Source organism: Pseudomonas monsensis, assembly GCF_014268495.2.
Lineage (GTDB): Bacteria > Pseudomonadota > Gammaproteobacteria > Pseudomonadales > Pseudomonadaceae > Aquipseudomonas > Aquipseudomonas monsensis.
In genome coordinates this window covers 5,819,330-5,877,000 of record NZ_CP077087.1, presented here as the reverse complement: position 1 = coordinate 5,877,000, position 57,671 = coordinate 5,819,330, and the positions used below count along the sequence as shown (strand labels likewise).

Annotated in this window: 50 protein-coding genes and 1 pseudogene (1 of these 51 cut by a window edge); 24 read left to right on the top strand and 27 right to left on the bottom strand. The window is 61.4% G+C overall.

All coding sequences use genetic code 11. The features are described from left to right. The first annotated feature begins 227 nt into the window (after window positions 1-227). Complete coding sequence (locus HV782_RS25970; protein WP_186746098.1) at window positions 228-2,321, top strand: mechanosensitive ion channel family protein; 2,094 nt, start codon at window positions 228-230, stop codon at window positions 2,319-2,321. Window positions 2,322-2,370: 49 nt separating this feature from the next. Here the strand turns inward: HV782_RS25970 and HV782_RS25965 are convergent, their stop codons facing one another. Then, window positions 2,371-6,657 (bottom strand): DEAD/DEAH box helicase, encoded by a 4,287-nt coding sequence (locus HV782_RS25965; RefSeq protein WP_186746100.1) that lies wholly within the window; start codon window positions 6,655-6,657, stop codon window positions 2,371-2,373. Window positions 6,658-6,936: 279 nt separating this feature from the next. Here HV782_RS25965 and HV782_RS25960 point away from each other — a divergent pair, with 279 nt between their 5' ends. Then, complete coding sequence (locus tag HV782_RS25960) at window positions 6,937-7,821, top strand: sugar nucleotide-binding protein (protein ID WP_123463735.1); 885 nt, start codon at window positions 6,937-6,939, stop codon at window positions 7,819-7,821. After that, on the top strand, window positions 7,814-8,746 hold the full coding sequence (locus HV782_RS25955; RefSeq protein ID WP_128614493.1) for an NAD-dependent epimerase/dehydratase family protein: 933 nt from the start codon (window positions 7,814-7,816) through the stop codon (window positions 8,744-8,746). The genes HV782_RS25960 and HV782_RS25955 overlap by 8 nt, the downstream gene beginning before the upstream one ends. A 357-nt stretch (window positions 8,747-9,103) precedes the next feature. Here HV782_RS25955 and HV782_RS25950 read toward each other — a convergent pair whose 3' ends face one another. From HV782_RS25950 to HV782_RS25930, 5 genes are all read right to left on the bottom strand, one after another. Then, window positions 9,104-9,802 (bottom strand): OmpW/AlkL family protein, encoded by a 699-nt coding sequence (locus HV782_RS25950; protein WP_007910962.1) that lies wholly within the window; start codon window positions 9,800-9,802, stop codon window positions 9,104-9,106. A 248-nt stretch (window positions 9,803-10,050) separates the two neighbouring features. Further along, entirely contained in the window at window positions 10,051-10,569 is a 519-nt protein-coding gene (locus HV782_RS25945; RefSeq protein WP_123464141.1) for a DUF3299 domain-containing protein, read from the bottom strand. 11 nt (window positions 10,570-10,580) lie between these two features. Beyond that, complete coding sequence (locus tag HV782_RS25940) at window positions 10,581-11,846, bottom strand: ABC transporter permease (RefSeq protein ID WP_123463740.1); 1,266 nt, start codon at window positions 11,844-11,846, stop codon at window positions 10,581-10,583. 1 nt (window position 11,847) lies between these two features. Then, complete coding sequence (locus tag HV782_RS25935; RefSeq protein WP_123463742.1) at window positions 11,848-12,558, bottom strand: ABC transporter ATP-binding protein; 711 nt, start codon at window positions 12,556-12,558, stop codon at window positions 11,848-11,850. A 140-nt stretch (window positions 12,559-12,698) separates the two neighbouring features. Next, window positions 12,699-13,292, bottom strand: a complete 594-nt coding sequence (locus HV782_RS25930; protein ID WP_186746102.1) for a DUF2796 domain-containing protein — start codon at window positions 13,290-13,292, stop codon at window positions 12,699-12,701. 135 nt (window positions 13,293-13,427) lie between these two features. Between HV782_RS25930 and HV782_RS25925 the strand changes: the two genes are divergently transcribed. Then, entirely contained in the window at window positions 13,428-13,781 is a 354-nt protein-coding gene (locus HV782_RS25925; protein ID WP_123463746.1) for a hypothetical protein, read from the top strand. An 87-nt stretch (window positions 13,782-13,868) separates the two neighbouring features. Here the strand turns inward: HV782_RS25925 and trxA are convergent, their stop codons facing one another. From trxA to HV782_RS25910, 3 genes are all read right to left on the bottom strand, one after another. Continuing rightward, the gene (gene trxA / locus HV782_RS25920) at window positions 13,869-14,741 is read right to left on the bottom strand and encodes a thioredoxin (protein WP_123463748.1); all 873 of its coding nucleotides are present in this window, start codon (window positions 14,739-14,741) and stop codon (window positions 13,869-13,871) included. 156 nt (window positions 14,742-14,897) lie between these two features. Continuing rightward, window positions 14,898-15,551, bottom strand: a complete 654-nt coding sequence (locus HV782_RS25915) for a class I SAM-dependent methyltransferase (RefSeq protein ID WP_186746104.1) — start codon at window positions 15,549-15,551, stop codon at window positions 14,898-14,900. Beyond that, complete coding sequence (locus tag HV782_RS25910) at window positions 15,548-16,012, bottom strand: YbaY family lipoprotein (protein ID WP_158956861.1); 465 nt, start codon at window positions 16,010-16,012, stop codon at window positions 15,548-15,550. The genes HV782_RS25915 and HV782_RS25910 overlap by 4 nt, the downstream gene beginning before the upstream one ends. A 128-nt stretch (window positions 16,013-16,140) precedes the next feature. On the opposite strand from HV782_RS25910, the gene nrdR reads away from it, so the two are divergent. The 12 genes from nrdR to HV782_RS25850 all read left to right on the top strand — a co-directional run bounded on the left by nrdR (window position 16,141) and on the right by HV782_RS25850 (window position 24,971). Then, a complete protein-coding gene (gene nrdR, locus HV782_RS25905; protein ID WP_003228656.1) occupies window positions 16,141-16,605 on the top strand; it encodes a transcriptional regulator NrdR in 465 nt (154 codons plus the stop codon). Beyond that, window positions 16,602-17,735 carry a bifunctional diaminohydroxyphosphoribosylaminopyrimidine deaminase/5-amino-6-(5-phosphoribosylamino)uracil reductase RibD gene (gene ribD, locus HV782_RS25900; protein WP_186746106.1) on the top strand — a complete coding sequence of 378 codons (1,134 nt, stop codon included), beginning with the start codon at window positions 16,602-16,604 and terminating at the stop codon, window positions 17,733-17,735. The genes nrdR and ribD overlap by 4 nt, the downstream gene beginning before the upstream one ends. 47 nt (window positions 17,736-17,782) lie before the next feature. After that, on the top strand, window positions 17,783-18,448 hold the full coding sequence (locus tag HV782_RS25895; protein ID WP_186746108.1) for a riboflavin synthase: 666 nt from the start codon (window positions 17,783-17,785) through the stop codon (window positions 18,446-18,448). 16 nt (window positions 18,449-18,464) lie between these two features. Further along, on the top strand, window positions 18,465-19,556 hold the full coding sequence (ribBA, locus tag HV782_RS25890; RefSeq protein ID WP_123463756.1) for a bifunctional 3,4-dihydroxy-2-butanone-4-phosphate synthase/GTP cyclohydrolase II: 1,092 nt from the start codon (window positions 18,465-18,467) through the stop codon (window positions 19,554-19,556). A gap of 91 nt (window positions 19,557-19,647) precedes the next feature. Next, window positions 19,648-20,124, top strand: a complete 477-nt coding sequence (ribH, locus tag HV782_RS25885; protein ID WP_003228649.1) for a 6,7-dimethyl-8-ribityllumazine synthase — start codon at window positions 19,648-19,650, stop codon at window positions 20,122-20,124. After that, entirely contained in the window at window positions 20,121-20,621 is a 501-nt protein-coding gene (gene nusB / locus HV782_RS25880; RefSeq protein ID WP_123448286.1) for a transcription antitermination factor NusB, read from the top strand. The genes ribH and nusB overlap by 4 nt, the downstream gene beginning before the upstream one ends. A 27-nt stretch (window positions 20,622-20,648) precedes the next feature. Beyond that, the gene (gene thiL / locus HV782_RS25875; RefSeq protein WP_186746109.1) at window positions 20,649-21,614 is read left to right on the top strand and encodes a thiamine-phosphate kinase; all 966 of its coding nucleotides are present in this window, start codon (window positions 20,649-20,651) and stop codon (window positions 21,612-21,614) included. Continuing rightward, complete coding sequence (locus HV782_RS25870) at window positions 21,611-22,114, top strand: phosphatidylglycerophosphatase A family protein (RefSeq protein ID WP_003228639.1); 504 nt, start codon at window positions 21,611-21,613, stop codon at window positions 22,112-22,114. Before thiL ends, HV782_RS25870 begins: the two co-directional genes overlap by 4 nt. A 34-nt stretch (window positions 22,115-22,148) precedes the next feature. After that, a complete protein-coding gene (locus HV782_RS25865; RefSeq protein WP_123463760.1) occupies window positions 22,149-22,886 on the top strand; it encodes a substrate-binding periplasmic protein in 738 nt (245 codons plus the stop codon). A gap of 251 nt (window positions 22,887-23,137) precedes the next feature. Beyond that, window positions 23,138-23,755: a GTP cyclohydrolase II gene (gene ribA / locus HV782_RS25860; protein WP_123463762.1), complete on the top strand. Its 618-nt coding sequence runs from the start codon at window positions 23,138-23,140 to the stop codon at window positions 23,753-23,755. Next, window positions 23,752-24,171: an MFS transporter gene (locus tag HV782_RS25855; RefSeq protein ID WP_186746110.1), complete on the top strand. Its 420-nt coding sequence runs from the start codon at window positions 23,752-23,754 to the stop codon at window positions 24,169-24,171. Before ribA ends, HV782_RS25855 begins: the two co-directional genes overlap by 4 nt. Continuing rightward, window positions 24,171-24,971, top strand: coding sequence for a cobalamin-binding protein (locus HV782_RS25850; protein ID WP_186746111.1), 801 nt, complete (start codon window positions 24,171-24,173; stop codon window positions 24,969-24,971). Before HV782_RS25855 ends, HV782_RS25850 begins: the two co-directional genes overlap by 1 nt. Before the next feature lie 15 nt (window positions 24,972-24,986). Here HV782_RS25850 and HV782_RS25845 read toward each other — a convergent pair whose 3' ends face one another. The 4 genes from HV782_RS25845 to HV782_RS25830 form a co-directional block, all read right to left on the bottom strand. After that, the gene (locus HV782_RS25845; RefSeq protein ID WP_186746112.1) at window positions 24,987-26,870 is read right to left on the bottom strand and encodes a TonB-dependent receptor domain-containing protein; all 1,884 of its coding nucleotides are present in this window, start codon (window positions 26,868-26,870) and stop codon (window positions 24,987-24,989) included. 163 nt (window positions 26,871-27,033) lie between these two features. Next, window positions 27,034-28,932: a 1-deoxy-D-xylulose-5-phosphate synthase gene (gene dxs / locus HV782_RS25840; protein ID WP_186746113.1), complete on the bottom strand. Its 1,899-nt coding sequence runs from the start codon at window positions 28,930-28,932 to the stop codon at window positions 27,034-27,036. A gap of 91 nt (window positions 28,933-29,023) precedes the next feature. After that, on the bottom strand, window positions 29,024-29,911 hold the full coding sequence (ispA, locus tag HV782_RS25835; protein WP_123463771.1) for a (2E,6E)-farnesyl diphosphate synthase: 888 nt from the start codon (window positions 29,909-29,911) through the stop codon (window positions 29,024-29,026). After that, entirely contained in the window at window positions 29,908-30,150 is a 243-nt protein-coding gene (locus HV782_RS25830) for an exodeoxyribonuclease VII small subunit (protein ID WP_003228627.1), read from the bottom strand. Before HV782_RS25830 ends, ispA begins: the two co-directional genes overlap by 4 nt. Window positions 30,151-30,615: 465 nt before the next feature. Here HV782_RS25830 and HV782_RS25825 point away from each other — a divergent pair, with 465 nt between their 5' ends. The 6 genes from HV782_RS25825 to HV782_RS25800 are packed head-to-tail and all read left to right on the top strand — an operon-like array spanning window position 30,616 to window position 40,801. Further along, the gene (locus HV782_RS25825) at window positions 30,616-31,407 is read left to right on the top strand and encodes a YfaP family protein (RefSeq protein ID WP_186746114.1); all 792 of its coding nucleotides are present in this window, start codon (window positions 30,616-30,618) and stop codon (window positions 31,405-31,407) included. A gap of 38 nt (window positions 31,408-31,445) precedes the next feature. After that, a complete protein-coding gene (locus HV782_RS25820) occupies window positions 31,446-33,158 on the top strand; it encodes a DUF2138 domain-containing protein (RefSeq protein ID WP_186746115.1) in 1,713 nt (570 codons plus the stop codon). After that, complete coding sequence (locus tag HV782_RS25815) at window positions 33,143-33,793, top strand: DUF1175 domain-containing protein (protein WP_158834261.1); 651 nt, start codon at window positions 33,143-33,145, stop codon at window positions 33,791-33,793. Before HV782_RS25820 ends, HV782_RS25815 begins: the two co-directional genes overlap by 16 nt. Further along, window positions 33,790-38,364, top strand: coding sequence for an alpha-2-macroglobulin family protein (locus HV782_RS25810; RefSeq protein ID WP_186746116.1), 4,575 nt, complete (start codon window positions 33,790-33,792; stop codon window positions 38,362-38,364). The genes HV782_RS25815 and HV782_RS25810 overlap by 4 nt, the downstream gene beginning before the upstream one ends. A gap of 1 nt (window position 38,365) precedes the next feature. After that, a complete protein-coding gene (locus tag HV782_RS25805; RefSeq protein ID WP_186746117.1) occupies window positions 38,366-39,985 on the top strand; it encodes a DUF2300 domain-containing protein in 1,620 nt (539 codons plus the stop codon). Window positions 39,986-39,988: 3 nt separating this feature from the next. Next, complete coding sequence (locus HV782_RS25800) at window positions 39,989-40,801, top strand: YfaP family protein (protein WP_186746118.1); 813 nt, start codon at window positions 39,989-39,991, stop codon at window positions 40,799-40,801. 43 nt (window positions 40,802-40,844) lie between these two features. On the opposite strand, the gene darG is transcribed toward HV782_RS25800, so the two are convergent. The 14 genes and pseudogenes from darG to exaC form a co-directional block, all read right to left on the bottom strand. After that, complete coding sequence (darG, locus tag HV782_RS25795) at window positions 40,845-41,930, bottom strand: type II toxin-antitoxin system antitoxin DNA ADP-ribosyl glycohydrolase DarG (RefSeq protein WP_186746119.1); 1,086 nt, start codon at window positions 41,928-41,930, stop codon at window positions 40,845-40,847. Beyond that, a pseudogene (locus tag HV782_RS28690) lies at window positions 41,927-42,013 on the bottom strand (type II toxin-antitoxin system toxin DNA ADP-ribosyl transferase DarT); the annotation flags it as partial. The pseudogene HV782_RS28690 and the gene darG, both read right to left, overlap by 4 nt. Window positions 42,014-42,387: 374 nt before the next feature. Next, window positions 42,388-43,095 carry a DUF4225 domain-containing protein gene (locus HV782_RS25790; protein WP_128614177.1) on the bottom strand — a complete coding sequence of 236 codons (708 nt, stop codon included), beginning with the start codon at window positions 43,093-43,095 and terminating at the stop codon, window positions 42,388-42,390. Continuing rightward, on the bottom strand, window positions 43,092-43,589 hold the full coding sequence (locus HV782_RS25785) for an Hcp family type VI secretion system effector (protein WP_186746120.1): 498 nt from the start codon (window positions 43,587-43,589) through the stop codon (window positions 43,092-43,094). The genes HV782_RS25790 and HV782_RS25785 overlap by 4 nt, the downstream gene beginning before the upstream one ends. An 82-nt stretch (window positions 43,590-43,671) precedes the next feature. Then, window positions 43,672-43,959 carry a winged helix-turn-helix domain-containing protein gene (locus HV782_RS25780; protein WP_128614175.1) on the bottom strand — a complete coding sequence of 96 codons (288 nt, stop codon included), beginning with the start codon at window positions 43,957-43,959 and terminating at the stop codon, window positions 43,672-43,674. 488 nt (window positions 43,960-44,447) lie between these two features. Beyond that, window positions 44,448-45,194, bottom strand: coding sequence for a S24 family peptidase (locus HV782_RS25775; protein ID WP_123463785.1), 747 nt, complete (start codon window positions 45,192-45,194; stop codon window positions 44,448-44,450). A 222-nt stretch (window positions 45,195-45,416) separates the two neighbouring features. Beyond that, a complete protein-coding gene (gene ppa, locus HV782_RS25770; protein WP_095188472.1) occupies window positions 45,417-45,944 on the bottom strand; it encodes an inorganic diphosphatase in 528 nt (175 codons plus the stop codon). Between the two features lie 112 nt (window positions 45,945-46,056). Further along, complete coding sequence (locus tag HV782_RS25765; protein ID WP_128614174.1) at window positions 46,057-46,869, bottom strand: M90 family metallopeptidase; 813 nt, start codon at window positions 46,867-46,869, stop codon at window positions 46,057-46,059. Between the two features lie 3 nt (window positions 46,870-46,872). Then, window positions 46,873-47,523 carry a DedA family protein gene (locus HV782_RS25760; RefSeq protein WP_123463789.1) on the bottom strand — a complete coding sequence of 217 codons (651 nt, stop codon included), beginning with the start codon at window positions 47,521-47,523 and terminating at the stop codon, window positions 46,873-46,875. A gap of 341 nt (window positions 47,524-47,864) precedes the next feature. Then, entirely contained in the window at window positions 47,865-48,326 is a 462-nt protein-coding gene (locus HV782_RS25755) for a GNAT family N-acetyltransferase (protein WP_003228592.1), read from the bottom strand. A 114-nt stretch (window positions 48,327-48,440) separates the two neighbouring features. After that, window positions 48,441-49,265 carry an ethanolamine ammonia-lyase subunit EutC gene (eutC, locus tag HV782_RS25750; RefSeq protein WP_128614172.1) on the bottom strand — a complete coding sequence of 275 codons (825 nt, stop codon included), beginning with the start codon at window positions 49,263-49,265 and terminating at the stop codon, window positions 48,441-48,443. A gap of 5 nt (window positions 49,266-49,270) precedes the next feature. Beyond that, on the bottom strand, window positions 49,271-50,665 hold the full coding sequence (locus HV782_RS25745; RefSeq protein WP_186746121.1) for an ethanolamine ammonia-lyase subunit EutB: 1,395 nt from the start codon (window positions 50,663-50,665) through the stop codon (window positions 49,271-49,273). A 184-nt stretch (window positions 50,666-50,849) separates the two neighbouring features. Continuing rightward, complete coding sequence (gene eat / locus HV782_RS25740) at window positions 50,850-52,220, bottom strand: ethanolamine permease (RefSeq protein ID WP_128614171.1); 1,371 nt, start codon at window positions 52,218-52,220, stop codon at window positions 50,850-50,852. A 302-nt stretch (window positions 52,221-52,522) separates the two neighbouring features. Continuing rightward, window positions 52,523-54,043 carry an acetaldehyde dehydrogenase ExaC gene (gene exaC / locus HV782_RS25735; RefSeq protein WP_095048794.1) on the bottom strand — a complete coding sequence of 507 codons (1,521 nt, stop codon included), beginning with the start codon at window positions 54,041-54,043 and terminating at the stop codon, window positions 52,523-52,525. 317 nt (window positions 54,044-54,360) lie between these two features. Between exaC and HV782_RS25730 the strand changes: the two genes are divergently transcribed. After that, window positions 54,361-56,274: a sigma-54-dependent Fis family transcriptional regulator gene (locus HV782_RS25730; RefSeq protein ID WP_186746122.1), complete on the top strand. Its 1,914-nt coding sequence runs from the start codon at window positions 54,361-54,363 to the stop codon at window positions 56,272-56,274. 976 nt (window positions 56,275-57,250) lie between these two features. Next, window positions 57,251-57,671: the beginning of a UDP-N-acetylmuramate:L-alanyl-gamma-D-glutamyl-meso-diaminopimelate ligase gene (mpl, locus tag HV782_RS25725; RefSeq protein WP_128613636.1), read on the top strand. The gene runs 929 nt beyond the window's last position; 421 of the gene's 1,350 nt are visible here — the first part of the coding sequence; the start codon lies at window positions 57,251-57,253; the stop codon falls past the right edge of the window.

The window sequence follows — 57,671 nt, the reverse complement described above, 5'->3', positions numbered from 1 at the left end:
AGGGGATTTACCCCCGTTCGACTGCGCAGCTGTCGTAAAACCTCACGACTCGGTCTGGCAGGAGATTGAAGATTCAGGTTTTGGCGCCGCTTCGCCGTCCAACGGGGATAAATCCCCTCGTCACAGGGGAATGCGGGATTTGAATATGAGGATTCAGGCAAAAACCGAACTTGTCCGCCATTCACCGATCAGTTCCTTACAGGTTCAGCCATCGGGAGAGCGGAGTTTTGATCAAGTTCAGGATCGCCATTTTGCTGGGAGCACTGCTGTTTCTTGGCGCCAGCGAACTCGAAGCCGCCGCGCTGCCGGGCGTTCCGGCCACCGCTGAGGAACCGGCCAAAGCCGAACCGATTGTGCAGGGCGGTCTGCTCGGGGCGATCAGTTCCAGCATCGACGATGTGCAGGACAAACTCGATCTCAATGAACATCTGGTCGATGCCTGGCGCCTGCGTGCCGATCGGGCAGCGGATGAAGTCGACAGACTGGTCAACCACCCTTCGAATCGCTCGGGCTGGCGTGTCGCCGGCGATTTCCTGATGTTGTCCGGTGTCTGGCTCGGCGCGTTTGCCCTGCTGACCGTGCTTGGCAGTCTGTTGGCCAAACGCCTGCGCGAAGGCCGCTGGTTACGCACGCGCCAGCGCAGTCAGGATCTGCTCGGTTATCTGCTGCCGTACACGCTGCCGGCGCTGATCTGCCTGCCCTTGACCCTGTACGTCAGCCATTTTCTGCAAGCCTCGGTCGGGCGTGCACTGGCGTTGTGTCTGGCTTACGCCACCAGCAGCGGTATTTTTTCCACCTCGATGCTGTTGTGCGTCGTGGTGATGTTCAACGTCGGCCATAAGCGCCCGGCGGCGCGGATCATCCGCAATTACTGTCCGCCCCCGCTGTTCCTGATCGGTTTCCTCGCGGCCCTCAGCGACGCCTTGACCAGCCCGCAAATCGCCCGGCAACTGGGTGGCAACATCACCAGCAGCGTCGCGGTGTTCACCGGGCTGATCGCCTCGATCATCTTTGGCCTGCTGGTGATTCGTCTGCGCCGGCCAGTGGCGCATCTGATCCGCAACCGACCGCTGGCGCAACGCCTGAAACAACCGTCGTTGCAGGAGTCGCTGCGGATTTTCTCGGGGTTGTGGTATTGGCCGATTGTGCTGATGGTGCTGGTGTCGGCGATTAATCTGATCGGCATCGGTGAGGACAACCAGAAAGCCCTGCGCTGCGCGTTGTTCACCACCGTGCTGCTGATCGGCACGGTGTTCCTCAGCACGATCCTGCAGCACCTGTTCAAGTCACCAAAGGCCGAAGCCATCCAGCGCCGCAGCGCCTACAAGGAGCGTTTTCTCAGCCTGCTACACGCGTTGCTGCGGATCGTCATCGCCATCGCGTTCATTGATATTCTCGGGCGGATCTGGGGCGTGTCACTGCTCGATTTCGCCCAGAGCAGCACGGTCGGCCGGGCCATCAGCAACGCCTTGAGCAGCATCGGTTTGATTTTCCTGGTGACATGGCTGTTGTGGGTGGTGCTCGACACGGCGATTCAGGAAGCCCTGAAACCCCCGCTTAACAAGCGCGGGGCGCGCCAGCCCAGCACCCGGGTAAAAACCATCCTGCCGCTGCTGCGCAACGCGATCAAAATCATCCTGGTGGTGATCTGCGCGATCACCACGATGGCCAATCTGGGGATCAATGTGGCGCCATTGCTGGCCGGTGCCGGGGTGGTTGGTCTGGCCATCGGTTTCGGTTCGCAGCAACTGGTGCAGGACGTGATCACCGGGCTGTTCATCATCATCGAAGACACCCTGTCGATCGGTGACTGGGTGGTGCTCGATTCCGGGCATGCCGGCACGGTCGAAGGCCTGACCATCCGCACCCTGCGCCTGCGTGACGGCAAAGGCTTTGTGCACTCGGTGCCGTTCGGCCAGATCAAGGCTGTGACCAATCAGTCGCGGCAGTTTGCCTTTGCGTTTTTCTCGGTGCAGTTCACTTACGACACGGACGTGGACAAGGCGATCGAGCTGATCCGCGAGACCGGCGATTCGATCCGCGAAGACCCATTCCTCAAGTACAACCTGCAAGGCCCGCTGGATGTGTTTGGCGTGGACAAGATGGATTTGAACGGCGTGGTGCTGACAGCGCAGTTCCGTACCGTGTCGGGTGGGCAATATGCGGTGAGCCGCGCATTCAACCAGCGTTTGAAGAAGCTTGTGGATAACAGCCCGGTGGTGCATTTCGCGCAGACTTATCCACAGCAGGTTTTGTTGCCCAAAAGGCAGGAGGAGGGGGCGCTGGTGGCGACTGAGTTGCCGCAGGAATCGCGGACTTGATGCAAGATTTTGTGGAGCTGTGCCGGCCCTTTCGCGAGCCCAAACACCCTCAGTGCCGGATCAATTTGCCGCGCACCTGTTCCATGGCGATCTGATCCAGTTCCAGCCAAAATTGCTGCTTACCGGCAATCTCCGCCGCCACCGGCAAACCATCCCGATAGACCAACCGATTACTCGCCAGCGCCGGCACTTTCACCCCCGGCAACAACGTCCCGGCCAGGTTCAGCGGATCCACCCCGCACACCGCAATCAAACTGCCGTCATGTGGCCGCCGCCGAACTTCGCGCAGCAAGGCAATCGCCTCGGGCAGGGCAAACTGCTCTCCCGCCAGACCGCTGACAAATCGTCCACCACGAATCTCGCCACGGGCTTCCAGGCGATGGAAGGTGCGCAGTAATTCCCGCCAGTTCGGCAACCAGTCCGCTTCGCGCTCCAGCAACCGCCAGAACACCACGCCGTAGCGGCGCAGCAGGGTCATGGCGACGTGTTCCAGGGTCTCGTTGTTATCCACAGCCTGCCCGCGCCGCAGCAATGCCCAGCGCCCGGCATCATCCATGCCGCCGACGAATGCGCCGCGTCCACGTCGACTGCTGCGCTGCTGGCGCTTGCTCGCCGGGGTAATCAGGGCACGCAGGCCGGCGAAGCTGTCGGCGTTCACCAGGCCAGCGCCAACCAGTTCCTGCAGGGCCGTTTCCAGTTCGGTGCGCAGCAGGTGTGCTTCATGAATCAACTCATCGAAAAACAGCGCGCCGTGCTGACTCAGGGCTTCAAAAACCTTTTGGGTTTTCGCTGACAGTTCGCTGGCCGGCGTCTGCTCGGCCAGTGCGCTCCACAGTCCGGCCTGACTGCGTGGCAGTAATACGATCGGCGTGCTGCGCAATGCCGTGCCACTGGTTTTTTGCCGGGCGCTGAGGCGCGTCCACACCAGCTTGCCGTTGCGACACAGATCATCCAGCCAGGTCGGCGAGTAGTCCTTGAGGCGCGCCGGGAGAATGTCGCTGTCCCAGGCCGAAGCCGCCGCCGGATACCCCTCGAGCTGGCCGACAATTGCCGGCAACACTGCGCTGCCCTGACCGCGCGTGGCGGGCGAGAGGTGCTGCCAGTCGAACAGGAAACGCATGAAATCCTGCAACGCCACGGGCTCGATTTCCCGGCGCAGGCGCTTGACCGTATAGCGATGGATCCGCGCCAGCAGATGCCGCTCGCACCATTCCTCGTGCGTCAGTCCCGGGGTGAACTGGCCGCGCAGCACGTACCCTTCGCGTTCCAGTCGAGCGAGGGCTTGCTGGACCTGAGGGGCGGGCAGCGCAAGCGGTTCGGCGATGGCGGGCAACGGCAGCGGGCCGAACGCGCCGAGCCGTGCGCGGATCACTTCGACCAGTGCTTCGTCGAAGGTCCAGGCGTTATCGAAGCCGGGCAAGTCCACCACGCGGGTCAGTAGCGTGGCCTGTGGATAAAGCGCTTGCAGGCACGTCAGGCGTTCGCGTGCCAGCCACAGTGAATGCTCTTCAACGATCTGCAAGTGGCAGGCACGACCGCTCGCGGCCAGTGCATTGAGCCATTCCCGCCAGCCCGGATTGGCCTGCGCCTCTGCATCGCTGAGGCACGCCAGACTCATCAACGCTTCGTGCATTTCATCCACAGAATTCGGCGTCGGCCAGGCTTCTTCGCGCACCGCGACGATGGCGTCGGCATCCAGTGCACCAAGATCATCGGTCGATTGCGGATCGCTCCAGCGTCGGTTGATCACCGCTTGGGTGCGGCGTTCTTCCAGCGGCGCATCGTCGAGAAAGGTGTAGGGGCGGGCGCTGAGAATTTCCGCCGCCAATGGCGAGGGTGCCGGCAGATCGCGACTGATCAGACGCACGTCGCCCTGCTCCATGCGTCGCAACAGGGTCAGCCAGCCCTCGCTGTCCATCGCCTCATGCAGGCAGTCGTCGAGGGTCTGCTCGACCAGCGGATGCTCGGGAATCTCCCGCTCACCCGCGAGGTTCTCAAGGCAGGCAATCTGGTCGGGAAATACACTGGCGATCAGGTCTTCACTCTTCATTCGCTGCAATTGCGGCGCGACCTTGCGTCCGCCGGTAAAACGCGGCAACGCCAGCGCCACCCCGGCATTCCAGCGCCAGCGCACGCCGAATAGCGGCGCATCCAGCACCGCTTGAATCAGCAGGTGCTCGGCACTGTTGCTGTGCAGGTAGCGCCAGACGTCATCGAGCTCAAAGCTGTGGCTGGTGGACAGCGACAATACGATCGCGTCTTCACTGGCCGCCGCCTGCAGTTCGAAGTTGAAGGTGCGGCAGAAACGCTTGCGCAGGGCCAGGCCCCAGGCGCGGTTGATGCGGCTGCCGAACGGCGCATGGATAATCAGTTGGGTGCCGCCGGACTCGTCGAAAAACCGTTCCATCAGCAGCGTGTCCTGCGAGGGCAGGGCGCCGAGGGTGTGGCGGGCGCGGGCCAGATAGTCCACCAGTTGTTCGGCGCTGGCGGCGTTCAGTCCTAACGTTCGTGTCAGCCAGTCGAGGGCCGGCTGCAGATCGCCGGGGCGGGCGCCGAGCAAGTCGTCGAGGGTCGCTTGCAGGCGCGCCACCGCCGCGGACAACTCATCGCTGCGCCCCGGCGCTTCGCCAAGCCAGAACGGAATGCTCGGCGGCTGACCGTGGGCATCTTCGACGCGCACCTTGCCGGTTTCCACACGCAAGATGCGGTACGAGGTGTTGCCGAGCTGGAACACATCACCGGCGATGCTTTCCACGGCGAAGTCTTCATTGACGCTGCCGATACTCAGGCCTTGCGGCTCCAGCAGTACGCTGTAATCGGCGTTGTCGGGGATGGTGCCGCCGCTGGTCACGGCGGTCAGGCGCGCCCCGCGTCGTCCGCGCAAAGTGCGGCTGACGGCGTCGCGGTGCAGGTAAGCGCTGCGGATGCCCTGACGACCGTTGTAGCCTTCGGCGAGCATCGCCAGCAGGGCCTGATAGTGTTTTTCGTCGACATGGCGATACGGCGAGGCCTTGCGGAACATCGCCAGCAGGGCGTCCTCCGGCCATTCCTGACAACTGACTTCGGCGATGATCTGCTGGGCCAGCACGTCCAGCGGCGCTTCGGGGATGTGCAGTGTGTCGAGTTCACCGCGCCGCACGCAGTCGAGCAGGGCGGCGCATTCGATCAGGTCGTCGCGGGTGGTGGCGAACAAGCGACCTTTGGGCGTGCCGCCGACCTGGTGCCCGGAACGACCGACCCGTTGCAAAAAACCGGCAATCGAACGCGGCGAGGCGATCTGACAGACCAGATCGACCTCGCCGATATCAATGCCCAGTTCCAGCGACGCGGTAGCAATCAGCACTTGCAGTTCGCCGCGCTTGAGCCGCTGTTCGGCGTCGAGGCGGAACTCCTTGGCCAGGCTGCCGTGGTGCGCCGCCACGGCCTGTTTGCCGAGGCGTTCGCTGAGATGCCGGCTCAAGCGTTCGGCCAGGCGCCGGGTGTTGACGAAAATCAGTGTGGTGCGGTGTTCGCGGGCGAGTTCGGCGAGGCGATCGTAGACCAGTTCCCAGACATCGTTGGCCATCACCGCCGACAACGGCACCGGCGGCACTTCGATGTCCAGGTCCCGCGGACGGGCGTGGCCGATGTCGATAATCTCGCAGGAGCGCTCATGGCCGACCAGAAATTGCGCCACGGCCTCGACCGGTTTCTGCGTGGCGGACAGGCCGATGCGGGTCAATGGTTCGGCGCACAGCGCCTGCAGGCGTTCAAGGCTCAGGGACAGATGGCTGCCGCGCTTGCCGGCGGCCATGGCGTGGATCTCATCGACAATCACCGTGCGTGTGGTGCCGAGCATTTTGCGCCCGGACTCGGAGCCGAGCAGCACGTACAGCGATTCCGGGGTGGTCACCAGAATGTGCGGCGCGTGCTTGCGCATGGCGGCGCGTTCTTTTTGCGGGGTGTCACCGGTGCGCACGGCGGTGGTGATTTCCAGCTCCGGCAGGCCCAGTTGGCGCAATTGCCCGGTAATCCCGGCCAATGGATTTTGCAGGTTGATGCGGATGTCGTTGGACAGCGCTTTTAATGGCGAGACATACACCACCAGGGTTTCGTCGGGCAGGCCGTCGGGGTTTTCCAGGCCACGGTGGACGAGGTCGTCGAGCACGGCGAGGAACGCGGTGAGGGTCTTGCCGGAGCCGGTGGGCGCGGCGATCAGGGTCGACCGGCGCTGACGGATCAACGGCCAAGCGCGGGCCTGGGCGGCGGTGACCGTCGGGAAAGTCTTGCTGAACCAGGCGCTGACGGCGGGGTGAAAGCCTGCCAGGGCCACGTCCTTGGGGATGGGCAGATTCATGCTTAAGTTATGCGGGCGGCGACTGCAAGATGCAAGTACCGCCGGGATCTGCGCGGATCTTCAGGGCCACAGGGATCGCGGCGCACACCCAGACTGTGGGAGCTGGCTGGCCGGCGATGAGGCCAGTGGCCATGGCACAAATCCCGGCGATCTACACTTTACGGATGACGGTTGCGCACTAAACCCGCAAAATGCAACGATTCCGGCAATTATCGACGACGGTTCCACAAGTCCCGTCGCTAAAGCCATCGTTCCAATCAGACTGGGCCTGCTGACTCTATGCGAATGCGCCTTATGTTACTGGGCGGCGGAAATGCCCTTGGGCAGGCGCTGATTCGCCTCGGTGCGGAGGAAGACATCGGTTTCCTCGCCCCCCGCCCGCCAGAAGACGGCTGGGATGCCGCGAGCCTGACACAACTGCTCGACGACACCCGTCCCGATGCATTGATCAACCTCGCCTACTATTTCGACTGGTTCCAGGCCGAAACCGTCAGCGAAAGCCGTATGGCCGGGCAGGAACGCGCCATCGAGCGGCTGGCCGAACTGTGCCAGCACCACAACATCATCCTTGTGCAGCCGTCCAGTTATCGGGTGTTCGACGGTTCGCGCGCCACCGCATACAGCGAAAAGGATGAACCGGTGCCGCTGGGGCTGCGCGGTCAGGCCTTGTGGCGGATCGAACAAAGTGTGCGCGCCACGTGCCCGCAACACGTTTTGCTACGATTTGGCTGGTTGCTCGATGACAGCCCCGACGGCACTCTCGGGCGCTTCCTTGCTCGCGCCGAACAGCCGGAAGAACTGTTGCTGGCCGACGATCGTCGGGGTAATCCGACACCGGTGGATGACGCTGCGCGGGTGATCATTTCCGTGCTCAAGCAACTCGATTGCGCGGCGCCGCTGTGGGGTACTTATCACTACGCCGGCCATGAAGCGACCACACCGCTGGCGCTGGGCCAGGCAATTCTGACCGAAGCACGCAGCCTGCATGCCCTGGCCATCGAAGCGCCGACCGCCCAGGCCCACGCCGCGCGTCCGGATGCCGCCGAGGAGCCGCAACACGCGGTGCTCGCCTGCAAAAAAATTCTGCACACCTTCGGGATCAAGCCGCGCGCCTGGCGCGCCGCGCTCCCGGCCTTACTGGATAGGTTTTACCGTCATGGCTGAAGGGACTGTTTTAATCACGGGTGGAGCCGGGTTCATCGGCTCGCACCTGACCGACGCCTTGCTCGCCCACGGGTATTCGGTACGAGTGCTCGACGACCTGTCGACCGGCAAGCGCAGCAATTTGCCGCTGGATAACCCCAGGGTTGAACTGATTGTCGGCGACGTGGCCGATGCGGCGCTGGTCGCCCGGGCGATGCAAGGTTGCAGTGCCGTTGCCCACCTGGCGGCCGTGGCCTCGGTGCAGGCGTCGGTGGATGATCCGGTGAAGACGCATCAGAGCAACTTCATCGGCACCCTGAACGTTTGCGAAGCCATGCGCCTGGCCGGGGTCAAACGCGTGCTGTACGCCTCCAGTGCGGCGGTATACGGCAACAACGGCGAGGGCGAGTCGATCAATGAAGACACGCCCAAAGCCCCGCTGACGCCGTACGCCTCCGACAAACTGGCGGGCGAACACTATTTCGATTTCTATCGTCGCCAGCATGGTCTGGAGCCGGTGGTGTTCCGCTTCTTCAACATCTTCGGCCCGCGACAGGACCCGTCCTCACCGTACTCCGGGGTCATCAGCATTTTCAGCGAACGTGCGCAGAAAGGCCTGCCCATCACCGTGTTTGGCGATGGCGAGCAGACGCGCGATTTTCTTTATGTCGAAGACCTGGTCGAGCTGCTGGTACAGGCGATCGAAAAGCCTGAAGTGGCAGTCGGTGCGGTCAACGTCGGCTGGAATCAGTCGATGAGCCTCAAGCAGATGCTTGACGCCCTGCAGGCGGTGGTTGGGGAGCTGCCGCCGATCAGCTACGGCCCGGCGCGCTCCGGTGATATCCGCCACTCGCGAGCGAACAATGCTCGCTTGCTGGAGCGCTTCAAGATGCCGCAGCAGACGCCGATGAGCGTGGGGTTGGCACGGTTGCTCGGTCGCTCCTGAAAAGCGCCCCTCACCCTAACCCTCTCCCATAGGGAGAGGGGACTGACCGATGCGGTCTTTCGAGTTACGCCGACGTGGGATACCGAGTCGAGCGCAGGTTTGAAGAACATACCAATCGGCTCCCTTTCCCTCGGGAGAGGGCTGGGGTGAGGGGGAGATCCAGCTCACGCCAGAGGTTTCCAGCGGACATGAAAAAGGCGCCCTTTGACAGGCGCCTTTTTCACGGCCGGAATAATCTCGCTATCCCTGTGGCAAGGGGATGTTGTCCCCCGATCAACTGCGTGCGGTCGCCGTCAGTTCAATGCCTGCTCACCACCAAGCCTCATTCACCACCACGTGAACGTTCGATAACTCGACTTAGAACTTATAGCCCAAACCCACCATGTAGATGAATGGATCGACATCCACGTTCACCCGTGCGCGTGTGCCCGGCGCCACCGCGTTGTTCTCGACGGTGGCACGGGTGTCGATGTCGATGTAACGCACTTGGGCGTTGAGCATGATGTTGTCGGTCAGCATGTAGTCGGCGCCGACCTGCCAGGCCAGACCCCAAGAGTTTTTCGCCTTGAAGTTGCTGAAGCCATTGGCGCTGGCTTCGCTGCCGACGTGCTCGTCATAGATCCAGGTGTAGTTGATGCCGCCGCCGACATAGGGCTGGAACGGCGACTTCGAATCCAGCGGGTAGTAGACAACGCTGAGGGTCGGCGGCAAGTGTTTCAGGGTGCCGAGTTTGCCGTTGGCCGCAGGCAATGCAGTGCCTTTGAGCTTCACGTCATGTTCAAACGGAGTGGCCGCCAGCAACTCGAGACCGACGTGGTCGGTGAGCATGTAGGCGAAGTTCAGGCCCAGTTGGGTGTCGCTGCTCATGGTCGCCTTGCCGCCCAGATTGGTGCCGCTCAACGGACCCTGATCGACCTTGACGCTGGAGCTGTCGGCCTTCGGGTTGACGGTGATCGCACCGGCGCGGATGAGGATGTCGCCGGCTTCGTGGGCGTGGGCGAGCGGGGCTGCGAGCGCGAGGGCAAACAGCGAGGCGCTGAGCAAGGACTTGTTCATGGGAGCTCCAAAAGGACGTTAAAAATGTCTGATGTCCTATGGTATGAAGCCAACTGATACGGTCTTTTGACTCAGCTCAATGAAACAGTGAAGGGGCGGGTTTTTGCGGAACCTTTGAAGGCTCATTCGCGAGCAAGCTCGCTCCCACACTGATCGAGTCGACCACAAAATTTATGGTCACCACCGAAACCTGTGGGAGCGAGCTTGCTCGCGAAGGGGTCATTGCAACAGCACAAAACTACCGGGAATTACTCCGGCAGCTCATACACATAAATCTTGTCGGCATCCATCTGATACCCGGCATCCGCCAGTTCACTGCTCGAGGCCTTGACCTGCAACGGTCCCTCGACCCAATACGGCTGATACAGCTCATCGAGCTTCACGCCCAACTCGCTTTTCACATGCACGATCTGGTTCGACGGCGGTGGCGGCACATGGATGCACGCGCCGAAATATGGCACCAGCAGGAAGTCCGTGGTGCGTCCTTCTTCATTGACTTCCAGTGGCACGATATAACCCGGCAAACGAATGTTCTGCCCGTCGAGTGCCTGCACCACCGGCGCATTCGGCATGTCCTGCTTGGCCGCAGGCGCAGACTCGGCGGACAGCGCATCACTCATCTTCGACAGGTCGTGCAGAGGCGTCATGTTCGGCACTTCCGGCGCGGCGTCCGGCGGAATCATCTCCGACCAGGTCAGGTCTTTCGGCGCCGCTGCCCACACGGGCAGGGCAACCAGCAACAGCAGCGCAAGCACGGCGCGGGGCATGGTGAACATCCTCATAAACGGATCGACAGGCCATCAGCCAGGGATTGGCGATAGGCGCGCCAGGCCGGCACGCTGCCCATCAGCAGCGCAGCCGCCAGAATGCCACCGAGCAGCGTCCATTCATACTCGCTCGGCCACGCCAGCGGCAGATACAGTCCGTAATTGGCCTGCACATAACCCTGTGCCGCAGCGATGCCGATGTATAGCAGCGCGAGTCCGGCGATTACCCCGGTCAGCGCCAGGGCGAAGGCCTCCAGCACCAGCAGGCTTGCGATGTGCCACGGTCGTGCACCGACCGAGCGCAGAATCGCCATCTCCCGGCGACGTTCGTTAAGGCTGGTGAGAATCGCCGTGAGCATGCCGATCAACCCGGTCAGCACGACGAACAACGAGACCACGAACAGCGCTTTTTCAGCGGTGCTCATCAGGCTCCACAACTCCTGCAAGGCCACGCCCGGGAGGATCGCCAGCATCGGCTCGCCACGGTATTCGTTGATCTCGCGTTGCAGGGCGAAGGTGGAAATCTTGCTGTTGAGGCCGAGCATGAACGCAGTGATCGCCTGTGGTGTCAGGTCCATGTTGCGCGCCTGATCCGCCGTGATGCGCCCGTCGCCGCGCGCCGGCACACCGTTGTGCCAGTCGATGTGAATCGCCTCCATACCGCCGAGGCTGATGTGCAGTGTGCGATCGACCGGGGTGCCGGTGCGCTTGAGAATGCCGACCACGGTGAATGGTTTGTCGTCGTGCTTGACCAGGCTGATTGCCGCCACGCCGTGGGCCAGCACCAGTTTGTCGCCAAGCTTGTAATGCAACGCTTCGGCGACTTCGGCACCGAGCACCACTTCAAAAGGATCGGTCGCAAATGCACGACCGTCGGCCAGGGCCAGGTGTTGCTGGCGGCCGTACTGGTAATGCTCGAAATACGCTTCGGTGGTGCCCATCACCCGATAACCGCGATGCGAGTCGCCGAGGGACATCGGGATCGCCCATTTCACTTTCGGGTTGCTGGCGAAGTGTTCGAAGCTGTCCCAGCGGATATTGTTGGTCGCGTTGCCGATGCGGAACACCGAGTACAACAGCAGGTTCACCGAGCCGGAGCGGGCGCCGACGATCAGATCGGTGCCGCTGATGGTGCTGGCGAAACTCGCTTTGGCTTCGGTGCGCACGCGCTCGACGGCGAGCAGCAGGCACACCGACAGGGCAATGGCGAACGCGGTGAGCAGGGCGGTGAAGCGGCGGTTGGCCAGGCTGGCCATGGCCAGACGAAACAGATACATCTCAGACCTCGGCAGACGTGGCGGCGCGATTGAGTTCGGCCAGGGACAGGTGACGGTCGAACAGCGGCGCCAGGCTCTGGTCGTGGCTGACGAACAACAGGCTCGAGCCGGCCTCGCGGCATTCGGCGAACAACAGACGAATGAAGTTTTCCCGGGCGTCGTAATCCAGTGCCGAGGTCGGTTCATCGGCGATCACCAGTTCCGGTTGACCGATCAAGGCGCGGGCCGCAGCGACCCGTTGCTGCTGGCCGATCGACAGCGAGTCGGCGCGGCGGCCGAGGATGCTTTCGTCTTTCAGACCCAGGTGCGCGAGCAATGTGGCAGCGGCTTGATCGACGCTGCCGTGACGTTGCTTCGCCCGCTGCGCACGCAGCTTGGAGAAGTGGCAGGGCAGTTCGACGTTCTCGCGCACCGAGAGAAACGGCAGCAGGTTGAACTGCTGGAAGATGTAGCCGGTGTGGTCGACGCGAAACGTATCGCGGGCGCCGGCGGAGAGCTCGGTCAGCTCCTGGCCGAGCAGACGAATGCTGCCGCGACCGGGCTTTTGCACGCCACCGAGCAGGCCGAGCAGGGTGGTCTTGCCGCTGCCGCTGGGGCCTTTGAGGAACAGGGTTTCACCGGCTTCCAGACGAAACGCCGGAATGTCCAGCAATGGCGGGTGACCGGGCCAGTTGAAGCCCAGGTCGGACAGTTCGATAAGTGCTTGGGTCATGGCACCAGTTTCATGAGGTGAACGCATAACCCCTGTGGGAGCGAGCTTGCTCGCGAAAGCGGTAGATCAGTCAATCCAGAGGCGCCTGACGAATCGCATTCGCGAGCAAGCTCGCTCCCACAAGGGTGTTTCGGTGAGGCTTAGAATTTCAGCGCGGCAGCCTTGGCCGTCACTTCAGTACCTTGCTGGCCGCTGGCGCTGATCAGTTGTACCTGAATTTTCTGGGTGGCCGGGAAGGTATTGAAAATGTTCGCCAGGTCCAGGGTCTTCAGTGCCCCCGGCGTGGCGCAGCTGAACTGATAGTGCGCGTGGATTTCGCTGTGGTCGTGGTGATGTTCATGCCCGTCCTTGTCCGCTTCATCGTCGTCGTGATCGTCGGCATCCGGCTTGTCGCCGAACAGCGGGCTTTCCAGTTCCTGACTGACGACTTTGCAACCGGCAGCGGCGGGCAGGTTGAACAGAGCCAGCGGGTTTTCCAGTTTCGTGCGAGCAGCCACGACCTTGGCCTTGTCGGCGTCACTGGTGGCGGCGTGTTCGAAACCGACCAGGTTCATCGCCGGGCTTTCCAGCTCCAGCTCCAGAGTCTGGCCGTCGAGTGCGGCATTCAGACGGCCGACGCCATGTTCATGCGCACCGAGGCTGCCGTGTTCATGATCGTGGTCATGCTCATCAGCCGCGTGGGCAATGGCCAGCGGCAACAGGGCAAACGGCAAAGCGAGCAGCAGACGACGCATGGCGGTCTCCAGGAAGTAAAGTGAAGAGTTTGTTATGTAATCTTATAACGAAAGTCCGCAGAGTTTGCCCGTGCGCTTGGCGTTGCACAAGTCCCGTGGGAGCATGCAGCTCAGAAATGTGCGGGAGCGAACTCAATGGTGCGGATACGCGGAACCGTCGGCGAGGTGCCGGTGGACTTGACGGTGGAACTGGATGACAGCGATTGGGCGCGGCTCGGATCAGCCCTGAATGTGCCGGCGCCGGCTCAGCCGGAAATGGCGGCAGCGCCAGCAGCGAAACCGCTGAACCAGGACGAGGCGCTGTGGCAGGTGGCGAAAGATTTGTTGCGCAAGGCCGGGCAACTCAGCGGTCCGGATTTGCTTGATCAACTGGAAGGGCTGACCGGTAGCGCAGCGGCGGGCAAGCGCTTGCTGGTGCGCCTGCGCCATAGTTCGCAGGTGAAAGTGGTCAGTGGCGGGGATACGCCGCTCTACAGCTGGATAGAGTAGACCGCAAAGGATCGCAGCCTGCGGCAGCTCCTGCAGGGTGAATGCCAATCCCATGCAGGAGCTGTCGCAGGCTGCGGTCTTTTGATCTCAATAAAGCGCCGCAAACACCTTGCGACGGTACGCAGTCACCAGCGGGTGATCGTTGCCCAGCAACTCGAACACCTGCAGCAACGTCTTGTGCGGCAATCCTTCGCCATAGCTGCGGTTGCGGATAAACAACTTCAGCAAGGCCTCCAGCGCTGCCTCATATTGCTGGCGCGCCAGTTGCTGAATCGCCAGTTGATACACCGCTTCGTCGTCTTGCGGGTTCTGTGCCAGGCGCGCCTTGAGGTCGGCAGCGTCCGGTAGATCGCGAGCCAGCCCAAGAAACTTGATCTGCGCCTTGGCCCCGGCCAGCGCCGCCTTGTGCTCGTCACTCTTGACGGCGTCGAGCACGGTTTGCGCTTCGTCCAGCTCGCCGCGTTCGGTCAGGCAGCGCGCGTAGAGAATCAGCGCCTTGGCGTTAGTGTTGTCTTCAGTGAGCAGGACCACCAGCGCCGCTTCGGCATCGGCATAACGCCCGTCATCGAACAACGCCTGAGCCTGTTCGAACGGATCGGCGGCGGCCGGCGGCGGCATCTGCACGTGCGGTTCGAGCAGGGCGCGCACGGCGGATTCCGGCTGCGCGCCGGCAAAACCGTCCACCGGTTGACCGTCCTTGAACAGCACCACGGTCGGCAGGCTGCGAATACCGAAACGGGCAACGATGTCCTGTTCGATGTCGCAGTTGACCTTGGCCAGCAGCAGTTCGCCCTGATAGCTCTCGGCGATGCCTTGCAGCATCGGCATCAATGCCTTGCACGGCGCACACCACTCGGCCCAGAAATCCACCAGCACCGGTTTATTGAAGGAAGCTTCGATCACCGACTGGTCGAAATCGGCAGTCGTGGCGTCGAAGATGTACGGCGTTTGCTGACTCATGGGGGATCTCGTAAAAACGTGAATGGGGCAACTATACGGCTTGGCGGGGTGTGGCCGGAAGCGGTCAGCCTTTGAGAGGTGTGTTGCCTGACAGGACGCTTTCGCGAGCAGGGGATTTATGAACTGTGGGAGCGAGCCTGCTCGCGAAGCTTTTAGCTAACGTCGCGCATGGTAGAGGCTGACATGTCTGAATTCTTCGGGCTCCGCCAGGTCCGGCAACGTCATCGCCTCTAGCATTTCAATCCGCTCATACAACGGATGCCGAAAATCCCGAACCCGCGAATCCGCCACCAACGCTTCCCGACCACGACTTAAAAACGCATCGAGCAGCGGCAGATTCGCCCGGTCGTACAACACGTCCGCCACCAGAATCAGATCAAACCGATCGGCCTCGGCAAAGAAATCTGTCGAATAGCTCATCTCGACATTATTCAGCGCGGCATTCGCCCGGCACGCGGAGATCGCCAGCGGATCGAGATCGCAAGCCACCACTTCCAGCGCTCCGGCCTTGACCGCCGCGATTCCGGCAATCCCGGAACCGGCGCCGAAATCCAGCACGCGCTTGCCGCGCACCCACTGTGGAAACTCCGCCAGATAACGCGCCACTGCCAGACCGCTGGCCCAGCAGAACCCCCAATAGGGTGGCTCGTGCAGAATTCGCTGGATTTCTTCCTGACTGAATTCGCGATCCATGTTGTCGCCGTCGATCAGCCACAACTGCAAATCGGTGTCCGGCAACGCACAGACCTTGAGTCTGGCGTCGCCGAGCAACCCACCTAACGCCTGTTGCAGGTCGAGCGGTGCATTCATGGTGCTTTGACAAATTGCAGCTGACCCAGCGCCTGAGTCGTTGGCTGGGTGATGGTTTGCGACGGCAGATGCAAAATCAACTGGCCGGACTGGCTGGCGCGGCCACGCAGTTCAACCCGCGCACCGGCAGGGAAGGCGTCCGGGTTGAAGCGCAGGCGGAACGGCAGGATCTGGTTGTTGCCGATCAGGCTGGAACTGGCGAGCAGTTGTTGTGGGCGATCCTTTGCATCGATCACCAGCAGCGCCAGCTCGACTTCGGCACCGGCCGGAACACCCTGAAGGGTGCCGCTCAGTTCCCGTTGATAGGCCGGCAGCGGGCCAAGTTCGGCAGCCTCTTTGGCTTTTTTCTGCGCTTGCTGCGGCGCCGGGCCGGGCGTTGGCGGCTGCGGCTTGGGTGCATCGCTGCCACAGGCCACCAGCAGGCTGAAAAGACTGAGCAAAACGAGCGGACGTAACGGCATTGGATGCTCCAGCAAAATGAAATCCATGGATCAAACGATCATGCCGTTCTGTATACCGCAAAGCCTATGGCTTGTCTTGCCACCGGGATGCGCTACCATGGCCCTCCCTTTTTTTGTTGCCAGCCACCATGCACTGTCCCTTCTGCGGTGCCAACGACACCAAGGTCATCGACTCCCGTCTGGTCGCCGAGGGCGAACAGGTGCGCCGCCGGCGTGAATGCCTGGCCTGCGGCGAACGTTTCACAACGTTCGAGACGGCCGAACTGGTGTTGCCGCGCCTGATCAAAACCGACGGCAGCCGCCAACCGTTCGACGAAGAAAAGCTGCGCGCCGGCATGCAACGCGCCCTGGAGAAACGTCCGGTGAGCGTCGAGCGCCTCGAATCTTCTCTGGTCCACATCAAGCACAAGCTGCGCGCCACCGGCGAGCGCGAGGTCAAATCCCTCGTGGTCGGCGAACTGGTGATGGCCGAGCTGCAAAAACTCGATGAAGTCGCCTACATCCGTTTCGCTTCGGTGTACCGGCGCTTCCAGGACCTCAACGAGTTCCGCGAAGAAATCGACCGCCTCGCCCGCGAACCGGTGAAAGAATGACCCGCGCCGCCGAGCAGGCCATCCTCGACGCGCACTTCATGGCTCGCGCGCTGGAACTGGCGCGCAAGGGCCACTACACCACCCATCCCAATCCACGGGTTGGCTGCGTGATCGTGCGTGACGGGCAAATTGTCGGCGAAGGCTTCCACGAGCGCGCCGGCGAACCCCATGCCGAAGTCCACGCCCTGCGCGCCGCCGGTGAACTGGCCCGCGGCGCGACGGCTTACGTCACCCTTGAACCGTGCAGCCATCACGGCCGCACGCCGCCGTGCGCCGACGCATTGGTGAATGCCGGGGTGGGCCGGGTGGTCGCAGCGATGCGTGATCCGAACCCGCAAGTTGCCGGGCGTGGCTTGCAGCGTCTGGCCGATGCCGGCATTGCCACTGAAAGCGGTGTGCTGGAAGCCGAGGCGCGCCTGCTCAATCAAGGTTTCCTGAAACGCATGGAACACGGCTTGCCGTTTGTGCGGGTCAAGCTGGCGATGAGTCTGGACGGTCGCACGGCGATGGACAGCGGCGAGAGCCAATGGATCACCGGCCCGGCCGCCCGTTCGGCGGTGCAGCGTCTGCGCGCTCAGGCCAGCGTGGTGCTGACCGGCGCCGACACCGTACTGGCTGACGGCGCTCGCCTGACCGTGCGCGCCGACGAGTTGGGCCTGGATGCCGGGCAAACCGCGTTGGCCATGAGCCGTCCGCCGCTGCGGGTGCTGATCGACGGGCGCCTGCGGGTGCCGCTCGATGCGCCGTTCTTCAAGGCCGGTCCGGCGCTGGTCGCCACGTGTATGGCGGTGGAAGAGCAGTACGCCAACGGCCCGGAATGCCTGATCGTGCCGGGTGATGACGGTCAGGTCGATCTGCATCAACTGCTCATCGAACTGGCCAACCGTGGCGTCAACGAGGTGCTGGTCGAGGCCGGCCCGCGTCTGGCGGGGGCGTTTGCCCAGCTCGGTCTGGTCGACGAATTCGTGATCTTCATCGCCGGCAAGTTCCTCGGCTCCACGGCGCGTCCGCTACTGGACTGGCCGCTGGCCTATATGAAGGACGCTCCCGAACTGAAAATCACCGAGATTCGCGCGGTTGGCGATGACTGGCGAGTCACTGCGACGCCGGTCCGTTCGGCGAGCGTATAATTCCCGGCCATCGCCTTAGCGCTGGCTTCGTTCTCAAGGAGAACCCCATGTTTACCGGCATCATCGAATCCATCGGCAGTATCCGTGCACTGACCCCCAAGGGCGGTGATGTACGGGTGCACGTCGAAACCGGCAAGCTCGACCTGAGCGACGTCAAACTCGGCGACAGCATCGCGGTCAACGGCGTGTGCCTGACTGCCGTTGAACTGCCGGGCAACGGCTTTGCCGCCGACGTCAGCCGTGAAACGCTGGACTGCACGGCCATGAACGACCTGAAAAGCGGCAGCCCGGTCAATCTGGAGAAAGCCCTGACCCCGACCACCCGTCTCGGTGGGCATCTGGTCAGCGGTCACGTCGACGGTGTCGGCGAAGTGGTCTCGCGCAGCGACAATGCCCGCGCCGTGGAATTTCGTATCCGTGCGCCGAAGGAACTGGCCAAGTACATCGCCCATAAAGGCTCTATCACCGTCGACGGCACCAGCCTGACCGTGAACGCGGTCGATGGCGCCGAATTTCTGCTGACGATCATTCCGCACACCCTGAGCGAAACCATCATGGCGTCCTACAAGCCAGGTCGCCGGGTGAACCTGGAAGTCGACTTGCTGGCGCGTTATCTGGAGCGCCTGTTGCTGGGTGACAAAGCCGCTGAGCCTGCATCGGGTGGCGCGATCACTGAAAGCTTTCTGGCCGCCAACGGCTATCTCAAATCCTGACTGAAGGGGGTGCCTTGTGGCGCTCAATAGCATCGAAGAACTGGTTGAAGACATCCGCCAAGGCAAGATGGTCATCCTCATGGATGACGAAGACCGCGAGAACGAAGGCGACCTGATCATGGCCGCCGAGTGCTGCAAGGCCGAGCACATCAACTTCATGGCCAAGCACGCCCGTGGCCTGATCTGCATGCCGATGAGCCGCGAGCGCTGCGAACTGTTGAAGCTGCCGCTGATGGCACCGCGCAACGGTTCCGGGTTCGGCACCAAGTTCACCGTGTCGATCGAAGCCGCCGAAGGCGTCACCACCGGTATCTCCGCCGCCGACCGTGCTCGCACCGTGCAAGCGGCTGCCGCCAAGGACGCCAAGGCCGAAGACATCGTCAGCCCGGGCCACATCTTCCCGCTGATGGCTCAGGCCGGTGGCACCCTGGCCCGCGCCGGCCACACCGAAGCAGCGTGCGACCTGGCACGCATGGCCGGTTTCGAGCCGAGCGGCGTGATCTGTGAAGTGATGAATGACGACGGCACCATGTCCCGTCGTGCCGAGCTGGAAGCGTTCGCCGCCGAACACAACATCAAGATCGGCACCATCGCCGACCTGATTCACTACCGGATGATCCACGAACGTACCGTTCAGCGGATTGCCGAGCAGCCACTGGACAGCGAACTGGGCCAATTCAACCTGGTGACCTATCGTGATTCGGTGGAAGGCGACGTGCACATGGCCCTCACCCTGGGCAATGTCTGCGCCGAAGAGCCGACCCTGGTTCGCGTGCACAACATGGACCCGCTGCGCGACCTGCTGATGGTCAAGCAACCGGGCCGCTGGAGCCTGCGCGCCGCGATGGCTGCGGTTGCCGAGGCCGGCAGCGGTGTAGTGTTGTTGCTTGGTCACCCGCTCGATGGCGACGTGCTGCTGGCACATATCCGTGAAACCGGTGAGCAGGCAGCGCCGAAAAAACCGACCACTTACAGCATCGTCGGTGCCGGTTCGCAGATCCTGCGTGACCTCGGTGTGCGCAAAATGCGCCTGATGTCTGCGCCAATGAAATTTAATGCGATATCCGGTTTCGATCTGGAAGTTGTAGAATACGTGCCCTCCGAATAATGACCGGTTGTTTCCGGTCTCCGATTCGCGGCAAATAAATCACTGAGGGACGCGTAGCAGACGCGTCCCGGCTCTTTAAGAGAACTGACGAATGACCCTGAAGACCATCGAAGGTACCTTCATCGCCCCTAAAGGCCGCTACGCTCTGGTAGTGGGCCGTTTCAACAGCTTCGTCGTTGAAAGCCTGGTCAGCGGTGCAGTTGATGCCCTGGTTCGCCATGGCGTGAGCGAAAGCGACATCACCATCATCCGCGCACCTGGCGCCTTCGAAATCCCGCTGGTTGCGCAGAAAGTCGCCCAGAAAGGTGAGTTCGCAGCCATCATCGCCCTCGGCGCGGTCATTCGTGGCGGCACCCCGCACTTCGAATACGTGGCAGGCGAGTGCACCAAGGGCCTGGCCCAGGTGTCCATGGAGTTCGGCGTTCCGGTCGCGTTCGGCGTCCTGACCGTGGATTCCATCGAGCAAGCCATCGAACGTTCCGGCACCAAAGCCGGTAACAAAGGTGCCGAAGCTGCCCTGTCCGCTCTGGAAATGGTCAGCCTGCTGGCGCAGTTGGAGGCCAAGTGATTAGCGACGAAAGCGATCGTTTCAACCCGCGCGATCCGAAACCTGCGGATGCCGGCAAGCCCTCGAAAAGCGTCAAGCGTCGCGAAGCCCGTCAGCTCGCGACCCAGGCGCTGTACCAGTGGCACATGGCCAAGCAATCGCTGAACGAGATCGAAGCGCAGTTTCGCGTTGATAACGATTTCACCGATGTCGACGGTGCTTACTTCCGCGAAATCCTCCACGGGGTTCCGCAGTTCAAGACCGAAATCGACAACGCCCTGACGCCGTGCCTGGATCTGGCGATCGAAGAGCTGGACCCGGTTGAACTGGCCGTGTTGCGCCTGTCGACCTGGGAACTGCTCAAGCGCGTCGACGTGCCGTATCGCGTTGTGATCAACGAAGGTATCGAGCTGGCGAAAGTCTTCGGTTCGACCGACGGCCACAAGTTCGTCAACGGCGTGCTCGACAAGCTGGCCCCGCGCCTGCGTGAAGCTGAAGTGAAGGCGTTCAAGCGCTAACCCGCGCTTGAACTCTTTGTCTCAGCCATGGGCGAGTTTGAGCTGATCCGCAATTTCTTCGCCGCCGCGCCTTGTGCGCAGGGCGGCGAGGGCGTTGCACTGGGGATCGGCGACGACTGCGCCTTGCTGGCGGTTCCCCCGGGGGAACAGCTGGCGATTTCTACCGATACGCTGGTGGCCGGTGTGCATTTCGCCGACCCCTGCGATCCGTTTCTGCTCGGTCAGCGCTCGCTGGCCGTTGCGGTCAGCGATCTGGCCGCCATGGGCGCCACGCCCGTTGCCTTTACCCTCGCCCTGACTGTACCGACGGTGACCGCCGATTGGCTGCAAGCCTATGCCGGCGGCTTGAACCGCATGGCGCAAAGCTGCGGCGTCGTGCTGGTGGGCGGCGATACCACGCGCGGGCCGTTGAGTCTGACGGTCACTGTGTTCGGGCGTGTTCCGGCCGGTCAGGCGTTGACCCGCAGCGGTGCGCAGCCGGGAGATCTGTTGTGTGTCGGCGGTGAGCTGGGCAATGCCGCCGGCGCCTTGCCGTTGGTGCTGGGCCAGCGTGAAGCCGAACCGCATATCGCCCAGCCGCTGCTCGATCACTACTGGTCGCCGCAGCCGCAACTCGCCCTCGGACAGGCCCTGCGCGGCAAGGCCCGTTCAGCGCTGGACATCTCCGATGGCTTGCTCGCCGACTGTGGCCACATTGCCCTGGCCTCGAAGGTGCGGCTCGAGATTGAACGCGAGCGCGTTCCGTTGTCGGATGCTCTAGTGGCATTTCTAGGCCAGCGCGGCGCCGAGCGTGCGGCGTTGAGTGGTGGCGATGATTATGTGCTGGCCTTCACCCTGCCGTCCGTCGAGTTGCCGGCGCTGCTGGCCGACGGCTGGCCGATCCATGTGATCGGCCGTGTCAGTGAAGGGCAGGGCGTGGCGTTGCTGGATCGCGAAGGACACGACATCACCCCGCAAATCCGGGGCTATCAACATTTTCAGGAGACACCGTGACAGATCACCCGAAGCAGGTTCCGGCCGAATTCGTGCCGCCATCGGTCTGGCGCAATCCCTGGCATTTCCTCGCGTTCGGCTTCGGTTCGGGCACTTTGCCGAAAGCACCGGGCACGTGGGGCTCGTTAGTTGCGCTACCCTTTATCCCGTTGTGGCAGATGTTGCCCGACTGGGGTTACTGGCTGATGCTCGGGATCACCATGCTGTTCGGCTTCTGGCTGTGCGGCAAGGTCGCCGACGATCTGCGGGTACACGATCACGAAGGTATCGTCTGGGACGAGATGGTCGGGATGTGGATCACCCTGTGGCTGGTGCCGGAAGGCTGGTACTGGTTGCTGGCCGGTTTCCTGATGTTCCGTTTCTTCGACATTCTCAAGCCGTGGCCGATTCGCTGGATCGACCGGCATGTCCACGGTGGCGTCGGGATCATGCTCGATGACGTGCTGGCCGGCGTGTTTGCCTGGCTGGCGATGCAAGGACTGGTATGGATTTTCGCCTGATCCGGAGAGTCCGGGTTCAGTGAGGAGACTAAGGATGGCGCGACGCTGGCTGGCGCTGGTTTTTCTGATCTTGCTGGGCACTGTCGCCAGTGCTCAGGAAGCCGCGCACGCGCCGTCGGTCATCCACCTGGCCAGCGAAGACTGGGAAGACTACACCGCCGCCGACGGTCATGGCCTGGGCTGGGACGTGCTGCGCAAGGTGTTCGAACCTGCCGGGGTGAAGCTCGACATTCGCAGCGAGCCCTACACTCGCTCGGTCGGTCTGGCAGAGCGCGGTGAAGTCGACGCGTGCGTCGGCTCCTATCATGACGAGGCCAGCGACCTGCTGTACCCGCGCTGGAATTTTGATACCGACCACATCTATGCCCTGGGGCTTGCGAGCAACCCGCCGCCGACCCCCGAGACACTCGGCAGCTATCGACTGGCCTGGGTGCGTGGTTATGACTATCAGAAATACCTGCCCAATGTGCGCAACTACAATGAAGTCATCCGGCGTACCGGCATCCTGTCGATGCTCACCCACAACCGCGCCGACTACTACATCGACGCACTGACCGAAATCGATTACGTGCTTGGCCGGGCCAGGGATCCGGCGCAGTTTCGCAAGACCCACATCGCCGAGTTGCCGCTGTACCTGTGCTTCGCCGACACGCCGCAGGCGCGCACGTTGCTGGCACTGTTCGACAGGCGCATGGAGCAGTTGGTGAACAGTGGTGAGCTGAAACCGATTTTCGAGAAGTGGAAGCAGCCGTATCCGTTCGAGGCAAATTGAACGCGATTGACCGGCTGATAAAGAGTTTTGTCGGAGCTGGCTTGCCAGCGATAGCGTTGGCTCAGTAACCACAATGGCGGCAGATACGCCATCGCTGGCAAGCCAGCTCCCACAGGTAAAGAAATGTTGGGGGCGGTGTTATCAACCTTTTTGATCGTTATGCCCGATAATTCAGCCTAAGCGTCTGCAGGAACCTGCTGTTACAATGCCCGCCTGCGAATTTTCAGACTCTTCAGATCAGGAGCACACCGGTGCCTGTCGTCTTTGTCGCCGCTTCCAAGCTGCCCACGCCTTTTGCGCAATTCACCATGCACGGTTTTCTCGATGAAAGCACCGGGCGCGAGCACGTTGTGCTGAGCCTGGGTGACATTGCCGACGGTGCCCCGGTACTCGGCCGTTTGCACTCCGAATGCCTGACCGGCGACGCCTTGTTCAGCCAGCGTTGCGACTGCGGCTCGCAACTGGAAGGCGCGCTCAAGGCCATCGCCCGTGAAGGTCGTGGCGTGTTGCTGTACCTGCGTCAGGAAGGCCGTGGCATCGGGCTGCTGAACAAGATTCGCGCCTATGAATTGCAGGACGGCGGCGCCGACACCGTTGAAGCCAACGAGCGCCTGGGCTTTGCTGCCGACCAGCGCGACTACGCCATGTGCCTGCCGATGCTCGAGCATCTGGGCGTGAAGTCGCTGCGCCTGATGACCAACAACCCGCGCAAGGTCAAAGCCTTGACCGACATGGGCATCACCGTTGCCGAGCGCGTGCCGCTGCACACTGGGCACAACCCGCACAACAAGCTGTACCTGGCAACCAAGGCCAGCAAACTCGACCACATGATGGGCAACGAGCATCAGGGCGAGGTCGATCGCGCGTGACGAGGGGGCAGGTACGACGCCGATTGGCGGTCGACTGGTGGAAATACCTGGCGCTGGCGTTGCTGCCGCTGTTCGTACTCAACCTGCTGTTCGGTCAGGGTGAGGGCCTTCTGCCGGTGTTGGCGATGCCGTTCTTTATCGCGGGCGTCGCTTCGATGTTTGTCAGCCTGAAGTTTTTTGGCCGCTACAAACATGCGCTGATCGCCACGCAAAAAGCCCTCGACACTGCCGAAGAGCCTGCTGCATGGATTGCCCTCGCGGCCCGCCGTCGTGCGGCGTTTCTTGTGGCCGCACTGCCGGCGTGGATCGGTGCACTGGCGGTGTTCGTTGGCCTCGAAGCGGTGCCGTTGATGCTGCTGGCATTGTCCACCGCCATACTGTTCTACCTCTATCGCATCCCGCGTCAACTCGGCTGATGCGCCGTCTGTGGCTGGCGGTTCTGCTGCTGGCCTGCGCCGGCCCGGTGCTGGCGAGCCTGCGGGTGGTCAGCCTCGCGCCTTCCCTGTCTGAAATCGTCGTTGAGCTGGATTCGGCTGATCTGCTGGTCGGCGTGCTCGATGCCGGCGAGCGTCCTGCGGCGCTCAAGGATGTCCCGTCAGTGGGCCGCTACGGTCAGCTCGACATGGAGCGCCTGCTCAGTTTGAAGCCCGATTTGCTGCTGTTGTGGCCCGGCAGTGTCGGCCCGGCGCAACGCGATCAGCTCAAACGCCTGAATATTCCGACTTATGTCGCCGAACCGCACACTCTTGAACAGCTGTCCGCGCAAATTGAAGCGATTGCCGCTCAACTGGGGCGACCTGAGCGAGGGGTGAAACTGGCGGCGCAGTTGCGCGCCAAACTCGAAGATCTGCGCCAACACTATCGCCGGGACGCGCCGCTGAAGGTGTTCTACCAAGTCTGGGACAAGCCGCTGTACACCGTCGGTGGCGGGCAGATCATCAGCGATGCGTTTGAGGTGTGTGGCGCGCGCAACGTGTTCGCCGACCTGAGCCTGCCGGCGCCGCAGGTCAGTATCGAGGCGGTGTTGCAGCGCAATCCCGAGGTGATTCTGGCCGGCGATCAGGCCCAGCTTGATGCCTGGAAAGCCTGGTCGCAGGTGGATGCGGTGGCGCGTGGGCAGTTGCTGTTGGTCACGGATAAGGGGCTGGAACGCCCGAGCGGGCAGATGATCGAGGCGACCGCCAAGCTTTGCCATCTCCTTCAGCCACAACGCTGATTTTTGTGGCGAGGTCTAGAGCCCCGGCGTCCAGGTCACCCCAAACACCCAGGCCCGACCTTCCTCGCGATAGCCATACTGGCTGCCGTCATAGCTGTACAGTGCACGGCTGTAACCCTTGTCCAGCAGGTTATCGACCTTCAAATCCAGTTTGATCTCGCGGTTCAGCGCCCAACTGCTCCGCAAGCCAATCAAGCCGTAGCCGCCCAATGACTGGGTGTTGTCCTTGTCGTCGTAGCTGCTGCTCACCGCCTGCCAACTGGCACCCAGACTCAGTCGATCGAACTGGCGATCCAGATCCCAACTCATCGTGCGCCGCGCGCGACGAGCCAGGGTGTGCCCGGTGTCGCGATCACGCGGGTCGATGATCGCCACGCCAAGGTTGCTCTGCCAGCCGAACAGCTCCTGCTTGAGCGCTGCTTCAAAGCCGTTGATTCGCGCCGAGGCGACGTTTTCAGGTGGTTTATTGTTGGCGGAGATAATCGCGTTCTTCAGATCCGTGCGATAGATCGAGGCCTCTAAGCGGCTGCTATCGCTCAACTGGCTGCGCCATTGCAGCTCATAGCTTTTCGAGGTTTCCGGTTTCAGGGCCGGGTTGCTGAAGTCCGGGTAATACAGGTCATTGAAGGTCGGCGCGCGGAAGCCTTCGCTGTAGCTGAGCAACAGATCGTTGTTCGGGTTCAGCGGCAGGGTAAAGGTGCCGCTCCAGGTGTTCTGGCCGCCGAACTGCTGGTTGTCATCGTGGCGCAGGCCGAGTTCCGTGGAAAAACTGTCGGCTTGGTACCGATGCTGGATGAACGCGGCGCGGTTCCAGCGGCTGTTCTCATCGAACGCGGTGCTGCTGTTGATCCGGTCTTCGTACCAGTCGCCGCCGAGGATCAGGCTGTTGCGGGCATCCAGGGTCAGGTCGTTCTGCCAGTTCACCGAATCGCGGTAGGTGTTGAACACCGTGCGCTCGTCGCTGAGCTTGTCGAGGGTTTTCTCGCGGTTTTCGGTGTGGCCGAACTCGACGCGGGTTTTCCAGGCGTCGTTGACTCGCGCATCGACGTAGCTGCTGACACTGCTGACATTGAAGTCGCTGTAGGGCTGCTGCTGCACCGACGCTAAGGTGCTTGTGTCGAAGCGGCCGAACGGATTGTCGAACTCGCTCTTTCCACGGTTATCCAGCAGATTGGCGCCGACTTCAATGTCATCGGTCAGCGCATGGCTGAGGCTCAGGCTGATGGACTTGTTGCGGTAGGCGTCGTGATCGCTGTCGCTGGGATAGGACTCGTGAGTGCGGTCGAGGCCGGCGGTCTCATCGAGACTGGCGCCAAGATTGAAACGGGTTTTCTCGTCACCGCCGGCAAGCCCCAGACTGCGTTCCCAGGTCTGATGGCTGCCGAAGCCCAGGTGCAGGCGCGGTTGCAGACTTTGCTCGGTGCCGCGTCGGGTGAAGATCTGGATCACCCCGCCAATCGCATCGCTGCCGTAAATCACTGAACGCGAACCACGCAGCACTTCAACACGCTCGATCTGGTCGATGTTCAGGTGCTGCAGGTTACTGTCGCCGGAAGTCGAACTGCCGATGCGCTGGCCGTCGACCAGCACCAGACTCTGCGCCGACTGCGTACCACGAATGTAGATCCCTGGCAGACTGCCGCGCCCTCCCGCCTGCGCCACTTGCACGCCCGGCACCCGTTGCAGCAGATCGGTGACGCTGCCCGGTTGCAGGCGGTCGATGTCTTCGCGAGTGAACACGGTATTGGCCGCGCTGCTGTCGTTGCGCGCTTCGACCTGGCGGTTGGCGGAGATCAGTGTGTCCGGCAGTTTCAGGGCTTCGTCGCGTTCGAAGGTCTCGGCGAAAGCGCTGGCGGTCGTCAGCAAGAGGAGGGGCAGGGCGAGGCACGAGCGGTTCATCGGTGATCCGTAGGTCTTTCAGGTGTACACAGATTTCGTAGCTGCACAAAACACTGTGGGAGCGGGCTTGCCCGCGAAAGCGTCGGCACAATCAACATGGATGCTGGATGTGCCAACCTCTTCGCGGGCAAGCCCGCTCCCACAGGGACGGTGTGTTAGCGGATTAGCGGTTGAGCAGTTGCAGACGCTCGCGGATCGCGGCCTCGATGCCGGCCTCGTCCAGCCCGCACTCTGCCAGCATTTGCGCAGGCTTCGCGTGCTCGACGTAGATGTCCGGCAAGCCCAGGTGCAGGATCGACTTGAGGATGTTTTCCCGCGCCAGGAACTCGCTGACCGCGCCACCGGCGCCGCCCATGATCGCGTTCTCTTCGATCGTCACCAGCAGCTCGTGGCCAGCGGCGATCTCGCGCACCAGTGCCTCATCCAGTGGCTTGACGAAGCGCATGTCGACCACGGTCGCATCCAGCTTCTCGGCGACTTTCAGGGCTTCGGTCAGTTGCACGCCGAACACCAGCAGAGCGACTTTACTGCCCTGACGACGGACGATGCCTTTGCCGATTTCGATCGGCTCGAGATCCTTGTCGATGGTCGCATTCGGGCCGGTGCCGCGCGGGTAACGCACTGCCGCCGGGCCGTTGTACAGGTGGCCGGTGGTGAGCATCTTGCGCAGTTCGTTTTCATCGCTCGGGGTCATGATGACCATGCCCGGGATGCAGCGCAGGTACGACAGGTCGAAGCTGCCGGCGTGAGTCGGGCCGTCTTCGCCCACCAGACCGGCGCGGTCGATGGCGAACAGCACGTCGAGGTTTTGCACCGCGACGTCATGCACCAACTGGTCGTAGCCGCGTTGCAGGAACGTCGAGTAGATCGCCACCACCGGTTTGGCGCCTTCGCAGGCCATGCCGGCGGCGAACGTCACGGCGTGCTGTTCGGCAATGGCCACGTCGAAGTAGCGCAGCGGGAAGCGTTCGCTGAACGCCACCAGGTCCGAGCCTTCCTTCATCGCCGGGGTGATCCCGACCAGACGCGGGTCAGCCGCCGCCATGTCACACAGCCATTCGCCGAACACCGCCGAATACTTTGGCCCGCTGGCCTTTTTCGGCGCAGCGGCCGGAGCATCCAGAGGTTCGAGTTTGGTGATCGCGTGGTAACCGATCGGATCGACTTCCGCCGGGGCGAAACCTTTGCCTTTCTTGGTGACGATGTGCAGGAACTGCGGGCCTTTCAGATCGCGCATGTTGCGCAGGGTGGCGATCAGGGTCGGCAGGTCGTGGCCGTCGATCGGGCCGATGTAGTTCCAGCCCAGCTCTTCGAACAGGGTGCCGGGAACCAGCATGCCCTTGGCGTATTCTTCGGTGCGACGGGCGATTTCCCAGGCACCGGGCAGGCGCGACAGGACTTTCTTGCTGCCCTCACGCATGCTCGCGTAGGTACGGCTGGAAAGAATCTTCGCCAGATAATTCGACAGCCCGCCAACGTTGCGCGAGATCGACATGTCGTTGTCGTTGAGGATCACCAGCATGTTGGCGTTCACTTCCGGCGCGTGGTTCAGCGCCTCGAAGGCCATGCCGGCGGTCAACGCGCCGTCGCCGATCACCGCGATCGCCTTGCGATCGCTGTTTTGCAGGCGGGCGGCAATCGCCATGCCCAGCGCGGCACTGATCGAGGTGCTGGAGTGGCCGACGCCAAAGGTGTCGTACTCGCTCTCGGCGCGACGCGGAAAGGCAGCGATGCCGTCCTTCTGGCGCAGGGTTTCCATGCGCTGGCGACGACCGGTGAGGATCTTGTGCGGATACGCCTGATGACCCACGTCCCACACCAGCCGGTCATCCGGGGTGTCGAACACGTAATGCAACGCGATGGTCAGCTCGATGACGCCCAGGCCTGCACCGAAATGCCCACCGGTCTGGCCGACCGTGTAGAGCAATTCCAGGCGCAACTCATCGGCCAGGGTTTCCAGCTCGGCTTCGCCTAACCGGCGCAGGCCGTCCGGCGTGTTCGCGCGGTCGAGCAGGGGCGTGGTCGGGCGCTTGCGGGGAATCTCATGAAACGTCGTGGGCATCAGGCGAATCGTTATAGGTATAAAAGATGCGGCAGTTTACCTGATGCATCGCCCCCTGCCCACGCGTTGGTCTTTTTTGGCTGATTCGCCGTCAGTTGCGCCGCTCGACGATATACCGGGCCAGCTCGCGCAAGGGCTCGGCTGCCGCGTCAAACGGTCGCAGGGCGTGCAGGGCCTGGTCGCGCAGTTCCAGGGCGTAGGCCTTGGCCGCGTCGAGACCGAGCAGGGCCGGGTAGGTCGGCTTGTCGCGCGCGATGTCGGCGCCCTGGCGTTTGCCGAGGGTTTCGGTATCGCTTTCGACGTCGAGGATGTCGTCCTGCACCTGGAAGGCCAGACCGATGGCCTGTGCATAAGTCTGCAGGGCCTTGAGTTCATCCGGTTCGGCACGGCCGCTGGCGAGGGCGCCGAGCTTGACGCTGACTTCGATCAGCGCCCCGGTTTTGTGCCGATGCATCTGTTCAAGGGCTTGCTGGTCGAGCTTCAGACCGACCGAACCGAGGTCGATGGCCTGACCGCCGACCATGCCCGCCGGGCCTGCCGCGTGCGCCAGCGCCGTGACCTGTTGCAGACGGATGTCGGCGTCGAGGTCGCTCAGGCGCGGGTCGAGCAGGGCGCTGAAGGCCAGGCTCTGCAAACCGTCACCGGCAAGGATCGCGCAGGCTTCGTCGAATTTCTTGTGGGTGGTGGGCTGGCCGCGACGCAGATCGTCGTCGTCCATCGCCGGCAAGTCGTCGTGCACCAGCGAATAGGCGTGAATCAATTCAACCGCGCAGGCTGCGCCATTGGCCTGCTCAGCCTTGCCGCCGAGCGCTTCGCACGCCGCATAGGCAAGCAGCGGCCGCACGCGTTTGCCGCCGTTCATCACGCTGTAGCGCATGGCTTCGTAGAGGCGTGCCAATTGCGGCAACGGGGCGTTGAACAGGGTTTCCAGTGCCGCATTGACCCTGGCCTGGCTGGTCGCCGAATACGCCGCAATCATTCTGGCTGTTCCGCGTCGAAGGGTTCCTCGGCGAGTTCGCCATCGCGCTCGAGCAGCACCTGCACTTTCTGCTCGGCCTGGGCCAGCGCTGCCTGGCAGTCACGGGTCAGGCCGATGCCCTGCTCGAAAGCGGTCAGCGAGTCTTCCAGCGACAATTCACCGTTCTCCAGACGCTCGACCAGTGTTTGCAGGTCGGCGAGGGACTGTTCGAAATCCAGTGCAGCTTTTTTGCGGGCCATGGCGGCAGTTTCCGGTTGACGTTAAACCGGCGCGACACTAGCAGATAGGGGGTTTATGGGCAAATGAGGTGCCCCGTCCAAAGCCGCGCACATAACCCTGTGGCGAGGGGATTTATCCCCGTTGGGTTGCGCAGCAACCCTGGAATCAGACAACCGATACTCTCAGGAAAATCGAAGTCGCCGGTTTTACGACTGCTGCGCAGCCGAGCGGGGATAAATCCCCTCGCCACAAAGTTAATGTGAAATGTCGGGGCTGAGGCGTATTCGGCTCACGCTCAACAAAACTGCGTGATTCCCACCGCAAATGCAGATGTATCCGATTGTTAAAAAACTGCCGAATCGCTAATCTTCGCGCCTTCTACGACCCGGCAGTCACGGGTCTTTCAGACGAAACGCAGTTTCCACCGCTGTGAAGTACCGAGGATCGGGTGCAAGGTTTCGTTCAGGCATGGCAGGAGGCATTACATGCGTTCATTTCTTTGGCTGCTGATTGGCCTGGCCTGCGCGCCTGCGCTGCTCGCGGCACCGAATGCTGAACTGTCGGAACCGTCCGGTGGCTGGCGTTACCACGGCCTGCTCGACCGCAGTGAAAACCCGCAAGTCGCTTACCCCACGCCGCCGATCGACCGTGGCATTCAGCGCAATCGCACGATGATTCAGGGCCAGCTCAAGGCCATCGGCAATCAGCGCGGGCCGCACACGCTGGCGGTGAACGGCAATCCATTGAATCTGTACACCGACGATGATGGGCGTTTCGCCCGGCCGTATGCGTTCGGCGCCGGCTCCAACAGTGTCGAAGTGCGCAGCGCCGAGGGCCAGTCGCTCAAGCGCGTGCAGTTCTATGAAGCGAACAACCTGCGCACCCCGGCGAAGATCCGCGTGGTACTGGGCTGGGACGATCCCAAGGCCGAACTCGATCTGCACATCATCACGCCGGACGGCCAGCATGCGTTCTTCGCCCACACGGCGCTGACCAACGGCGGCGGGCTCGATCCGGACGGCGTCGATGGCCCCGGCCCGGAAATGTTCACCATGACCGCGCCGCTGCATGGCACTTATCTGGTTTACGTCAACTATTGGGGCAACTTCGGCGACGGCGGCTATAACTTCGAGGAGGCGAGCAATCAGAACGAGGTCATCACCTCGCAGATCACGCTGGTGCTCAACGAAAACACGGTCGACGAAAAACGCGAAACATTCATCGTGCCCCTGCGGGCGATCGGTGATCTGCTGCTGGTCAAGACTTTCAACTATTAAGCATCCCGCACCACGGATGAACTTCGGGTTTTGTGAACATGAGTGATAACGCTGCTTCTCCGGCCGTCCCGACACCTGCCGGCCAACCTTCCCGGCGCTGGCCGGCGCTGCTGATCGGCCTGGCCCTGGTGGCCGGCGCGGCCGGTGGGCTCGGCTGGCTGCTGCACAAACCCAAGTTGCCGCCCGCTGCACTGGCCAGCGACAAACTCGGCCTGAGCCGCCCCGATGCGCTGCTGGAAACCCGCTCCCTGAGCCAGTTGCCCAAGGACCTGCTGACGGTGCCGTTCCTCAAGGCCACGCTCACCGAGGATTTCGTCTTCTATTACGAAACTCACGCTGACCGCCTCGGCCTGATCGGCAGTCTGCGCCGGATCATCTACGAGCATGATCTGAAACTGCAGGACAGCCTGATCGAACAGCTTTTCGATCAACCGGCCGATGTGGCGCTGTGGCGTGGTGCTGATGGCCGGCTCAAGGATTTCCTGCTGGTAATGGATCGTGGCGGGCTGGCAAAACTGCTGGAGCCGCTGGCGAAAGTTGCGCTGGATGACACGCAGCTCAGTCAGATGGGCGAACTCAAGGTCGGTGGCGATACGGTGCCGCTGTACCAACTGACCTACAACGCCAGCAAAGCCCTGCTGTTCGCTTCCCACGGCGACAAACTGGTGGTGGTGTCCAACCCGGCCAAGTACTACGACCCGCAAAGCGGTGCGTCTGAAGAATCGGGCCACGTCTCGCCACAAGCGCTGGCGGCGCTGCTCAATGGCGAAAAACTGTTCCCTGAAGCGTTCGGTCTGCCGGCGAAAACCCCGGAAACCAAACAGCGTCTGTCGGTCAACGCCAGCGTCCTTGCCATGGGCTATCAGCGCTTTATTCCGAACTTCGCCGGCCTGCGTTTCGACATGGACGACAAGGGCTGGCACAGCTACCTCGCCATGGATGAGCTGGATAACCAGCCGGACTTCGATTTCAAACCGGTGTGGCAAGCCATGCCGCTCGGTGCCAGTGCCTGCGTGACCCTGCCGGTGGCCGCCGAACCGCAGAAACCATTGCTGGTGAAACTGGGCGCCGAAGAGGCCGTGGCGCAGACCCTTACCGAGCACGTGGCCGGCGCGGCGGGCCTGTGCTGGTACGCCGATTCGCGGCTGTACACACCTTTGCTGGTGGCGAGCCTGAAGGACGAAGACAGCAGCAAGCTTGATGGCGATCTCGGCAAGTTGTTCGGCTCGATGGTCGGCGCTTTCGAACCCAACGTTGCAGAAAGCGTGTTCCCGGTGGTCGAGAAGCAGGAAGGCCAGAACCACGTCTGGCAGCGCCAGGTCAGCTCGAACTTCGGCCCTTACGCGGCAAAAACTGCCGAAAACCCGGACGCGATCAGCGGCCGCGCCTTCATGAAAGTCAGCCTCGCCCGTCATGGTTCGACGCTGCTGTTTTCCCTCGACGACAAACTGGTCGACAAGGCCCTCGGCACCCTCGACAAGCGCTTCCCGCCGATGGCCGACGTGCTGCCCAAAGACGTGCTGATGCCGATCTACTTCGGCCCGGACTCGATGGCGCAACTGATGCAACACGAAACCCTCGACAGCCTGCCGCAGGACATGGAGCCGGTGTTCTACAACGCCGCGCAAACCTACCTGATCCCGAAACTGCGCACCCTCGGCGGCTACGGCAAATACGCCCTGACCCTGCCGCAAGGCAGCGAGCCTGACGGCCACTGGCAATGGCTGCCGCTGGAATGGAAAGCGCTGTGACGGCATTGATCCGCAGCCTCGGCCTGCTCGCGCTGTTGCTCAGTGCGGGCGCTCGTGCCATCGAAGCGCCGGCGCTCGATCCGGCGCAATCACAGGTGTTCCGCGCCTGGTTCGTGCGCATCGCTCAGGAGCAACTGAGTCAGGGCCCGAGCCCGCGCTGGTATCAGCAGGACTGCGCCGGACTGGTGCGTTTCGCCGCCAACGAAGCGCTGAAAGTCCATGACGACAAGTGGCTGCGCAGCAACGGCCTGTCCAATCGCTACCTGCCGCCGGAGCTGTCGCTGAGCGATGAGCAGCGCAAGCTCGCCCAGCAATGGCAGCAGGGCGGCGGCAAGGTCGGGCCGTACGTCAACGCGATCAAACTGATTCAGTTCAACAGCCATCTGGTCAGCCGCGACGTGTCTCAGGCGCGCCCCGGCGACCTGATGTTTTTCGATCAGGGCGACGACCAGCACCTGATGATCTGGATGGGCCGCTACATCGCCTATCACACCGGCACGACCACCCCCACTGACAACGGCATGCGTTCGGCAAGCCTGCAGCAACTCATGACATGGAAGGACACCCGATGGATACCCGACGCAGCCAACCCCAACTTCATCGGCGTCTATCGACTGAACTTTCTCTCCCAATGACCGGTGCCCGCATGTTGCGACTCTGCGCTCGAATTCCCCTGCTGCTGGCGCTGTTGCTGCCATTGGCGACCGTCAACGCTGAAGATTCGGTGGAGCCGAGCGGCTACACGCCGGTCTCCGGTGAAAGCTTCTTCCTGCTCGCCGACAGCAGTTTCGCGGCGGACGAACAGGCGATGGTGCGCCTCGAAGCACCGGGCCGCGACTATCGCCGCTTCCGCATGGAGCCTTATGGCGGCGCCGACATTCGCGTGTACCGCATCGACAAGCCGCTGGACTTCCTCAAGCGCCAGAAGAATCTGCACCGTGTGGTCAGCGACGGCCAGTTCAAGGGCGAAGGCCTGTCCAACACCCTCGCGTACCTGTGGGACAACTGGTACCGCAAATCCCGCCGGGTGATGCAGCGCGCGTTCTCCTACGAGTCGCGCAAGCAAGTCACCGAGGAAGTGCCGGAACTGAAGATGGGCAACGCCATGGTCGCGCCGACGCCTTACGACGCGCAGCCGCAATTCGCCTTGATTCCGGGTTTGCCGGTAGTCAGCCAGTTCCGCTATCCGCTGTGGCAGGCCAAGCCGATCCAGCCGCCGGCCGGGGTCAATCTGGCCGGCTCGTCCAGCGACTTCGTCAGCGTCGCACCGGGTAACGTCTACATCCCGTTGGGCCAGTTGAAGCCGGGCCTGTATCTGGTTGAAGCGCTGATCGGCAAGTACCGCGCGACCACCATGGTCTTCGTTTCCAACACCGTGGCGGTGAGCAAGATTGCCGGTGATGAATTGCTGGTCTGGGCCGCGCGCAAACACGAAGGCAGTTCGGTGCCGAAGGTCAACGTGCTGTGGACCGACGGCCTCGGTGTGATGAGCAGCGGCGCCACCGATGCCGATGGTTTGTTGCGCCTGAAACACGTCAGCCCCGAGCGTTCGTTCGTGATCGGCGAAGACGAAGAGGGCGGAGTGTTCGTCTCCGAGAACTTCTATTACGACAGCGAAATCTACGACACCAAACTCTATGCCTTCACCGACCGGCCGCTGTATCGCCCGGGAGACTGGGTGTCGCTGAAAATCGTTGGTCGCGAGTTCAAGAATGCGCGGGATTCGGTGTTGCCTGGCGCGGCGGATGTCACCGTCAGCGTGCTCGACGCTACTGGCACCGAGCTGCAGCACCTCGACCTGAAACTCGATTCCAAGGCCGGCACCCAAGGCCGTTTCCAGCTGCCGGACAACGCCGTGGCCGGTGGTTACGAGATCCGTTTCAACTATAAGGATCAGGCTTACAGCAGTGCTTTCCGTGTCGCCGAGTACATCAAGCCGCACTTCGAGATTTCGCTGAACCTGGCCAAACAGGATTACCGCACCGGCGAGCCGGTCAAAGGCAGCCTGGTGCTGCTCTACCCGGACGGCAAACCGGTGGCCAACGCCAAACTGACCCTGAGCCTGCGTGCCCAGCAATTGTCGATGGTCGATAACGAGCTGCAATACCTCGGGCAATTCCCGGTGGAACTGACCAGCACTGAACTGACCACCGACAGCAAGGGCAATGCGACCCTCGACTTGCCGGCCGCCGACAAACCGAGCCGCTACATGCTTACCGTATTCGCCAGCGATGGTGCGGCGTATCGGGTCAAGACCACCAAGGAAATCCTCATTGATCGTGGCGCCGCGAGCTTCCGTTTGAACGCGCCGCAACGTTTCAGCGCGGTCAACGACAAAGTCGCGTTCAGCTACGCCAACGAGGGCGGCAGCGAGCAGAGCAAAGCAGTGACCCCGAGCAGTTACGGCTGGGTGCGTCTGGAAGACCAGAGCACCGGTGAAGGCAAACTGGCGGCGACGGACAAGGGCTTCAGCATCACCTTCGAACGTCCGGGCACTTACAACCTGACGCTGAAAGATCAGCACGGTCGCGTCCTCGGCGCCACCGGCCATTCGGTCACGGGTGAGGGCGTCAAAGCGGTGCCGGGCACTGTGGAAATCGTCCTCGACAAGCCCGAGTACAAGGCCGGCGATGAAGCGCTGGCGCTGATCACGTTCCCGGAGCCGGTCAGCGATGCACTGCTGTCGCTGGAGCGCGACAAGGTCGAAGCCACCGCGCTGCTGGCCAAGGGCGGCGACTGGCTGAAGCTGGAAAAACTCAGTGACACCCAATACCGCGCACGCATTCCGGTGAAGGACAACTTCGCGCCGAACCTGACCTTCTCGGTGCTGTACACCAAGGGCGGTCAGTACAGCTTCCAGAACGCCGGGATCAAGGTGGTCGCGCCGCAAATCGACGTGGCAATCAGCACCGACAAGGCGGTGTATCAGCCGGGCGAAACCGTCACCGTCGACCTGACCACCCAGTTCGCCGGCAAAGCGGTGCCGGCGCACCTGACCGTCAGCGTGGTCGATGAAATGGTCTATGCGCTGCAACCGGAAGTCGCGCCGACCATTGACCAGTTCTTCTATCACCCGCGTCGCAACAACGTGCGCACCAGCGCCAGCCTGTCGTTCATCAGTTACGACGTCGCGTTGCCGGGCAGCCCTGGCGCGCCGGGCAAGGCCAACCGCAGTGAACGCGGAGTGAAAGTGTTGGAGCGTCCGCGTCGTGAAGACGTCGACACCGCCGCCTGGCAGCCAGAGTTGCTCACCGGTGCTGACGGCAAAACCCGTTTCACCTTCAAGATGCCGGACTCACTGACTCGCTGGCGCATCACCGCGCGGGCCATTGCCGATGACGGTCAGGTCGGGCAGAAGAAGCAGTTCGTCCGTTCGGAAAAACCGCTGTACCTGAAGTGGAGCGGGCCGAGCACATTCCGTAAGGGCGATCAGCCGCAACTCGGCGTATTCGCCTTCAGTCAGGCCGAGAAACCGGTCAAGGCTGAGCTGGTCACCCATTACGCCGGCGCCGAACAACGCCTGCCGGTAACTCTGAACAACGGCATCAACTATCTGCCGCTGCCGGCGTTCGCCCTGGCCGCGGGGGAGTTGACTGCCGAACTGGTGCAGGACGGCAAAACCGCTGACGCTTTGGCCGTGCGCCTGAGCGCCACCGGTGATGGCTGGCAAGTCACGCAAACCCAAAGCCTCGACGTCGCCAGCGGCGATACCCCGCTGAGCCTGCCAGCCGACGCCACCGACATTCGCCTGCGTCTGGATGACAGTCCGCAAGCGTTGTTCCGTTCCGCCCTTGATGATCTGCTGAGCTACCCGTACGGCGGCGTTGAGCAGACCGCCAGCCGTTTGCTGCCGCTGAGCATTGCTTATCCATCGCTGGCGTCGAGCCCGCAGATCCGTGATCGCTTGCGTCTGATCATGCAGAACAGCCGGCTGCGTCTGGTGCAAATGGCCGGGCCGTCGGCGAGCTTCACCTGGTGGGGTTATGACGGCGAGCCGGATGCGTTCCTTACTGCCTATGCCTACTACGCCGACTGGAACGCCAGTCAGGTGCTGGAGCTGACCCTGCCGCCGGAGCACTGGCAGCGCGTGCTGGAGGTGTACGCCAAGCAAGCGCCGAACACGCCATTGCTGCAACGGGCGCTGATTCTGTCGTTTGCCAAGCAGATGCATTTGCCGGTGAACACCTTGCTCAGCGGTCTGATGGAGGATCTGGCCAAGGCCGGTGAGGGCAACGCCGAAACCCTGATGGGCGCTGGCGAAGACAGCCTGGTGATGAGCGACCCGGACTCGGCGCTCGGTCTGGCGGCGGCGCGGGTGTTGACCGCGTCGCTGGCGACCCAGGCGAAAGTGGCGCTGCCGGAGGCGTTCAATCGTCAGGTCGGTGCGGCGCAACAGCGTCTGGCGGTCAGTTCGCAGCCGTTTGCCGAAGCGCTGAACCTGTCACTGCAGCCGTTCGATCAGGCGCGGGCGACGGCGTTGTTGCAACGTCTGCTGCCACAACAATCGACCCTCGAACGCGCCCTGGCGCTGAGCTGGTTGCAACGCAGCATCACCCAGGCTTCGCCGACCATCGCACTGACGCCGGGTGAAGGCTGGAAGAAAAACTACGGTGCAACCGGTGAGATGTTCTGGACGTGGCAGGGTGCGACACCGGTGCCGAGCGTGTTGACGGTGTCCGGTACGCAAGAGCGTCCGCTGCGCGCGGCGCTGAGTTTCCAGACCCGGCAACCGGCGGTCGATCCAATGGCCGTGACCATCACCCGGCGCCTGTCGCGACTGGTGCCGGGCGACGAAGCGTTCACCTTCAAGCTGGAGCCGGTCGGCACTAAACCGCTGTCCAGCGACAGCCTGTACCTGGACGAAGTAATCCTCACCAGCAAAGCACCCAAACCGCTGCGCTACGGCATGCTCGAAGTACCGCTGCCACCCGGCGCCGATGTCGAGCGCACGACGTGGGGTATCAAGTTGCAGGGCAAGGACGGCACCGAGCCGACCGCGCTGGAGAAGGCGCGCTTCGAGCCGGGGCAACTGGCCTACGCGGTGCCGGTCGATGCGCTGAGCGGCGAGTTGCGTCTGCGCCATCTGGTGCGTTTCTCACAGAAGGGCCAGTTCAACCTGCCGCCGGTGCGTTTCACTCAGGTCTACGCGCCGCAGCATCAGGCCCAGGAAGCGAAAGCCGCCCTCGGTCAGGTCACGGTCAACTGACATGAACCGGCCGCTGCTGTGGCTGCTGATGTGTGTGATACCTGCGCTGGCGACGGCGCAGGATGAGCCGTTGCGCGTGGCCTATAAGGGCGAGTTGTTGTCGTTGAATCACACGCAACTGATCGCCCGCGAGCCCTTGCCGGCGACGCTGGATACACCGCTGGGCAGCCTGTGGAAATTGTTCGTCTATGCATGGCTGGTGGATACCGGTGTGCGCGAGCCCGCGTATGAATGTCGCGGGCAGTCGAAGGAAGAGGTTTATTGCTGCTCGGCGGGCGGCAAGATCGAACGTGATCAGGCGTTGGTGAAATCCTGCGGGTTGTACTTTGAGCCGGCGCGGCTGGGCATCGCTTCTGCCGATTGGCGCACGTATTGGCAGGCGCGGCAGGCGCCGTCGTGGTTGCTCGACTTACCGTCGGTGCAACCGGCTACGCGGGTTTCCGTGGCTGAGTTGCTGAAGGTGTTGGCGGTGCTGCCGGCGCAGGATCAGATGCGCCGCGTATTACTCGACGTGGTACTGAACGCGGCGGACGGCAATGTCGTCGGTGAGCTGGGCGGGCGCTTGCGGGTGAAGACCTGGAGCTGGCTCGGCGATCAGGACCCGCAGTCGCGCCAGGGTGGTTTCGCCGGTTGGACGGCGGACGGTGCGCCGGTCTGGGCTGGCGGGCGCGGCACCAGTCAGATGGTTCTGCGACAGTACGGTCAGGCATTGTCGACGGTGTTGCCAGCGGCATGGCCGGTGGAGGCTGGGCGTTGTGTCGAAGTCGGTCTGTTCTCGCGTTATCCGCTGGCGCGGGTCTTGGCGGGCGAGCGGGTGGTGACGTCCGGCCCGTTGCAAGGCGACTACCGCGTCGAATTCGCCAATGGCAATGCGCTGGATATCCACAGCGCCGGTGAACTGTTTCTGCTCAACGACAAACTGGTCGCCCGGCTCGATCGCGAAGAATACGTCGCCCGCGTCCTTGAGCGCGAAGCCAAACCGGAACCTGCAGAAGCGGCCAAGGCGCTGGCCGTGGCGATCCGCACGTATCTGCTGCAAAACGCCACGCGCAACGGCGATTGCCTGAGCATCGACGACAGCAGCAACCGCCAGCGCGTCGCCCCGCGTCCAGCTTCGGCCGAGTCACGCAACATCGCGGCGTGGACGGCGGATCTGGTACTGGCCGGCAGCACCGTCACCTATCACTCCGATCAACCCGGCCCGGACAAGCTCGCCTGGCAACAAGCCGTCGAACAAGCCAACGCCGGTCAGCGCTACGACGCCATTTTGCTGCACGCCTATCCACGCGCCAGCCTCAGTCGTTGGGACAACCCGGTCGCTTCCTGCGAAGCACTGCCCGCCGCGCAGGACTGGCTGCAAAAGCAGCGTCGCGGCTGGCGTCCGACGCTGGAAAGCGAAACCGGCTACAACGAAGTCAGCACCTTCGCCGTGTGCAAACTGGCGTTTGGCCGCCCGTTTGTCGATCGCGAGCGCCAGCGCATTTACGTGCGCGGCGTGCTGACGTTGCAGGATCGCCTCGACCTGACGCACGAATACCTGCACCTGGCCTTTGAAGCACATCCCAATGGCCAGGATGAAACCTACATCGAAGGGCTCGCCCGTCACCTCTTGCTGGAATAGACCATGACACTCCGTTATCCACAGGTCTTGCTGTTGCTCTGCACGTTGACCGCGTTATCGCCGGTGATGGCTGCCGACGGCGTCAAACTCGACACCCCGATCGGTGGCTGGCGCAGTGGCGCCCCCGAAGGCGAGGGCGAAAGCTTCCGCCAAACCGTCAACTACCCGGCCTCGTCGGTCAACACCCCGCTCGGCCAGGCCAACACCGCCCGCATCAGCGGCCAGATCAAGGCCACGCCAAAGAACAACGAACCCGGTCGCCTAATCGTCAACGGCGTCAGCATGCCGCTGAAAATCGACGACAGCGGCCGCTTCGACCGCCCCTTTTCCTTCCCCAACGGCAGCAACAGCGTCGAAGTGCGCAGCCCCGACGGCCAGCAACGCCACCGCACCCAGTTCCTCAACACCAGCGGCGGCGCCACCCCGGCGAAACTGCGCGTATTGCTGTCGTGGGACAGTGACGGCACCGACCTTGACCTGCACCTCGTCACCCCGGATGGCGCGCACATCTGGTACGGCGACCGCACCGCCGCCAACGGCGCAGCGCTCGACGTCGACGTCACCACCGGCTACGGCCCGGAAATCTTCGCCATGCCGGCGCCGATCAAGGGGCAGTATCTGGTGTATGTGAATTATTTCGGCGGTGGCTATCGCGGGGATGATGAGGGTGGAGAAGAGGCGGCGCAGGCGTTGACCACGGCGCAGGTGACGGTGATTACCGAGGAAGGCACGCCGAGCGAGAAGATGGAGACGTTTGTGGTGCCGATGCGGGCGGTGGGGGAGTTGACGTTGGTGAAGTCGTTCAGTTATCCGTGAGGGTGATTGGGCAGCAGGTGGCTGCCCAATTCCTTTCATTTGCTCAGGTCGCTAGTTCAGGTCGAAAACTGCTCGAAGTCAGGCGCCTGAGTGCAATATCAAGTGCCTGATCATCGAACAGTTTGCTCTTGCGAGCCGCAGCGCCGGCCCCACCGTCCCACTGCTTCAATGCTTCGCGCACCGCAGGGACGGTCGCTGATACCCCTTCTTGGCTCAACAGCCAATCCACCGTTGCCAATAACTCCATGCCGAATGGCGATTCAAAACCATCAATCAGTTGGGCCGTGCGCTCCAAGGCTTGCGAGTATTCCTTGGCCTCGGTCTTGAGATACGTCTGCAAAAACGCTTTGCGCTCTTGATCAAACCAGATTACATCGCCAATGCCAGCGTCACTGATGCGTTTGTCACAGTGCAGATAACTGCCATCGAGGTTATCGAGCAGATGTTCCAGCCGGTTGGCGTATGGCCGATATTTGTGCGCGACAAACTTCAGATTCAGAGGGTTCTCGGTATCCGGCAACTGCTCGATTGCGCGCTCAAGAAACCAGGCCAGTTTCTGAATCTCGAGCAGGCTGCATTCCATGCCCAGAACCCAATAGCGCCGCATCAGTTCGGCAATCAGCGCGCGTGCCGGAGTGAGTTGCTCGACTCCGTTGCGTTTAGCGACATTCAGGTATTGATCGGAGGGTTCGAACACCAATACATCCACATCCAGATCGTCCAGTACCTCAACAATTTGCTCACGCACTTCAGGCCACTTCAACCCACCATTACCCGCACCTAGCGGCGGGACGGCGACGGATTTCACATCGTTTTCTATCAAGAAACGACGCAGATCATGCAGTCCCTCGGTTATCCACGCCATTTGCGACGGAGAGCGCCAATGACGTTTTGTAGGGAAGTTCACGATCCAGCGTGGGCCATCGAGTTCATTGGTGGCAGTCACGTGCATCTTGCCGGTTTCCACTTCACCAGCCTTGCACGCGGCTGCATACAGTCGGTAATTCTGCGCAAAGCGTTCTTTGAACATCAACGCGATGCCTTTACCCATCACACCCACGGTGTTCACCGTGTTGACGAGGGCTTTGGTCTTCGCTTCCAACAGGTTGCCTTGGGTGAATCTGATCATTGGAAATACCATTTGGGGGGCGCATGGACAGGTAAAGTCAAGCCTCTGGCGGCGACGTCTTGTTCTATGCGTGCTCTGGGGGCGATATCGTGTGTCGTTTAGAAACGTCAGAGCGGATCCGGGTTTACGGTGAACTGAAACCTGTGGCACAGTCAGAATCCGGAAAAGTGGTACGTAGCGTCACGGTATCTGGCACTCACAGAAACTAACCGGTTATATAGAGCATTTTAAAAGGAAGTTAACTTATGAAAGTTGAAAGCCTTCGCTACTATTTGGCTCTGATTTTTTTGGTTCTTGGGTGCTCAATTCCTGTCACGGGAATCGCAGTTTGGGTTGTGACTGAGATAATGCAAGTTGCAGTCAGTCATCTAAATGTATTGTATATTGCTGTTTATATTGTCGTGGCTTGTATTGGATTTTATGTATATGGTAAAAGGCTTCGGAGCATTATATAGAACTAGTTCTGGTTGTTGTCTTGAGTCTTTTTTAAGTATTCCGAGTGTAGTGAGTCAATTGTTAGTGCATCGATGAGCCCTTCGAAAAACATCGCCAGGCTACTCGTTTGTCTGTGTGCTTTTTCATAGTTGATTGAGTCGCGCACAAATAGCTGTGTGGTTTCGGATTTTCTCACTGAGCGCAACAAGCCGAAACCGGATAAAAGAAAGTCTGTAGTGTAGTAGGCCATATTGCCTCTATGCTCACCTCTAAAAATTGCTTGGTAGGCGGCCCTGGTTGGCCCGGTTATACTTTCGTCCTCAGGTCCATTGTGTATGTTCCCTATGCCTTCATATATATTGTTTACACCATGTCCCGCTATAAGCGTGCCAGGTATCACGGCTAGACCGCCAGAAGAGGCTGAAATAGCCACTCCAACCTCAACCTGCATAACACCTGCCGCCACTCCAATTCCGTTTCTTGCATAAAACCATGTCGTATGTATTAGCCCGTCATACTCTGCCCTCAGCTCCTGAACCCCATCCCACGCAGTAATTATGCCCTCGTTAACATCCCGGATTATTTCATTTACGTAGTTGGCAATAAATGAGCTGAATTGCACCTGAGCCAAGCTATCAGACAGGTATGTACCGCTAGCCGTACAGCCTAAGGACATCAGATCCGAGGCTGCTTTCGTAACATCGTGAATATCGCACTGTTGGTCACTCATACTGCGTTAGTCCACGTACTGTGTGAACTGGTGCCAGTCTGAACATGCGACCAGGTAATAGCGCGATAACGGATAGCGACGATTTCGTGGGGTTGACCGTCTGACATATGGATGGCATGGGGAACTTGAATGTTCATGTGCGCAATCTGTGCCCCGGACAGTCGTACTGTAAAGTATTTTTCCTGACTCCCTATTGGAGACGTTCGATAAAGATCAGCGACGCATTCGACTTCCTCACCGTCATGCAATGCGCTGGCAATGAGTGGCGAAAATTTATCAATGTTTTTTGTGATAACAATGGGCATGTGCTGCCCGCGACCGCCTGTTACCGTTCCATCGCTACCGGCAACCATGTTATGGGAGTAAGCCAGTACCATGATTTCATCAAAGTGACCAAGCTGACATTTGTTTTCGATAGAGTCCGGGATAGAACAGCCCGACGAGATCAAACCTTGCTTTTTTCCAGTAATCGACATGTATCCGTGATTAGCCATGTGCAACCCTCCTTTGATTGGCTAATTACTCTATTACTAACGCAAGCAGGTTGGCTGTAGGTCGTTTCCGAAATTTGCTCGATCAATAATCCTGCGGCTCATTTATTCCCTTCATACTCAGTCGCGGTGCCTCGTAGCCACCTTTGGCACTGCTCGAAAGGCCGGCACGTTTGAGTCGATCGTGTGCCCACCCTGATCGGTTTTTGTCGGTGGCCTGGCCACTGGCGATCAGTTCATCTCGCTGGGATTCGGTCAGTTGCAGCGTTTTGGCCGCTGTTTCGTGGGCATCCCGAGCGATAGCTCCCTCGGGTTTAGTAACGAGAAAACGCAGAATCGGTTCGATGAATTGGTCGTAGGTTGGAACGGACACGTGCGCATCTTGTGCTGGAGGTTTTTTACAGACTGGAGCGAGTATAAATTAACGCTCACTGAGGACGCCTTGGAGAGCGAGCGTTGAAGTCTTGAAAGCGTAAGGTGTCGTTTCTCGGCGCTTGCGCATGCGGATGCTGGCCGGAGTACTTTCCTGCAGGCATTAAAAAGCCGGCTTGTGGCCGGCTTCTCGGGGACTGGCTTGGCTTATTTTTGGTAAACCGTGCCAGCCTTCAAAACGTACACCCGGATCTGCGTCCGGCTGTGGGACTTGGTCAGACGTTGGTCTGCCGCGTCAGGCGTCATCTGGGCCGCGGGAGCGGGTCGATGCGCAAATGTGGGGCGCAGGATACTGAGTTTTGCTTGGGATTCCCAGCCTGAAGTGCGGGTTAGAGCGACCGCAGTCGAACAAATTCGAGATTTGTACCGATTATCAGGGCCTCATCGCGAGCAGGCTCACTCCTACAGTGGGCTTTGCAGGCAGTGAGATCAGAGAAACGGCACCACCGGCCGGCGTTTGCTCAGGGTCGACCACCAGAACACCCAGCCCAGTATGTGAATCCGTTGCTCTTCGATCTGTGCGGGGTGGAAGACTTCGTCCGGGTATTCGGCGCTGTTGTGGCTGCGCAGGCGCAGGCCGTTGCCGGGCATGCGGTGCAGGTATTTGATGCGCAGCATGCCGTCGTGTTCGATGGCGTAGATCTCGCCGTCAACCACTTGGGTCAGACCGCGGTCGATGGCGACGACGGAGCCGTCTTCGATGCGGTCGGCCATGCTGTTGCCGATCATGTGCGCGCAGATGGCGTCCGCGTGACGGATGTCCAGGTTGTCGAGGTGCGCACGCAGCAGGCGGATGGTCTGGTCCGGGTCCTGGATTACGTGGGTTTTGCCGGAACCGTTGGTGAGCGGGGTTTCCTTGAAGAAGGTCAGGTCGATGTCATTGGGGTCGACGACCGTGTAGACGCCGCGGATGGCGTGGGCATCGAAGGTGTCGCCGTTGCTGGCGGGCGGCGTCAGGCCAGGCGACTCCTTGGGGCCTTCGCCGGTTTTGAGCCATTCGCTGTTGACGGACAGCAGGCGTGAGACTTCTTCCATGCGATACGCCGGGACGCCCCGGGTGTACCAGTTGTGGACATTTTGGGCTTCCGTGCCCCAGAACTTTGCGAATCCCGTGGTGGTGATGTTCGCTGCTTCCAGGAGTGCCTTGAATCGTGGACCGCTAGTGTTCTTTCTCATAAACACGGAGTCTACGGCCGTGCCAGAGCGGTTTGAATAAACCGGTCGTTCAAAAACGGGCTGAATTTTGCGACGGGATGTAAGACGTTAATGTGGGAAATTAAACAAGTTAAAACCGTGCTGCTCGGGATTTAAACGAAACGTTTAAATGGATACTTTTCGCTTACAAAAAACCCCGGATCAACCGGGGTTTTCGTCAAGCATCACGCAGGGTGCAGGTGCTTAGCCTTTGTAGGCAGCAACCGACTTGGTGATCGCGTCGCGAGCGGCGTCAGCGCCAGCCCAGCCTTCGATCTTGACCCATTTGCCTTTTTCGAGATCTTTGTAGTTCGCGAAGAAGTGCTCGATCTGCTGGATCAGCAGTGGCGGCAGGTCGGTGTATTCCTTCACATCGACGTACAGCTGGGACAGCTTGTCGTGTGGGACTGCGATGACTTTGGCATCGCCGCCGCCGTCGTCGGTCATGTTCAGGACGCCGACTGGACGCGCGCGGATCACCGAGCCTGGTGCAACCGGGTAAGGGGTCACAACCAGCACGTCGAGGGGGTCACCGTCGTCAGCCAGGGTGTTCGGGATGAAACCGTAGTTGGCCGGGTAGAACATTGGGGTGGCCATGAAACGGTCAACGAACAGGCAATCGCTGTCTTTGTCGATTTCGTATTTGATCGGCGCGTGGTTGGCCGGGATCTCGATCGCGACGTAGATGTCGTTTGGCAGGTCTTTGCCAGCCGGAATCTTGCTATAGCTCATTGGGCGTTGCCCCCGTAGTTGACCAAAAACACTTGGCCGGATTGACCAAAAAGTGGCGGCGATTATAGGCATATTCTGCCGGCGACGCCATGTACCGAAAGTCGTTCAGACCTTAGTCGTGCGCCTGATAGACCGGGTCTGTGGCCTGAAGTTGCCGCAACCGGCTCAACGGATCCTGCCGGTAGAAAAGCTTCAGTTGCAAGTAGACCTGTGGATAAGCCTCATGAAGCAGATCCGGGGCACTGAAGAAGTATTCGCTGGTGACCGCGAAGAACTCGGCGGGGTTTTCGGCGGCGTACGGGTCGATGGCGGTTTCGGTGTCAGGATCGTGGTCGAGCTGGCGGTTGAGATCGTCGTAGGCGTGTTGCATGACCTCGGCCCAATCGCTGACGCGCATGTCGGCGTGCAGCGGCGGCAGGCCGTTGGCGTCGCCATTGAGCATGTCGAGCTTGTGCGCCAGTTCATGGATCACCAGGTTGTAGCCTTCCCAGCCACCACTGGCCATCACCCCGGGCCAGGCCAGGATGATCGGCCCCTGTTGCCAGGCTTCGCCGCTGTGTTCGCCATCCCACTCATGCTCGACGCCGCTGGCATCGCGATGACGTTGCGGGCTGAGGAAGTCGTCGGGATACAGAACGATCTCGTGAAATCCCTGATACCAGTTCAAGTCACCGAGATGCAGCAGCGGCAATTGTGCCTGGGCGGCGAGCAGCAGGCGTTGTTCCTGATGCAATTCGACGCCGGGCAGGGCGCTCAGGTGTTTGTCTTCGAGGAATAACACGCAGGCTTCACGCAGCCACTGATCTTCGGCGGCGCTGATACCGTCCAGAAAGCTCAGATGCTGGCGCACCCGTTGCCATAGCTCGTCGGCAATCGGGTGCCTGGCCAGAATGCGCCGGCGTCGCCAGGCGCTCAGTGACCACATGGCTCAGCGGATTTCGGCTTTGGCACCGCCGAAACGGCTGCGTACGACACCGATGATCATCGGTATCAGCGACAGCAGGATGATGCCCACGACCAGCAGCGACAGGTTCTTCTTGATGAACGGTACGTTGCCGAAGAAGTAGCCCAGGGTCACCAGACCGCCCACCCAGAGGATGGTGCCGAATACACTGAAGCCGAAGAAACGCGGGTAGGGCATTTTCCCCACGCCGGCGACGAACGGCGCGAACGTGCGGATGATCGGCAGGAAACGCGCCAGGGTCACGGTCTTGCCGCCGTGCTTGTCATAGAAGTCGTGGGTTTGTTTCAAGTAGTCGCGGCGGAAGATTTTCGAGTTCGGGTTGCTGAACAGCTTCTCGCCGGCCGTTCGTCCAATCACGTAGTTGGTGCTGTCGCCCAGAATCGCCGCCAGCATCAGCAGGCCGCCCAGCAGGACCGGATCCATGCCACCGCCCGCCGCGACGGCACCGGCGATGAACAACAGCGAGTCGCCCGGCAGGAACGGCGTGACCACCAGACCGGTTTCACAGAAGATCACGGCAAACAGAATCGCGTAGATCCACGGCCCGTAGTTGGTCACCAGCAAATCGAGGTAGACGTCGAGATGCAGGATAAGGTCGAGCGGGTTGAAATCCATGGGGCACCTGTGGTGATGGCCCGACTCTGCAGGCCTGTGCGGATGATTTGGGTGTAAGCCTACAGCGGGGTGTAGTTTTTCTTACAAGCCGGAAAGCTCGGGATTATACGGTCTGAGAGGTGAAAAGCGCGTTGGTTTTGTAGCGGGGGATGTCGGGGTGTGAACAATTGTCAGGCAGGCATGGATTGTGGCGAGGGAGCTTGCGCCCGCTGGGGGAGCAGCACTCCCGGGCTTTGATTTGCCCGACACGTTGAGTTGACTGAGACAGGGCTGCTTGGCAGCCCGGAGGGAGCAGGCTCCCTCGCCACAACATGCCTTCGATCAACGTGAGCGTCTGAGCCCTAGAGCTCGTCGCTGATCGGCAACACGTAGTTCTTGAACTCGGTGTCTTCCTTGAATCCGATGGATTCGTAGGTTTTCTGCGCCACTTCGTTGTTGCTGCTGGTGGAGACACGCATGCGCACGGCCTGGGTTTCCTTGGCCATTTTCTTTGCGGTGCGGATCAGGTTGTCGGCCACTAGCTGGCGGCGGGCATCTTCGGCGACATAGATGTCGTTAAGGATCCACACGCGCTTGAGCGACAGCGAAGAGAAACTCGGATAGAGCTGGCAGAAGCCCATCAGCTTCTTGTCATCATCGTCGGCCAGGGCCAGGTAAATCACCGACTCCTTGCGGCGCAGACGCTTTTCGAGGAACGCCCGGGAGGAATCCGGGTAAGGCAGGGAACCGTAGAACTCGCGATATTTGACGAACAACGGGGTCAACAAATCCAGATGTTCGAGGGTCGCTTGAATAATCCGCATGATAGGTCTCGTCTTCAAGTGGCTGTCTTCAACTGCTCTGACGGCGATGGGAAACCCTGCGGCCGTGCAGCGATCCTGCCTGAAAGCAGCGCAGAAAGGCAATGCGGAAACGGTTCAGGTTATGGGCGGGCTCAGTAGGAAATTTCCCTTCATGTCCGCACCTGTGTCCGACTCCAGCGTCTGCACCTGTGCTTCGTCCTTCAGGTTCACGCCCGACAGTTGTCGCCGACAGGCCTCGCGCATCAGATACAGCAAGCGATGCGCCGCCATGCCGTAACTCAAGCCTTCCAGCCGTACGTTGGAAATGCAGTTACGGTAGGCATCGGTCAGCCCGACCTTTGGATTGTAGGTGAAATATAACCCCAGGCTGTCCGGTGAACTGAGGCCGGGACGCTCTCCGATCAGCATCACGACCATTTTTGCCCCGAGCAACTGGCCGATTTCATCACCAACGGCAACCCGACCCTGTTCCACCAGCACCACGGGGGCTGCCGACCAGCCGTCGGCGCTCATCTGCTCCTCCAGTCGCGTCAGAAATGGCAGGGTATGCCGATGTACCGCCAGCGCCGACAGACCGTCCGCCACCACAATCACCAGATCGACGCCGCCCGGATGCGCTTGCGCATGGTCACGCAGGCGTTGCGCCGAGTCTTCGCTGAGCTTGCGCCCCAGATCCGGGCGTTGCAGGTAGCTGTTGCGATCCGTTGCCGCGCTATGCAGCAACAGGCTCTCGCGCCCGCGTTCGCTCAGTTGCGCGCTCAGCCCGGGATGATCGAACGGCAGATGCACCGCATCCCGCGCCTGGGCGTGGGCGAACTGGAAATCCAGTTGGGCGCTGGTCGGCAGGCTGGTGCCGGTGCGGCCGAGGGCGATACGCGCCGGGGTCAGGCGGCGCAGTTCCAGCCAGGGGTTTTGCGGGTCGACAGGCGGTTTTTCCATAACACTCATCCCAGTTGCGCCAGCGCCTGGCGGAAGGCCGGCGGCAGGTTGTTGCCAAAGCGGACCTTGCCGTCCGCCTGGGTGAAGATGCCCATGTTCGCCAGCCATTGCTCGAACTCCGGCGCCGGTTTCAGGCCCAGGGTCTGGCGCGCGTAGAGCGCGTCGTGAAACGAAGTGGTCTGGTAGTTGAGCATGATGTCGTCGGAGCCGGGGATGCCCATGATGAAGTTGATCCCGGCTACACCGAGCAACGTCAGCAGGGTGTCCATGTCATCCTGGTCGGCTTCGGCATGGTTGGTGTAGCAGATGTCGCAGCCCATCGGCACGCCGAGCAACTTGCCGCAGAAGTGGTCTTCGAGGCCGGCGCGGATGATTTGTTTGCCGTTGTAGAGGTATTCCGGGCCGATGAAGCCGACCACGGTGTTCACCAGAAACGGCTTGAAATGCCGCGCCACGGCGTAGGCCCGGGTTTCGCAGGTCTGCTGATCGACACCGTGATGGGCGTTGGCCGACAGCGCGCTGCCCTGACCGGTCTCGAAATACATCAGGTTCTGCCCGAGAGTGCCGCGATTGAGGCTCAGCCCCGCGTCATAACCTTCCTGCAAGACGTTGAGGTTGATGCCGAAACTGGCATTGGCCGCTTCGGTGCCGGCGATTGACTGGAACACCAGATCCAGCGGCACGCCACGGTTGATCGCCTCGATCGAGGTGGTGACGTGGGTCAGCACGCAAGCCTGGGTCGGGATGTCGTAGCGCTGGATGATCGCGTCGAGCATTTCCAGCATCGCGCAGATCGAGGCGATGCTGTCGGTGGCCGGGTTGATGCCGATCATCGCGTCGCCGTTGCCGTACAGCAGGCCGTCGAGAATGCTCGCGGCGATGCCGGATGGCTCGTCGGTCGGATGGTTGGGTTGCAGGCGGGTCGACAGGCGCCCGCGCAGGCCAAGGGTGCCGCGAAATCGGGTGACCACGCGGATCTTCTGCGCTACCAGCACCAGATCCTGCACGCGCATGATCTTCGACACGGCGGCGACCATTTCCGGGGTCAGGCCGGGGGCAAGACTGCGCAGGCTGGTTTCGTCGGCGGCATCGCTGAGCAGCCAGTCGCGAAAACCGCCGACGGTGAGGTGGCTGACCATCGCGAAGGCTTGCTTGTCGTGGGTGTCGATGATCAGCCGGGTGACTTCATCGGACTCGTAGGGGATCAGTGCTTCCTGCAGGAAATGCGTGAGCGGGATGTCGGCCAGCGCCATTTGCGCGGCCACGCGTTCGCCGTCATTGAGCGCGGCGACGCCGGCCAGGAAATCCCCGGAGCGCGCCGGGCTGGCCTTGGCCATGACGTCCTTGAGGCTGTCGAAGCGATAGGTCTGGGCGCCGACGGAATGGGCAAATGCGGCCATGGTGCGGTGTCCTCCAGTAATTACTGCAATCTGCTTTTGTGTAGGCCTTCGCCTGTTCGCGATGCAGGCAACTCGGTGCAACAGTCATACCGCGCTGATGCCATCGCGAGCAGGCGAAGGCCTGCAGGTATTGTGTGCACTTCTATAAAGCGGGCACCGGGCGACGAGCCCGGTGCCGGTGCAACTAGATACCTTCGAGCATAGCGTCTGCCGGGGCTTCGGCGCGTTGCTTGGCGGTCAGTTGGAAGTACAGATAGCCAGCGGCCATGAAGCCCAGGAACACACAGCCGATCAGCGTGTTGAACCACGCCATCGCCACCAGGCACACCACGGCCAGGAACAGCGCAATCGCCGGCACTACCGGATAGCCCGGGGCGCGGAAGGTGCGTTCCAGGTTCGGTTCGGTTTTGCGCAGTTTGAACAGGCTGAGCATGCTGATGATGTACATCACGATCGCGCCGAACACCGACATGGTGATCATCGCGGCGGTCAGGGTCATGCCCTGCAGATTGACCAGGCCATCGCTGTAGATCGCTGCAATGCCGATCACGCCGCCGGCCAGAATTGCCCGGTGCGGGGTCTGAAAGCGCGACAGCTTGGCCAGGCTTTTCGGCAGGTAACCGGCGCGGGCGAGGGCGAAGAACTGTCGCGAGTAGCCAAGGATGATCCCGTGGAAACTCGCCACCAGGCCGAACAGGCCGATCCATACCAGCATGTGCATCCACGAGGAATTGTTGCCGACCACCGCTTTCATCGCCTGTGGCAGCGGATCGTTGATGTTCGACAGCTGGCGCCAGTCGCCGACACCGCCGGCCATCACCATCACACCGATGGCGAGGAACACCAGGGTCAGAATGCCGCTGACGTAAGCCTTGGGAATTGTGCGTTTTGGGTCCTTGGCTTCCTCGGCCGCCATAGCCGCACCTTCGATGGCGAGGAAAAACCAGATCGCGAACGGGATCGCCGCGAAGATCCCGGGGATCGAGCCCAGGGTGAACTCGTTGGAACCCGACCAGCCGTTGAGTACGAAGTTGCTGAAGCTGAAGCCCGGCGCGACTACGCCCATGAACACCAGCAACTCGGCGACGGCCAGCACGGTGACCACCAGTTCAAAGGTTGCAGCGATGCTGACGCCGAGGATGTTCAGGGTCATGAACACAAAGTACGCGCCGACGGCGGCGATCTTCGGGTCAAGCTCCGGGTATTGCACATTGAGGTAGGCGCCAATGGCCATGGCAATGGCCGGTGGTGCAAAGACGAACTCGATCAGGGTGGCGATGCCGGCGATCAACCCGCCTTTCTCGCCGAATGCCCGACGGCTGTAGGCAAACGGCCCACCGGCGTGGGGAATCGCGGTGGTCAGTTCGGTGAAACTGAAGATGAAGCAGGTGTACATGGTCGCGACCATCAGCGCCGTGACCAGAAATCCGAGGGTGCCGGCGGTGCCCCAGCCGTAACTCCAGCCGAAGTATTCGCCGGAAATCACCAGGCCGACGGCAATGCCCCACAGATGCAGGGTGCCGAGTGTGGGTTTGAGCTGTGTGGTGGAAGTCATAAGTCCTCTCTGTTTTTTATTGTTTGATCTGTTGGACTTTCGGGTGCGGTGGTTGGGTGGATGGATGCTGTTCACGCAGCGGCCGTTTTCGTGCAAAACCTGAATGACGGGTACGCAAGGGCCGTGCCAGAGCGGCCAGGCCTTGTGTTGTGTCATTGAGGACGCCATCGCTGGCAAGCCAGCTCCCACAGGTTTCTGTGGTGTACCCATTATCGAGATCTGCAGAGATCCCTGTGGGAGCTGGCTTGCCAGCGATAGCTATTTGGAGGGCAACACTGAAACATCAGTGTTGCCCCGGGTTTTTAGAAGAAGCCCAGCGGATTGATGTCGTAGCTCACCAGCAGGTTTTTGGTCTGCTGATAGTGATCGAGCATCATCTTGTGGGTTTCACGACCGACGCCGGACTTCTTGTACCCGCCGAACGCGGCGTGCGCCGGGTACAGGTGGTAGCAGTTGGTCCACACGCGACCGGCCTTGATCGCCCGGCCCATGCGGTAGGCGCGGTTGATGTCGCGGGTCCACAGGCCGGCGCCGAGGCCGAACTCGGTGTCGTTGGCAATCGCCAGGGCTTCGGCTTCGTCCTTGAAGGTGGTGATGCTCACCACCGGGCCGAAGATTTCTTCCTGGAACACGCGCATCTTGTTGGTGCCCTTGAGCAGGGTCGGCTGGATGTAATAGCCGGTCGCCAGACTGCCCTCGAGTTTTTCCACCTTGCCGCCGGTCAGCAACTCGGCGCCTTCACCCTTGGCGATTTCCAGGTACGACAGGATCTTGTCGAACTGCTGCTCGGAAGCCTGCGCGCCGACCATGGTGTCGGTGTCCAGCGGGTCGCCACGCTTGATCTGGCTGACTTTCTTCATCACCGCTTGCATGAATTCGTCGTAGATCGACTCCTGCACCAGTGCGCGCGACGGGCAGGTGCACACCTCGCCCTGGTTGAAGAACGCCAGCACCAGACCTTCGGCCGCTTTCTCGATGAAGCTCGGCTCGGCCTGCATGATGTCTTCGAAGAAGATGTTCGGCGACTTGCCACCCAGTTCCACGGTGGACGGAATGATGTTCTCGGCTGCGCACTTCATGATGTGCGAGCCGACCGGGGTCGAGCCGGTGAAGGCGATCTTGGCGATGCGTTTGCTGGTGGCCAGGGCTTCGCCGGCTTCTTTGCCGAAACCCTGCACCACGTTGAGCACGCCCGGTGGCAGCAGATCACCGATCAGCTCCATCAGCACGCAGATGCCCAGCGGGGTTTGCTCGGCAGGCTTGAGCACCACGCAGTTGCCGGCGGCGAGTGCCGGGGCGAGTTTCCACGCGGCCATCAGCAGCGGGAAGTTCCACGGGATGATCTGGCCGACTACGCCCAGCGGTTCATGGATGTGATAGGCCACGGTGTTGCCGTCGATTTCGGCAGCGCTGCCTTCCTGAGCGCGCAGGCACCCGGCGAAGTAGCGGAAATGGTCGGCGGCCAGCGGGATATCGGCGTTGAGGGTTTCGCGGATGGCTTTGCCGTTGTCCCAGGTTTCGGTGATCGCCAGCAGCTCGAGGTTCTGTTCGATGCGGTCGGCGATTTTCAGCAGGATCAGCGAGCGCGCCTGCACGGAGGTCGCGCCCCACGCATCGGCAGCGGCGTGGGCGGCGTCCAGTGCCTTGTCGATGTCTTCGGCAGTGGAGCGAGGGAATTCGGCAATCGGTTGGCCATTCACTGGCGAGGTATTGGTGAAGTACTGACCTTTGACAGGCGCGACAAACTCGCCGCCGATGTAGTTACCGTACTTGCTCTTGAACGAGACTTTGGCGCCTTCAGTACCGGGGTGAGCGTAACGCATGATGATGTTCTCCTTGGCTTTGTACTTATTAGAGAAACGCGCAAGTGCGCTTGCTATAAGCGTAGAGCAAAGGCCGGGCCACTGCCGTGCAGGTCAGGCAAATCAAGGCCTTGCGTGTTTTATGTCGGACGGGCGGGCGGTGCCTGTGATGGTTTCGGTACAGAGGGGGTGACAGTGTGTACCGCTTTTGGCACAGCCGGTGACCGAGCAGTCTCGCCAGCATTGCAATGCGCCGATGGCTGGAGGATGCTGACTGCAAATCGCCCAGATGCCAGCCAATAAACAGGCGGCACTGATCTCGGGGAGAATAATAAGAAATGCACGACAACCATTTGAGTCGCCATGCCCAACAGGTGCTCACCGTGACCCAGGGCAAACCGCACCTGCACGGGCCCGGTGCCGACCCGTCGATTGCCCGCTCGTGGCTGCGTTGTCTTGAGGACTATCACCTCGACCCGGCCCTGGCCATGGCGCCCACCGTGCTTGAACACGGCCGGGTCCTCGAAAGTCGCGAGCGTCTGCAGCAGGTGTTGCAGATTGCCGGCAATGAAATGAGCAGCCTGCATCAACAACTGTCCGGCGCCGGCCACGCGGTGCTGCTGACCGACGCGCGCGGGGTGATCCTCAACTGCGTCACTGCGCCTGCCGAACGCAAGATTTTCGAACGCGCCGGCCTCTGGCTTGGCGCCGACTGGAGCGAAGCCTGCGAAGGCACCAACGGCATCGGCACCTGCCTGGTCGAGCGCCAGGCGCTGACCATTCACCAGGACGAACACTTCCGCGGCCGCCACACCGGCCTCACCTGCTCGGCGAGCCCGGTATTCGACCCACACGGCGAATTGCTGGCGGTGCTCGACGTGTCCTCGGCGCGCCACGATGTCTCGCGGCAGAGCCAGTTCCACACCATGGCACTGGTCAACCTGTCAGCGAAGATGATCGAGAGCTGCTATTTCCTGCGCTGTTTCGATAACCAATGGTTGCTGCGCTTTCACTTGCAGGCCGAATCCGTAGGACTGTTCAGCGAAGGTCTGCTGGCGTTTGACGGGGAAGGGCGGATCAGTGCGGTCAACCAGAGTGCGCTGAACCTGCTGGGGCATATTCGCGGTGGTCTGCTGGGCAAACCGGTGGAAGCGTTTTTCGATTGTTCGCTGGATGAACTGCTGGGTCGCGCCAGCGCCAATGCCAGCGCCAGTTGGCCGCTGCGCACTCGCGATGGGCGGTATCTGTTTGCCTTGCTGCGTGGCGAATCGCGCAAACCGCTGCCGATCACCCCGGCCCCGGTCGTGGTCAATGTTCAACCCCTGGCGGGTATTTGCCTCGGTGACGCGGCGCTGCAAGCCGATTTCCGCAAGGCGCTGCGGGTGTTCGAGCGCGACGTGCCGTTGCTGATCAATGGTGAAACCGGCTCCGGCAAGGAAGCCTTCGCCAAGGCTGTGCATCAGGCCAGTCAGCGCGCCGGCAAAGCCTTCGTCGCCCTCAACTGCGCGGCGATTCCCGAGAGCCTGATCGAGAGCGAACTGTTCGGCTATCGCGGCGGCAGTTTCACCGGCGCGCGCAAGGATGGCATGCGCGGCAAGTTGCAGCAGGCCGACGGCGGCACGCTGTTTCTCGATGAGATCGGCGACATGCCGCTGGCCTTGCAGACGCGTTTGTTGCGGGTGCTGGAAGACCGGCAAGTGGTGCCGATCGGTGGTGAACCGGAAGCGGTCAACGTGCGGATCATCAGCGCCACGCACCGCAATCTGCTGGAGCGGGTCGAAGACGGCAGCTTCCGCGAAGACTTGTATTACCGGCTCAACGGCCTCGAAGTCGCGCTGCCGGCGTTGCGCGTGCGCAGCGATAAATCGCAGTTGCTGGATTTCCTGCTGGCCGAAGAGGCGGGCGGCGAAACGATCCTGATCGACGAACCGGCGCGCCAAGCGTTACTGGCGTTCAACTGGCCGGGCAACGTGCGCCAGTTGCGCAATGTGCTGCGCACGCTGGCGGCGTTGTGTGATGAAGGGCGTATCGGGCTGGAGGATTTGCCGGTGGTGATTCGGCAGGGGCGGCCAGCGATTTCGCCAGCCGAGTCGGGTGAGCATCCACTGGAAGACGCCGAGCGGTTAGCCTTGCTCGCAGCTCTTGAACAAACGCGGTGGCACATGACTCGCACCGCCGAGCAACTGGGCGTTAGCCGCAATACGCTTTACAGAAAGCTGCGTAAGCATGGGATTGAGCGGCGGGTCAGTTAAAAGCCCCTCACCCTAACCCTCTCCCGGAGGGAGAGGGGACTGATCGGGGTGTTTTGGCGATCTGCGCCGACCTGAATTATCGAGCCGAGCCCAATCTTTGAACGCCACGTAGATCGGCTCCCTCTTCCTCCGGAGAGGGGGCTGGTCGGGGTGTTTTGGCGATCTGCGCCGACCTGAATTATCGAGCCGAACTCAATCTTTGAACGCTACGTAGATCGGCTACCTCTTCCTCGGGGGAGGGGACTGGTCGGGGTGTTTTGGCGATCTATGCCGACCTGAGCTATCGAGCCGAACTCAATCTTTGAACGCCACGTAGATCGGCTCCCTCTTCCTCGGGAGAGGGGGCTGATCGGGGTGTTTTGGCGATCTATGCCGACCTGAATTATCGAGCCGAACTCAATCTTTGAACGCCACGTAAATCGGCGCCCTTTTTCTCGGGAGAGGGGACTGGCCGGTGTGTTTTGGCGATCTATGCCGACCTGAACTATCGAGGCGAACTCAATCTTTGAACGCAATGTAAATCGGCTCCTTTTTCTCGGGAGAGGGGGCTGGTCGGGGTGTTTTGGCGATCTACGCCGACCTGAACTATCGAGGCGAACTCAATCTTTGAACGCCACGTAGATCGGCTCCTTCTCCTCGGGAGAGGGGGCTGGTCGGGGTGTTTTGGCGATCTATGCCGACCTGAACTATCGAGCCGAACTTAATCTTTGAATGCCACGTAGATCGGTTCCTTCTCCTCGGGAGAGGGGACTGATCGGGGTGTTTTGGCGATCTACGCCGACCTGAATTATCGAGCCGAGCTCAATCTTTGCACGCCACGTAGATCGGCTCCCTCTCCCTCGGGAGAGGGCTGGGGTGAGGGGGGACAATCTTCAGTCGAGCCCAAATGCCAGGCCAACCAGCCCCGCTCCTCACCTAAAGAGTGCGATTTCCCCCTCCCTACGCTAACCTGCGGCCATGTTTTACGAGGTCGACTATGCACATTCATATTCTGGGTATCTGCGGGACTTTCATGGGCTCGATGGCAGTGCTGGCCAAAGAGCTGGGCCATCACGTGACCGGCTCCGATGCCAACGTCTATCCGCCGATGAGCACGCAGCTTGAAGCGCAAGGCATTCAACTGACGCAAGGCTATGACCCGGCCCAACTCGATCCGGCACCGGATCTGGTGGTGATCGGCAACGCCATGTCCCGCGGCAACCCGGCGGTGGAATATGTGCTGAACAAAGGCCTGCCGTACGTCTCCGGTCCGCAGTGGCTGGCCGATCACGTGCTGCAAGGCCGTTGGGTGCTGGCGGTGGCCGGTACGCACGGCAAGACCACCACCAGCAGCATGCTCGCTTGGGTCCTGGAACATGCCGGCATGAGTCCGGGCTTCCTGATTGGCGGCGTGCCGC

Excerpts from the sequence above, each read along its gene's own strand:
- HV782_RS25730 (WP_186746122.1), top strand. The coding sequence starts at position 54,361 with ATGCACGACAACCATTTGAGTCGCCATGCCCAACAGGTGCTCACCGTG.
- HV782_RS25865 (WP_123463760.1), top strand. The coding sequence starts at position 22,149 with ATGGCGCGACGCTGGCTGGCGCTGGTTTTTCTGATCTTGCTGGGCACT.
- dxs (WP_186746113.1), bottom strand. The coding sequence starts at position 28,932 with ATGCCCACGACGTTTCATGAGATTCCCCGCAAGCGCCCGACCACGCCC.
- HV782_RS25815 (WP_158834261.1), top strand. The coding sequence starts at position 33,143 with ATGGAAAGCGCTGTGACGGCATTGATCCGCAGCCTCGGCCTGCTCGCG.
- HV782_RS25765 (WP_128614174.1), bottom strand. The coding sequence starts at position 46,869 with ATGTGGTCACTGAGCGCCTGGCGACGCCGGCGCATTCTGGCCAGGCAC.
- nrdR (WP_003228656.1), top strand. The coding sequence starts at position 16,141 with ATGCACTGTCCCTTCTGCGGTGCCAACGACACCAAGGTCATCGACTCC.
- HV782_RS25790 (WP_128614177.1), bottom strand. The coding sequence starts at position 43,095 with ATGAGTGACCAACAGTGCGATATTCACGATGTTACGAAAGCAGCCTCG.
- HV782_RS25820 (WP_186746115.1), top strand. The coding sequence starts at position 31,446 with ATGAGTGATAACGCTGCTTCTCCGGCCGTCCCGACACCTGCCGGCCAA.
- HV782_RS25760 (WP_123463789.1), bottom strand. The coding sequence starts at position 47,523 with ATGGATTTCAACCCGCTCGACCTTATCCTGCATCTCGACGTCTACCTC.
- ribH (WP_003228649.1), top strand. The coding sequence starts at position 19,648 with ATGACCCTGAAGACCATCGAAGGTACCTTCATCGCCCCTAAAGGCCGC.
- ppa (WP_095188472.1), bottom strand. The coding sequence starts at position 45,944 with ATGAGCTATAGCAAGATTCCGGCTGGCAAAGACCTGCCAAACGACATC.
- eat (WP_128614171.1), bottom strand. The coding sequence starts at position 52,220 with ATGACTTCCACCACACAGCTCAAACCCACACTCGGCACCCTGCATCTG.
- HV782_RS25825 (WP_186746114.1), top strand. The coding sequence starts at position 30,616 with ATGCGTTCATTTCTTTGGCTGCTGATTGGCCTGGCCTGCGCGCCTGCG.
- trxA (WP_123463748.1), bottom strand. The coding sequence starts at position 14,741 with ATGAGTCAGCAAACGCCGTACATCTTCGACGCCACGACTGCCGATTTC.
- HV782_RS25845 (WP_186746112.1), bottom strand. The coding sequence starts at position 26,870 with ATGAACCGCTCGTGCCTCGCCCTGCCCCTCCTCTTGCTGACGACCGCC.
- HV782_RS25935 (WP_123463742.1), bottom strand. The coding sequence starts at position 12,558 with ATGACCCAAGCACTTATCGAACTGTCCGACCTGGGCTTCAACTGGCCC.
- HV782_RS25830 (WP_003228627.1), bottom strand. The coding sequence starts at position 30,150 with ATGGCCCGCAAAAAAGCTGCACTGGATTTCGAACAGTCCCTCGCCGAC.
- HV782_RS25955 (WP_128614493.1), top strand. The coding sequence starts at position 7,814 with ATGGCTGAAGGGACTGTTTTAATCACGGGTGGAGCCGGGTTCATCGGC.
- HV782_RS25810 (WP_186746116.1), top strand. The coding sequence starts at position 33,790 with ATGACCGGTGCCCGCATGTTGCGACTCTGCGCTCGAATTCCCCTGCTG.
- HV782_RS25950 (WP_007910962.1), bottom strand. The coding sequence starts at position 9,802 with ATGAACAAGTCCTTGCTCAGCGCCTCGCTGTTTGCCCTCGCGCTCGCA.
- thiL (WP_186746109.1), top strand. The coding sequence starts at position 20,649 with ATGGGCGAGTTTGAGCTGATCCGCAATTTCTTCGCCGCCGCGCCTTGT.
- HV782_RS25960 (WP_123463735.1), top strand. The coding sequence starts at position 6,937 with ATGCGAATGCGCCTTATGTTACTGGGCGGCGGAAATGCCCTTGGGCAG.
- HV782_RS25785 (WP_186746120.1), bottom strand. The coding sequence starts at position 43,589 with ATGGCTAATCACGGATACATGTCGATTACTGGAAAAAAGCAAGGTTTG.
- HV782_RS25910 (WP_158956861.1), bottom strand. The coding sequence starts at position 16,012 with ATGCCGTTACGTCCGCTCGTTTTGCTCAGTCTTTTCAGCCTGCTGGTG.
- HV782_RS25800 (WP_186746118.1), top strand. The coding sequence starts at position 39,989 with ATGACACTCCGTTATCCACAGGTCTTGCTGTTGCTCTGCACGTTGACC.
- HV782_RS25895 (WP_186746108.1), top strand. The coding sequence starts at position 17,783 with ATGTTTACCGGCATCATCGAATCCATCGGCAGTATCCGTGCACTGACC.
- eutC (WP_128614172.1), bottom strand. The coding sequence starts at position 49,265 with ATGGAAAAACCGCCTGTCGACCCGCAAAACCCCTGGCTGGAACTGCGC.
- HV782_RS25745 (WP_186746121.1), bottom strand. The coding sequence starts at position 50,665 with ATGGCCGCATTTGCCCATTCCGTCGGCGCCCAGACCTATCGCTTCGAC.
- HV782_RS25925 (WP_123463746.1), top strand. The coding sequence starts at position 13,428 with ATGGTGCGGATACGCGGAACCGTCGGCGAGGTGCCGGTGGACTTGACG.
- HV782_RS25945 (WP_123464141.1), bottom strand. The coding sequence starts at position 10,569 with ATGCCCCGCGCCGTGCTTGCGCTGCTGTTGCTGGTTGCCCTGCCCGTG.
- exaC (WP_095048794.1), bottom strand. The coding sequence starts at position 54,043 with ATGCGTTACGCTCACCCCGGTACTGAAGGCGCCAAAGTCTCGTTCAAG.
- HV782_RS25930 (WP_186746102.1), bottom strand. The coding sequence starts at position 13,292 with ATGCGTCGTCTGCTGCTCGCTTTGCCGTTTGCCCTGTTGCCGCTGGCC.
- HV782_RS25915 (WP_186746104.1), bottom strand. The coding sequence starts at position 15,551 with ATGAATGCACCGCTCGACCTGCAACAGGCGTTAGGTGGGTTGCTCGGC.
- HV782_RS25805 (WP_186746117.1), top strand. The coding sequence starts at position 38,366 with ATGAACCGGCCGCTGCTGTGGCTGCTGATGTGTGTGATACCTGCGCTG.
- HV782_RS25755 (WP_003228592.1), bottom strand. The coding sequence starts at position 48,326 with ATGCGGATTATTCAAGCGACCCTCGAACATCTGGATTTGTTGACCCCG.
- HV782_RS25940 (WP_123463740.1), bottom strand. The coding sequence starts at position 11,846 with ATGTATCTGTTTCGTCTGGCCATGGCCAGCCTGGCCAACCGCCGCTTC.
- HV782_RS25965 (WP_186746100.1), bottom strand. The coding sequence starts at position 6,657 with ATGAATCTGCCCATCCCCAAGGACGTGGCCCTGGCAGGCTTTCACCCC.
- darG (WP_186746119.1), bottom strand. The coding sequence starts at position 41,930 with ATGATCAGATTCACCCAAGGCAACCTGTTGGAAGCGAAGACCAAAGCC.
- HV782_RS25850 (WP_186746111.1), top strand. The coding sequence starts at position 24,171 with ATGCGCCGTCTGTGGCTGGCGGTTCTGCTGCTGGCCTGCGCCGGCCCG.
- ispA (WP_123463771.1), bottom strand. The coding sequence starts at position 29,911 with ATGATTGCGGCGTATTCGGCGACCAGCCAGGCCAGGGTCAATGCGGCA.
- HV782_RS25775 (WP_123463785.1), bottom strand. The coding sequence starts at position 45,194 with ATGAGAAAGAACACTAGCGGTCCACGATTCAAGGCACTCCTGGAAGCA.
- ribD (WP_186746106.1), top strand. The coding sequence starts at position 16,602 with ATGACCCGCGCCGCCGAGCAGGCCATCCTCGACGCGCACTTCATGGCT.